The organism is Pseudomonas sp. Irchel 3F3 (genome assembly GCF_900187545.1).
Classification (GTDB): Bacteria; Pseudomonadota; Gammaproteobacteria; order Pseudomonadales; family Pseudomonadaceae; genus Aquipseudomonas; species Aquipseudomonas fortuita.
On the sequence record NZ_FYDS01000008.1, the window covers coordinates 56,180 to 112,685 of the forward strand.

General features: G+C 62.8%; 50 protein-coding genes (2 of these 50 cut by a window edge). 23 read left to right on the forward strand and 27 right to left on the reverse strand.

Features of this window, described 5'->3' with window-relative positions:
* Window positions 1-296, reverse strand: the 5' portion of a protein-coding gene (locus tag CKW35_RS18685; RefSeq protein ID WP_016484372.1) for a LysR family transcriptional regulator. The gene continues 619 nt to the left of window position 1, outside the view; only the first 296 of its 915 coding nucleotides appear in the window; it begins with the start codon at window positions 294-296; the stop codon falls past the left edge of the window.
* A 192-nt stretch (window positions 297-488) separates the two neighbouring features.
* Here CKW35_RS18685 and CKW35_RS18690 point away from each other — a divergent pair, with 192 nt between their 5' ends.
* The 5 genes from CKW35_RS18690 (at window position 489) to CKW35_RS18710 (ending at window position 9,158) form a co-directional block, all read left to right on the forward strand.
* Window positions 489-2,825, forward strand: a complete 2,337-nt coding sequence (locus tag CKW35_RS18690) for a TonB-dependent receptor (protein WP_060518099.1) — start codon at window positions 489-491, stop codon at window positions 2,823-2,825.
* A 17-nt stretch (window positions 2,826-2,842) separates the two neighbouring features.
* Complete coding sequence (locus CKW35_RS18695; RefSeq protein WP_095116591.1) at window positions 2,843-4,519, forward strand: aryl-sulfate sulfotransferase; 1,677 nt, start codon at window positions 2,843-2,845, stop codon at window positions 4,517-4,519.
* Between the two features lie 338 nt (window positions 4,520-4,857).
* Complete coding sequence (gene gabD, locus CKW35_RS18700) at window positions 4,858-6,300, forward strand: NADP-dependent succinate-semialdehyde dehydrogenase (protein WP_016484375.1); 1,443 nt, start codon at window positions 4,858-4,860, stop codon at window positions 6,298-6,300.
* Window positions 6,301-6,482: 182 nt separating this feature from the next.
* Window positions 6,483-7,760 (forward strand): 4-aminobutyrate--2-oxoglutarate transaminase, encoded by a 1,278-nt coding sequence (gene gabT / locus CKW35_RS18705; protein WP_016484376.1) that lies wholly within the window; start codon window positions 6,483-6,485, stop codon window positions 7,758-7,760.
* A 138-nt stretch (window positions 7,761-7,898) separates the two neighbouring features.
* Window positions 7,899-9,158: a response regulator gene (locus tag CKW35_RS18710; RefSeq protein WP_023048203.1), complete on the forward strand. Its 1,260-nt coding sequence runs from the start codon at window positions 7,899-7,901 to the stop codon at window positions 9,156-9,158.
* A gap of 53 nt (window positions 9,159-9,211) precedes the next feature.
* Here the strand turns inward: CKW35_RS18710 and CKW35_RS18715 are convergent, their stop codons facing one another.
* On the reverse strand, window positions 9,212-10,240 hold the full coding sequence (locus CKW35_RS18715; protein ID WP_060518097.1) for a sensor domain-containing diguanylate cyclase: 1,029 nt from the start codon (window positions 10,238-10,240) through the stop codon (window positions 9,212-9,214).
* A 99-nt stretch (window positions 10,241-10,339) separates the two neighbouring features.
* Entirely contained in the window at window positions 10,340-11,524 is a 1,185-nt protein-coding gene (desA, locus tag CKW35_RS18720) for a delta-9 fatty acid desaturase DesA (protein WP_016484379.1), read from the reverse strand.
* Window positions 11,525-11,670: 146 nt separating this feature from the next.
* Between desA and dibA the strand changes: the two genes are divergently transcribed.
* A complete protein-coding gene (gene dibA / locus CKW35_RS18725; protein ID WP_016484380.1) occupies window positions 11,671-13,566 on the forward strand; it encodes a phosphodiesterase DibA in 1,896 nt (631 codons plus the stop codon).
* Between the two features lie 28 nt (window positions 13,567-13,594).
* Here the strand turns inward: dibA and CKW35_RS18730 are convergent, their stop codons facing one another.
* From CKW35_RS18730 to tcyJ, 9 genes are all read right to left on the reverse strand, one after another.
* Window positions 13,595-14,239 (reverse strand): methionine ABC transporter permease, encoded by a 645-nt coding sequence (locus CKW35_RS18730; protein WP_023048205.1) that lies wholly within the window; start codon window positions 14,237-14,239, stop codon window positions 13,595-13,597.
* Complete coding sequence (locus CKW35_RS18735; protein ID WP_095116593.1) at window positions 14,229-15,338, reverse strand: methionine ABC transporter ATP-binding protein; 1,110 nt, start codon at window positions 15,336-15,338, stop codon at window positions 14,229-14,231. The genes CKW35_RS18730 and CKW35_RS18735 overlap by 11 nt, the downstream gene beginning before the upstream one ends.
* Before the next feature lies 1 nt (window position 15,339).
* Window positions 15,340-16,140 (reverse strand): MetQ/NlpA family ABC transporter substrate-binding protein, encoded by an 801-nt coding sequence (locus CKW35_RS18740; protein ID WP_016484382.1) that lies wholly within the window; start codon window positions 16,138-16,140, stop codon window positions 15,340-15,342.
* A complete protein-coding gene (locus tag CKW35_RS18745; protein WP_095116595.1) occupies window positions 16,133-17,524 on the reverse strand; it encodes an LLM class flavin-dependent oxidoreductase in 1,392 nt (463 codons plus the stop codon). Before CKW35_RS18745 ends, CKW35_RS18740 begins: the two co-directional genes overlap by 8 nt.
* A complete protein-coding gene (locus tag CKW35_RS18750; protein ID WP_095116597.1) occupies window positions 17,524-18,705 on the reverse strand; it encodes an SfnB family sulfur acquisition oxidoreductase in 1,182 nt (393 codons plus the stop codon). The genes CKW35_RS18745 and CKW35_RS18750 overlap by 1 nt, the downstream gene beginning before the upstream one ends.
* Window positions 18,706-18,844: 139 nt before the next feature.
* Window positions 18,845-20,086 carry an SfnB family sulfur acquisition oxidoreductase gene (locus tag CKW35_RS18755; RefSeq protein ID WP_095116599.1) on the reverse strand — a complete coding sequence of 414 codons (1,242 nt, stop codon included), beginning with the start codon at window positions 20,084-20,086 and terminating at the stop codon, window positions 18,845-18,847.
* Window positions 20,087-20,350: 264 nt separating this feature from the next.
* Window positions 20,351-21,109 carry an L-cystine ABC transporter ATP-binding protein TcyN gene (tcyN, locus tag CKW35_RS18765; RefSeq protein ID WP_016484386.1) on the reverse strand — a complete coding sequence of 253 codons (759 nt, stop codon included), beginning with the start codon at window positions 21,107-21,109 and terminating at the stop codon, window positions 20,351-20,353.
* Between the two features lie 2 nt (window positions 21,110-21,111).
* Window positions 21,112-21,780: a cystine ABC transporter permease gene (tcyL, locus tag CKW35_RS18770; protein WP_016484387.1), complete on the reverse strand. Its 669-nt coding sequence runs from the start codon at window positions 21,778-21,780 to the stop codon at window positions 21,112-21,114.
* A complete protein-coding gene (gene tcyJ / locus CKW35_RS18775; RefSeq protein WP_095116601.1) occupies window positions 21,777-22,571 on the reverse strand; it encodes a cystine ABC transporter substrate-binding protein in 795 nt (264 codons plus the stop codon). The genes tcyL and tcyJ overlap by 4 nt, the downstream gene beginning before the upstream one ends.
* A 390-nt stretch (window positions 22,572-22,961) precedes the next feature.
* Between tcyJ and epsC the strand changes: the two genes are divergently transcribed.
* On the forward strand, window positions 22,962-23,894 hold the full coding sequence (gene epsC / locus CKW35_RS18785) for a serine O-acetyltransferase EpsC (RefSeq protein ID WP_016484389.1): 933 nt from the start codon (window positions 22,962-22,964) through the stop codon (window positions 23,892-23,894).
* A gap of 290 nt (window positions 23,895-24,184) precedes the next feature.
* Window positions 24,185-26,188: a choline transporter BetT gene (betT, locus tag CKW35_RS18790; protein ID WP_023047206.1), complete on the forward strand. Its 2,004-nt coding sequence runs from the start codon at window positions 24,185-24,187 to the stop codon at window positions 26,186-26,188.
* Window positions 26,189-26,306: 118 nt separating this feature from the next.
* On the opposite strand, the gene tauD is transcribed toward betT, so the two are convergent.
* From tauD to tauA, 4 genes are read right to left on the reverse strand one after another with little or no spacing between them, the layout of a single operon-like run.
* Window positions 26,307-27,140, reverse strand: a complete 834-nt coding sequence (gene tauD, locus CKW35_RS18795; RefSeq protein ID WP_016484392.1) for a taurine dioxygenase — start codon at window positions 27,138-27,140, stop codon at window positions 26,307-26,309.
* A 48-nt stretch (window positions 27,141-27,188) separates the two neighbouring features.
* Complete coding sequence (gene tauC / locus CKW35_RS18800) at window positions 27,189-28,028, reverse strand: taurine ABC transporter permease TauC (RefSeq protein ID WP_060518078.1); 840 nt, start codon at window positions 28,026-28,028, stop codon at window positions 27,189-27,191.
* The gene (tauB, locus tag CKW35_RS18805) at window positions 28,025-28,813 is read right to left on the reverse strand and encodes a taurine ABC transporter ATP-binding subunit (protein ID WP_016484394.1); all 789 of its coding nucleotides are present in this window, start codon (window positions 28,811-28,813) and stop codon (window positions 28,025-28,027) included. Before tauB ends, tauC begins: the two co-directional genes overlap by 4 nt.
* A 13-nt stretch (window positions 28,814-28,826) precedes the next feature.
* Window positions 28,827-29,798, reverse strand: a complete 972-nt coding sequence (gene tauA / locus CKW35_RS18810; RefSeq protein WP_095116603.1) for a taurine ABC transporter substrate-binding protein — start codon at window positions 29,796-29,798, stop codon at window positions 28,827-28,829.
* Window positions 29,799-30,450: 652 nt separating this feature from the next.
* Between tauA and CKW35_RS18815 the strand changes: the two genes are divergently transcribed.
* The 8 genes from CKW35_RS18815 to CKW35_RS18850 all read left to right on the forward strand — a co-directional run bounded on the left by CKW35_RS18815 (window position 30,451) and on the right by CKW35_RS18850 (window position 37,512).
* Window positions 30,451-31,779: an OprD family porin gene (locus tag CKW35_RS18815; RefSeq protein ID WP_095116605.1), complete on the forward strand. Its 1,329-nt coding sequence runs from the start codon at window positions 30,451-30,453 to the stop codon at window positions 31,777-31,779.
* Window positions 31,780-31,944: 165 nt separating this feature from the next.
* On the forward strand, window positions 31,945-32,583 hold the full coding sequence (locus CKW35_RS18820; protein WP_016497546.1) for a peroxiredoxin: 639 nt from the start codon (window positions 31,945-31,947) through the stop codon (window positions 32,581-32,583).
* 199 nt (window positions 32,584-32,782) lie between these two features.
* Window positions 32,783-33,376, forward strand: coding sequence for an NADPH-dependent FMN reductase (gene ssuE, locus CKW35_RS18825; protein ID WP_016484398.1), 594 nt, complete (start codon window positions 32,783-32,785; stop codon window positions 33,374-33,376).
* Between the two features lie 85 nt (window positions 33,377-33,461).
* Window positions 33,462-34,427: a sulfonate ABC transporter substrate-binding protein gene (locus CKW35_RS18830; RefSeq protein ID WP_016484399.1), complete on the forward strand. Its 966-nt coding sequence runs from the start codon at window positions 33,462-33,464 to the stop codon at window positions 34,425-34,427.
* Between the two features lie 59 nt (window positions 34,428-34,486).
* The gene (gene ssuD / locus CKW35_RS18835; protein WP_016484400.1) at window positions 34,487-35,635 is read left to right on the forward strand and encodes an FMNH2-dependent alkanesulfonate monooxygenase; all 1,149 of its coding nucleotides are present in this window, start codon (window positions 34,487-34,489) and stop codon (window positions 35,633-35,635) included.
* Window positions 35,636-35,645: 10 nt separating this feature from the next.
* Window positions 35,646-36,443, forward strand: a complete 798-nt coding sequence (gene ssuC / locus CKW35_RS18840) for an aliphatic sulfonate ABC transporter permease SsuC (protein ID WP_016484401.1) — start codon at window positions 35,646-35,648, stop codon at window positions 36,441-36,443.
* Entirely contained in the window at window positions 36,440-37,252 is an 813-nt protein-coding gene (ssuB, locus tag CKW35_RS18845; protein WP_019096900.1) for an aliphatic sulfonates ABC transporter ATP-binding protein, read from the forward strand. Before ssuC ends, ssuB begins: the two co-directional genes overlap by 4 nt.
* Before the next feature lie 44 nt (window positions 37,253-37,296).
* A complete protein-coding gene (locus CKW35_RS18850) occupies window positions 37,297-37,512 on the forward strand; it encodes a molybdopterin-binding protein (protein WP_008095172.1) in 216 nt (71 codons plus the stop codon).
* Between the two features lie 125 nt (window positions 37,513-37,637).
* Here CKW35_RS18850 and CKW35_RS18855 read toward each other — a convergent pair whose 3' ends face one another.
* The 4 genes from CKW35_RS18855 to CKW35_RS18870 all read right to left on the reverse strand — a co-directional run bounded on the left by CKW35_RS18855 (window position 37,638) and on the right by CKW35_RS18870 (window position 42,709).
* Entirely contained in the window at window positions 37,638-38,270 is a 633-nt protein-coding gene (locus tag CKW35_RS18855) for a TetR/AcrR family transcriptional regulator (protein WP_016484403.1), read from the reverse strand.
* Window positions 38,270-39,847: a glutamate--cysteine ligase gene (gene gshA, locus CKW35_RS18860; RefSeq protein ID WP_024717583.1), complete on the reverse strand. Its 1,578-nt coding sequence runs from the start codon at window positions 39,845-39,847 to the stop codon at window positions 38,270-38,272. The genes CKW35_RS18855 and gshA overlap by 1 nt, the downstream gene beginning before the upstream one ends.
* Window positions 39,848-40,001: 154 nt before the next feature.
* On the reverse strand, window positions 40,002-40,385 hold the full coding sequence (locus tag CKW35_RS18865; protein WP_016484405.1) for a PaaI family thioesterase: 384 nt from the start codon (window positions 40,383-40,385) through the stop codon (window positions 40,002-40,004).
* A complete protein-coding gene (locus CKW35_RS18870) occupies window positions 40,385-42,709 on the reverse strand; it encodes a Tex family protein (protein ID WP_095116607.1) in 2,325 nt (774 codons plus the stop codon). Before CKW35_RS18870 ends, CKW35_RS18865 begins: the two co-directional genes overlap by 1 nt.
* 217 nt (window positions 42,710-42,926) lie before the next feature.
* On the opposite strand from CKW35_RS18870, the gene ompR reads away from it, so the two are divergent.
* Both ompR and CKW35_RS18880 read left to right on the forward strand, forming a co-directional pair.
* The gene (ompR, locus tag CKW35_RS18875) at window positions 42,927-43,667 is read left to right on the forward strand and encodes a two-component system response regulator OmpR (protein WP_016484407.1); all 741 of its coding nucleotides are present in this window, start codon (window positions 42,927-42,929) and stop codon (window positions 43,665-43,667) included.
* Between the two features lie 13 nt (window positions 43,668-43,680).
* On the forward strand, window positions 43,681-44,994 hold the full coding sequence (locus tag CKW35_RS18880) for an ATP-binding protein (RefSeq protein WP_016484408.1): 1,314 nt from the start codon (window positions 43,681-43,683) through the stop codon (window positions 44,992-44,994).
* Between the two features lie 124 nt (window positions 44,995-45,118).
* Here the strand turns inward: CKW35_RS18880 and rimK are convergent, their stop codons facing one another.
* Together rimK and CKW35_RS18890 are read right to left on the reverse strand one after the other, a co-directional pair.
* The gene (gene rimK, locus CKW35_RS18885) at window positions 45,119-46,024 is read right to left on the reverse strand and encodes a 30S ribosomal protein S6--L-glutamate ligase (RefSeq protein ID WP_012316721.1); all 906 of its coding nucleotides are present in this window, start codon (window positions 46,022-46,024) and stop codon (window positions 45,119-45,121) included.
* Entirely contained in the window at window positions 46,021-46,503 is a 483-nt protein-coding gene (locus CKW35_RS18890) for an ATP-dependent zinc protease (RefSeq protein ID WP_095116703.1), read from the reverse strand. Before CKW35_RS18890 ends, rimK begins: the two co-directional genes overlap by 4 nt.
* Before the next feature lie 109 nt (window positions 46,504-46,612).
* Here CKW35_RS18890 and CKW35_RS18895 point away from each other — a divergent pair, with 109 nt between their 5' ends.
* Window positions 46,613-47,014: an RNA-binding S4 domain-containing protein gene (locus CKW35_RS18895; protein ID WP_095116609.1), complete on the forward strand. Its 402-nt coding sequence runs from the start codon at window positions 46,613-46,615 to the stop codon at window positions 47,012-47,014.
* Window positions 47,015-47,128: 114 nt separating this feature from the next.
* Here CKW35_RS18895 and CKW35_RS18900 read toward each other — a convergent pair whose 3' ends face one another.
* Entirely contained in the window at window positions 47,129-47,923 is a 795-nt protein-coding gene (locus CKW35_RS18900; RefSeq protein WP_016484411.1) for a phosphatase PAP2 family protein, read from the reverse strand.
* Window positions 47,924-48,044: 121 nt separating this feature from the next.
* On the opposite strand from CKW35_RS18900, the gene hslO reads away from it, so the two are divergent.
* The 3 genes from hslO (at window position 48,045) to CKW35_RS18915 (ending at window position 51,318) form a co-directional block, all read left to right on the forward strand.
* Entirely contained in the window at window positions 48,045-48,944 is a 900-nt protein-coding gene (hslO, locus tag CKW35_RS18905) for an Hsp33 family molecular chaperone HslO (RefSeq protein ID WP_095116611.1), read from the forward strand.
* Window positions 48,945-49,123: 179 nt separating this feature from the next.
* Complete coding sequence (locus CKW35_RS18910; RefSeq protein WP_060518076.1) at window positions 49,124-50,665, forward strand: phosphoenolpyruvate carboxykinase; 1,542 nt, start codon at window positions 49,124-49,126, stop codon at window positions 50,663-50,665.
* A gap of 212 nt (window positions 50,666-50,877) precedes the next feature.
* Window positions 50,878-51,318 (forward strand): thioesterase family protein, encoded by a 441-nt coding sequence (locus tag CKW35_RS18915; RefSeq protein ID WP_016484414.1) that lies wholly within the window; start codon window positions 50,878-50,880, stop codon window positions 51,316-51,318.
* A gap of 54 nt (window positions 51,319-51,372) precedes the next feature.
* On the opposite strand, the gene CKW35_RS18920 is transcribed toward CKW35_RS18915, so the two are convergent.
* The 3 genes from CKW35_RS18920 to fdhD all read right to left on the reverse strand — a co-directional run bounded on the left by CKW35_RS18920 (window position 51,373) and on the right by fdhD (window position 55,230).
* The gene (locus CKW35_RS18920; protein WP_016484415.1) at window positions 51,373-51,852 is read right to left on the reverse strand and encodes a glycine zipper domain-containing protein; all 480 of its coding nucleotides are present in this window, start codon (window positions 51,850-51,852) and stop codon (window positions 51,373-51,375) included.
* 196 nt (window positions 51,853-52,048) lie between these two features.
* Window positions 52,049-54,394, reverse strand: coding sequence for an FdhF/YdeP family oxidoreductase (locus CKW35_RS18925; protein WP_016484416.1), 2,346 nt, complete (start codon window positions 54,392-54,394; stop codon window positions 52,049-52,051).
* A gap of 5 nt (window positions 54,395-54,399) precedes the next feature.
* Entirely contained in the window at window positions 54,400-55,230 is an 831-nt protein-coding gene (gene fdhD / locus CKW35_RS18930; RefSeq protein ID WP_016484417.1) for a formate dehydrogenase accessory sulfurtransferase FdhD, read from the reverse strand.
* Window positions 55,231-55,407: 177 nt separating this feature from the next.
* Here fdhD and lysM point away from each other — a divergent pair, with 177 nt between their 5' ends.
* Window positions 55,408-55,848 carry a peptidoglycan-binding protein LysM gene (gene lysM, locus CKW35_RS18935; protein WP_016484418.1) on the forward strand — a complete coding sequence of 147 codons (441 nt, stop codon included), beginning with the start codon at window positions 55,408-55,410 and terminating at the stop codon, window positions 55,846-55,848.
* A gap of 112 nt (window positions 55,849-55,960) precedes the next feature.
* Here the strand turns inward: lysM and yrfG are convergent, their stop codons facing one another.
* Window positions 55,961-56,506 carry the 3' portion of a GMP/IMP nucleotidase gene (gene yrfG, locus CKW35_RS18940; protein WP_095116612.1) on the reverse strand. 117 nt of this gene lie beyond the right edge of the window, so 546 of the gene's 663 nt are visible here — the last part of the coding sequence; the start codon falls outside the window, past its right edge; the stop codon is at window positions 55,961-55,963.

Genomic DNA, 56,506 nt, shown 5'->3' on the forward strand with positions numbered 1-56,506 from the left:
GAGCCAAAGCGCACCACCCCGGTCGTGGCGCCGTTGAACTGGTGGATCTCATTGACCAGATTGTGCGCCCCATGCACCAGCCGCCGCGAATGCTCCAGCACCAGCAAGCCTTGGCGGGTGGGCGCCAGTTCCTTGCTGGCGCGGTCGACCAGGCGGCAGCCGATGTTGTGCTCCAAGGTCTGGATACTGCGGCTGAAGGCCGATTGCGACAGGTTCACCGCCGCCGCAGCGGCCACGAAACTGCGGTGCTCGACAAGGGCGATGTAGTGGCGCAGCTGACGCAGATCGATATGCATTTTCTACATTAAAACCTTCGGTCAAATGCAATTGCTGACAAGGGTGAGTCCCCTTATAAAGGGTGTTACTTATTCCACTAAATATGAATTACAAATATTTATATCACTTAAAAGAATATAAGCCCGACTGACCGCGATTCGGTTCCGCCAACGGAAATGCTCGCCAGGGCCCACGCCTCAAGGAGCATTTGCATGTCCGGACTTTCTCGTTGGCCTGCGCGCGCGTCGCGTTTCACCTTGCAACCCTTGGCCGCCGGCGTGCTACTGGCGGCGTCCTCTGGCAGCTTCGCCGAAGAGCCGGTCAGCGCCACCCCGGCGGTGGAGCAGGAGGCCAAGCTCGGCACCGTCACGGTCAATGCCCGCCGCCGCGAGGAAACCGCGCAAAGCGTGCCCACGCCGATCAGCGTGCTGGACAGCGAAACCCTGGAAACCCAGCGCATCTACCGCGTGCAGGATTTGCAACAACTGGTACCCAGCACCAACGTCGCCTACGTGCATGCCCGTCAGTCGAGCATCTCGATCCGTGGCCTGGGCAACAATCCGGCCAGTGATGGCCTGGAGGGCAGCGTCGGCATCTACCTGGACAACGTCTACCTCGGCCGCCCCGGCATGGCGGTATTCGACCTGCTGGATGTGGAGCAACTGGAAGTGCTGCGCGGCCCGCAGGGCACGCTATTCGGCAAGAACACTACGGCCGGCGTGCTCAACATCACTACGCGCAAGCCGACCTTCCACCGCGAAGGCAGCATCCAGCAGTCGATTGGCGAAGACGGCTATCTGCAAACCCAAGGCAGCTTCTCGGGGCCGATCAGCGAGACCCTGGCCGGGCGCATCAGTGCCTACCGCACCGAAGACGACGGCTATGTGAAGAACATCCACAACGGTGACGACCTCAACGGCGGCAAGCGCCAAGGCTTCCGCACACAATTGCTGTTCAAGCCCAGCGAAACATTCAACCTGCGCTGGATTGGCGAATACAACGAAGAAGACTCCAACAACGGCATCCTCAGCCTGTACAGCACCGGCCCCACCATCAATGGCGTCAACCGCTACGAAAGCCTGGCCGCCCAGGCGGGCGCGACGCTGGTGTCGGGCAAGGATCGCAAGGTCAATTTCGACGCCGACCAGCAGGTGACGGTGTTCCAGGGCGGCACTTCGGTGGAGGCCAACTGGACCTTGCCCAATGATTTCACCCTGACTTCGATCACTGCCTACCGCTGGTGGGACTTCACCCCGCGCAACGACGATGGTCTTGACGTACCGGTGTTCTACAGCGCCGGGGTTTCGGTACGTGACAAGCAGTACTCGCAGGAAATCCGCCTGGCTTCGCCTACGGGTGGCGCCTTCGACTACGTGCTGGGTGCCTATTACTTCAAGCAGGACCTGGACAACAAATCCTTTACTTACTACGGGCCGCAGGCGGATGTCTGGAACCTCACACCGGCCGGTGCGCTGAACAACGTCAACAGCATTGGTGACGGGCACATCGATACCGACAGCTATGCGTTGTTCGCCCAGGGCACCTGGCATGTCACCGACCGCCTGGACTTCACCGCCGGCGTGCGCGGTACCTATGAAGAAAAGAGCGCCTGGGTGACCCGCGACGCACCTGACGGCGGCGCCGCTGTAACCGGGGCAGCTGCTGCCGCGCGCCAAGCCCGGATAGGGGCCTACGATTCGGGCGACCTCAACCAGTACAGCTTCAGCCCTTCCGGCCTGTTGGGCCTGAGCTACCGTTTCAACGAGCAGCTGCTGGGCTATGCCACCCTGACCCACGGTGAGAAGTCTGGTGGCGTCAACCTTACTGTTGGCGCTGCACCACGGCTGGGCACCGATTCGCTGCTGGTGGGTACCGAGCGGGTAAACAACGCCGAACTGGGCCTGAAAAGCACCCTGTTCGACGGTCGCCTGCAACTCAACAGCAACCTGTTCTGGGCCGAGGTGCATGGCTACCAGGCCAACGTTTACGACCAGATCAACCGCGTGCAGTACCTGGCCAACGCCGGCAGCGTGCGCTCGCGCGGCCTGGAGTTCGAAGCCACGGCGCTGCCGATCCGCGGCCTCACGGTCAACTTCAACGGCTCGTGGAACGACGTGCGCTACACCGAATACAAGGATGCCCCATGCCCGCCTGAGGTGAGCCTGGCCAATGCCACCGCCACCTGCGACCTGTCCGGCCACCAAGTGGTCGGCGCCTCCAAGTACATCGCCAACCTCAACACCCAGTACAAGTGGCAAGCCACCGAGCATGTCGAGCCTTACGTCACTGCCAGCTATGCCTTCCGCTCGAAGGCCGTGGGCACCATCGATGATTCCGATTTCGGCCAGATCCCCAGCTATGCGCTGGTCAACCTTTCCGCCGGTGTGCGCCTGGACCAGGGCGATGGCGTGGTCGACCTGTCGCTGTGGGTGAAAAACGCCGGCGACAAAACCTACTTCACCAGCCTGTGGAACTCCGCCAACGGTGGCTATGCCGGCGTGCTCGGCACCCCGCGCACCTTCGGCGCCACCGCCCGTTACGACTTCTGAGCACAAGGAGCTTTGCCATGAATGCCAAGACCGAAACCCCTGCACTGCCTGAAGGCGCCTGCCTGACCGCCAAGGTTCCCGAGCGTGACGAGGCGCTGCTCGGCGATGTGGTTGTGAACCCGTACCGCCTGGCGCCGCTGACCGCGATCATCCGCGACGGCGGGCGCAGCCTGAGTGATGCGCATGTGCGTGTACTGGGGCGTGGCGAGCGCGGTGTGGACATTGTCTATGACGTGTCTGACCGTTCGTTGTGGACCTACGGCGGCATCCCGGTATTCGGGCTGTACCCGGACTACGTCAACCAGGTCGAGGTGACCTACAAGCTCGACGGCGAGCGCATTCGCGAGCAGTACCAGATCTACGCCCCGGCCGTGCGCCTGCCGGTGGTGGCCAGGCAGACCGCCGCGTTGCCGGAAGTGCAGCCGGTCAAGGTAGCGCCAGGCTTTGAAAAGCGCCTGTACCTGTTCAACCACCTGCAGGGTGACATCCCGGGCGGCCGCGCCTTCAAGTGGAATGCCCTGGGTGGCGCAGCGGAATGGGACCAGGTGGGCAACAACTGGATTGCCGACAGCAATGGCGATGTGCGCTGGTACCTGGATATCGAACAGATCCACGACTCCAACCGTCGCGATGGCTTGGGCGGCACCATGGGCTTCCAGCAGACCCGCGACGGCAAGCTCATCTGGGGCCAGGGCCAGACCTACTCCAAGTACGACCTGCTGGGTCGGCGCATCTGGCAGCGCAGCCTGCCCGACAAGTTCGCCGACTTCTCCCACGAAATCCGCGAAACCGCCAACGGCACCTACCTGCTGCGGGTGGGCACCAGCGACTACCGGCGCCCCGACGGCAAACGTGTACGTTCGATTCGCGACCACATCATCGAGGTCAGTGAGGCCGGGGACGTACTGGACTTCTGGGACCTCAACCAGATCCTCGACCCCTACCGTGGCGACCTGCTGGAAACGTTGGGTAAAGCGGCTATCCAGTTGCCGGAAGGGGTGCAGAAGCAAGGCGAGCGTCTGGCGAATGAACTGGCCGAGGGCGACTTGCCCTTCGGCGACACCCCGGGGGTGGGTACCGGGCGCAACTGGGCACACGTCAATGCCATCGATTACGACGCCGATGACGACAGCATCATCGTTTCAGCACGGCATCAGGGCGTGGTGAAGATTGGTCGCGACAAGCAGGTGAAGTGGATTCTGGCCTCGCCCCAAGGCTGGCCTGAGCGCCTGCGCGATAAAGTGCTGACGCCGGTTGCGAGCGCAAGCTTCGACTGGTCGTGGACCCAGCACACCGCCTGGCTGACCGGCAAAGGCACGCTGACGGTGTTCGATAACGGCTGGGGGCGCGACTTTGCGCCAACCAGGCTTGCCGGCAACTACAGCCGGGCGGTGGAGTACCGTATCGACGAGGCCAAGGGCACGGTCGAGCAGGTGTGGGAGTACGGCAAGGAGCGTGGCGACGAGTGGTACAGCCCGGTGACCTCGGTGGTGGCTTACCGGCCAGAGACCGACACCCAGTTCATCTATTCGGCTTCGGTGAACTTCCTGACCCCCGAGAAACTGACCACCACCGTGCTCAACGAGGTACGGCGCGGGACCCAGGAGGTGCTGGTGGAGTTGAAGGTGCATAGCCGGCAGCCGGGCAGTGTTGGCTACCGGGCTCTGGTGATCGACCTGGCCAAGGCATTCTGATCCATCCCCTTCGGGAGGGCCGTCGGTCCTCCCTTCACATTTCCTTCAGCCCGTTCGTCTAACCTGTACTGGCCCTTTCGCGGGCACGCCCGCTCCCACAGGTACCCCACCGGTCTCCAATTCGGTGCAGTACCTGTGGGAGCGGGCGTGCCCGCGAAGAGGCCGGTTGCCACTACCCAAATGATGAAATTTCCGCCCGGCTGTTCAACCATTCGTTCTTTTTTTCGAACAGCCTATTGTCCAACACCCCAGCAGCCGCTTAGCATTCGTTTGAGATTTCAAACGCTCGATGCCCTGCCTTGGGCGCTTTTCAACAATCAACAATTCGGGAAGCCGACATGCAGCTCAAAGACGCTCAGTTGTTCCGCCAGCAAGCCTACATCAATGGTGAGTGGCTGGATGCGGACAATGGCCAGACCATCAAGGTGACCAACCCGGCCACCGGTGAAGTCATCGGCACCGTGCCGAAGATGGGTACCGCGGAAACCCGCCGTGCCATCGAAGCTGCCGACAAGGCCCTGCCGGCCTGGCGTGCACTGACCGCCAAAGAGCGTTCGGCCAAGCTGCGTCGCTGGTTCGAACTGATGATCGAGAACCAGGACGACCTGGCTCGCCTGATGACCACCGAACAAGGTAAGCCACTGGCCGAAGCCAAGGGCGAAATCGCCTACGCCGCCTCGTTCATCGAGTGGTTCGCCGAAGAGGCCAAGCGCGTCTACGGTGACACCATCCCGGGCCACCAGCCAGACAAGCGCCTGATCGTCATCAAGCAGCCAATCGGTGTTACCGCGGCCATCACCCCGTGGAACTTCCCGGCCGCCATGATCACCCGTAAAGCCGGCCCGGCCCTGGCCGCTGGCTGCACCATGGTGCTCAAGCCTGCTTCGCAAACCCCTTACTCCGCCCTGGCCCTGGTCGAGCTGGCCCACCGTGCCGGTATCCCGGCTGGCGTGCTGAGCGTCGTGACCGGCAGCGCTGGCGAAGTTGGCGGCGAACTGACCGGCAACTCCCTGGTACGCAAGCTGTCCTTCACCGGCTCGACCGAAATCGGTCGCCAGCTGATGCAAGAGTGCGCCAAGGACATCAAGAAGGTTTCTCTGGAGCTGGGTGGCAACGCCCCCTTCATCGTGTTCGACGATGCCGACCTGGACAAGGCGGTTGAAGGCGCGATCATCTCCAAGTACCGCAACAACGGCCAGACCTGCGTCTGCGCCAACCGTATCTACGTGCAGGACGGCGTTTATGACGCGTTCGCCCAGAAGCTGGCCGCTGCAGTTGCCAAGCTGAAGATCGGTAACGGCCTGGAAGACGGCACCACCACGGGCCCGCTGATCGACGGTAAAGCTGTCGCCAAGGTTCAGGAACACATCGAAGACGCCGTCTCCAAAGGCGCCAAGGTGCTGTCCGGTGGCAAGCTGATCGAAGGCAACTTCTTCGAGCCGACCATCCTGGTCGACGTGCCTAAAACCGCCGCTGTCGCCAAGGAAGAGACCTTCGGCCCACTGGCGCCGCTGTTCCGCTTCAAAGACGAAGCCGAAGTCATCGCCATGTCCAACGACACCGAGTTCGGCCTGGCTTCGTACTTCTATGCCCGCGACATGAGCCGTGTGTTCCGTGTTGCCGAAGCCCTGGAATACGGCATGGTGGGTATCAACACCGGCCTGATCTCCAACGAAGTGGCACCGTTTGGTGGCATCAAGGCTTCGGGCCTGGGCCGCGAAGGTTCCAAATACGGTATCGAGGACTACCTCGAAATCAAATACCTGTGCATCAGCGTCTGATAGCACGGTAAAGGCTTTACCTCTGCCAGCGGGGCGCGAGAGCGACGTCTCGCTGGCCTTTTTTACATCGCAGTACCTGGTGGCCAGGGCGTTTACGGCAGTCGATCAACGAATACTGTGCGCGAGCACTCCCAGCCACCCCCGAATAAAAGCGCCATTCCTGTCGGCGCAATGAGGGCATTATGAGCAAGACCAACGAATCCTTGATGCAACGTCGTGTAGCTGCCGTCCCACGTGGCGTTGGCCAGATCCACCCGATCTTCGTCGACACCGCGAAGAACTCGACCGTGATCGACGTTGAAGGCCGCGAACTGATCGACTTCGCCGGCGGCATCGCAGTACTGAACACCGGCCACCTGCACCCGAAAGTGGTTGCAGCCGTGCAAGAGCAGCTGACCAAAGTCAGCCACACCTGCTTCCAGGTGCTGGCCTACGAACCCTACGTAGAGCTGTGCGAAAAGATCAACAAGCTGGTCCCAGGCGACTTCGACAAGAAGACCCTGCTGGTCACCACCGGCTCCGAAGCCGTTGAAAACGCCGTCAAGATCGCCCGTGCTGCCACTGGCCGTGCTGGCGTCATCGCCTTCACCGGCGGCTACCACGGCCGTACCATGATGACGCTGGGCCTGACCGGCAAGGTCGTGCCGTACTCCGCTGGTATGGGCCTGATGCCAGGCGGCATCTTCCGCGCCCTGTTCCCGAGCGAACTGCACGGTATCAGCGTTGACGACGCCATTGCTTCGGTCGAGCGCATCTTCAAGAACGACGCCGAGCCGCGTGACATCGCCGCGATCATCCTCGAGCCGGTACAAGGCGAAGGCGGCTTCCTGCCAGCGCCGAAAGAGCTGATGAAGCGCCTGCGCGCGCTGTGCGACCAGCACGGCATCCTGCTGATCGCCGACGAAGTTCAGACGGGTGCTGGCCGTACCGGTACCTTCTTCGCCATGGAACAGATGGGCGTTGCGCCTGACCTGACCACCTTCGCCAAATCCATCGCTGGCGGCTTCCCGCTGGCCGGTGTGTGCGGTAAGGCCGAGTACATGGACGCCATCGCCCCGGGCGGCCTGGGCGGCACCTACGCCGGTTCGCCGATCGCTTGCGCCGCGGCCCTGGCCGTGATCGAAGTGTTCGAAGAAGAAAAACTGCTGGACCGCAGCAAGGCTGTAGGTGAGCGCCTGACCGCTGGCCTGCGCGAAATCCAGAAGAAGCACCCGATCATCGGCGACGTCCGTGGTCTGGGCTCGATGATTGCTGTTGAAGTCTTCGAGAAAGGCACTCACACCCCGAACGCTGCTGCTGTTGGCCAGGTTGTTGCCAAGGCACGCGACAAGGGTCTGATCCTGCTGTCCTGCGGCACCTACGGCAACGTTCTGCGTATCCTGGTACCGCTGACTGCCGAAGACGCACTGCTGGACAAAGGCCTGGCCATCATCGAAGAGTGCTTCGCTGAACTCGCTTGATGTGACGCGCTTCTGAAAAAACCCGCTTCGGCGGGTTTTTTTTGTGCCCTGAAAAGCCATGTGGCGCTATGGTTGTCGGAGGACTGGCTTTGGAAGCTGCGACGGAACGTGTGTCAGGCTATTCAGGAGTAGTTGGCGATGAACGCTGCAGACCCCACCCCACCCAGCGTACTGATTGTGGAAGGCGACCCGTGGGTGCGTGACATGCTCAGCGAGATGCTGCTCAGTGTGCGCTGCGATGCCCGCCTGCAGGTGTGCGCCGATGGGGCGCAGGCACTCAGCGCGCTGTCCAGCAAGCCAGACCTGATTATCGCCGCCCGCGAGCTGGCCGGTGTCGATGGCCTGGACCTGTTGCGCAAGGTGCGCGCCAAAGGGCCCGGCTTGCCGTTCATCCTCATGAGCAACCGCAGCGACAGCGCCAGTGTGCGCGAGGTGTTGCCCCTGCACCCCACTGCCTACCTGAGCAAACCCCTGAACCTGGACAACCTGCGCAAGCGCCTGGAAGAGCTGCTGCTGGCCGTTGGCGAAGAAATCGCCTGCCCGGTGCCGGCGTTGCAGGCAGGTGCCAGCCTGCCCACCTACCTTGAGCAGCGCCGTGCTACCGCCGATGGCGGGCCGCTGTTGGCCGACGTGCAGGTGGCGATCAAGCGGGCGCTCAACCCTCAGGGCCTGAACCTGAAGGTGCTCGAAGAGGAAGTGCGTAACGACCCTCAGGTTACCGCCGTCCTTATCGCGGCTGCCAACAGCGCTGCGTTGCACCGTGAAGCGCCGGTGCAAACCTTGCTGCAGGCCCTGAACAAGCTTGGCAGCACCCAGAGCATGAATCTGATTCTGGGCATGACCCTCAAGCGCAGTGCACGGCTCAGCGACCCGTTGCTGGCGCAGCACGCGGCCGGGTATTGGCAGCTTTCACTGCATACGGCCGAATATGGCCGTACATTGGCGCGCATGCTCGAGCTGGACGAAGGGCGCTGCTATTGCGCGGGGTTGCTGCATTGCCTGGGCGACCTGGCCGTGTTGCGCTGCCTGCAAGAGTGGCGGTTGGCCGGGGGCGAGCTAGACGAACATAACGTGCAGCAATCGTTGGATGAGTTCGGAGCAGCGTTCGGCTCGGCGCTGCGGACACGCTGGCGTTTGCCGCTGGCCTTGCGCGAATTGATCGCGGCGATCTACCAGTTGGGCGGCGGCGTGTATTCGCGGGAGATCCTGGCCATGAACCTGGCGGGGCAGTTGTCGCGGCTGCCGGCCGAGCAGGGGCTGGAGAAAGTGGCCAGTGGCAAGACCGCGCGCTTGCTGAAGATGGGCCTGCCGGAGCTGAACCGGCTGCGCAAGGTGGATAACCCGGAGGTGAAGCCCCAGGAAGAGCCGCCTGTGGCGGAGGCTGAAGCGCCCAGCTGAGATGTTGGGGCCGCTTTGCAGCCCCAGTCATACCATTACCTGCGCAGGATGGGTCAGCCGCGGACGATCTGGTTCTTGCCTTGCCGCTTGGCTTGGTACATCGCCGCATCGGCCCGGGCATACAGGCTGTCCAGTGCCACATCTTCTTCGGTCAGCCCGGTCAGCCCCTGGCTCACCGTCACCCCGTACGTCTGCTCACCGTGGATGAAACTCAACCGCTGGATCTGCCGCTGCAAGCGTTCGGCAATCTGCTCGGCCACCTGCGTATTGCAACCGGGGAACACGGCCGCAAACTCCTCGCCGCCAATGCGCCCGAACAGGTCGCCACGGCGTAGCACGGCCTTGCCGCTGTCGGCGATGTGTTGCAGTACCTGGTCACCCTCCTGGTGGCCGTAGCTGTCGTTGATGCGTTTGAAGTCGTCGATGTCCAGCAGCAGGAAGGCCAGCGGTGTACCGTCTTCTCGGGCGCTGTCGAACGCCTGCTGGGCGCATTCGAAGAAGTGCCTGCGGTTGCTGCTCTGGGTCAGCACGTCAGTGGTGGCCAGGCGCTGCAGTTCGCCTTCAAGCTGCTTCTTATCGGTGATGTCTTCGGCGATACCGACAATGATTACCCGGTCGCCCACGTGTTGCTGGTTGATATAGCACTTGTCGCTCAGCCAGCGCAGTTGCCCGTCGGCATTCAGGATGCGGTACTCGCGGTCTTCCACAGCGCCCTTGAGCAGCACTTGGGCCAGGCTGCGCTCGGCGAACTCGAGGTCGTCAGGGTAGATACTGTCACGCCATTCGTTGTAATCGGCCAGCAACAGGCTGACCGGGCGGCCGAAGATGCGTTCGTATGCGGGGCTTACGTACAGCACCTGACGAGTTTCCCAGTCAAATGCCCAGAGCACCGCGTTGACGCTGTCCAGCAACGAACTGAACAGCTGATCGCGCTCGCTCAGGCGGGCTACCTCGCCTTGGGCGTGCAGGAGCGCAAGTAAAGTCTTGGCGGCTTCGGGAGGCGGGGTGCCGGGCAATGTCGTTGGAATATTCTTGGCCATGTGCACGAAGCGGGTCTCGACGTAAAAGCGTGCGGCCAGCATCCGGCCCGCCACGCGGGCGATGTGCCAAATTTGAGTGGAGTCGAGGTGGCTAAGTTCCGAACGGCACGCACCGAAATGGGGCGTGCCGATCAACGGCGGTCAGGCGCCGGTCGGGCGCAGGGAGTAGGTCTTGAGTTGTGCTGCGAAGTCGCGCAGGGCGTGGATGCCGCTGGTTTCGGCCTCGTGTATCCAGTCCTTCATGGCAGCCAGCATGTCGTGGCCGTTGGCGCTGGTGCGCGCCCAGATCTGCTGCAGGGCCAGGCGCTTTTCGTAAATGGTCTTCAGCGCCTGGCTATGGGCAAGCATGGACTCGATACGCACATGGTGGCGGTCTTCCAACAAGCTGGTTTCACGCGACAGCAGGCGCTTGGCGCGGCGGAAGTGGTGGCGCACCGAAGCGTCCACCCGGGCCAGCTCCTGCTTGACCAGCGGGCCGATCACCAGCTTGCGGTACTGGGCCATGATCTGGAAGCGGTTGTTGAGGATGGCCATGGCGGTGTCCATGTCCAGGCTTGCCTTGCCGGCCACCCGGTGGGCGATTGGCGCCACGCGCTGCACCTTGGCCAGGCGCAGCAGGCAGAACAGGCGTATCCACGCCCAGCCCATGTCGAACTCCCAACGCTTGACCGACAGCTTGGCCGAGTTGGGGTAGGTGTGGTGGTTGTTGTGCAGCTCTTCGCCCCCGATGACGATGCCCCAAGGCACCAGGTTGGTGGCAGCATCGCGGCATTCGAAGTTGCGATAGCCGAGGGCATGGCCCAGGCCGTTGACCACACCGGCGGCCCAGAACGGAATCCACATCATCTGTACAGCCCAGATGGTGATGCCGGCGGTACCGAACAGCAGCAGGTCGATCACCGCCATCAGCGCGATCCCACCCAGCTTGTAGCGCGAGTAGAGGTTGCGCTCGATCCAGTCATCCGGGCAGTTTTTGCCATAGATGCGCAGGGTTTCGGGGTTGCGCGCCTCTTCACGGTACAGCTCGGCACCCTTGCGCAGCACAGTGCCCAGGCCCTTGTACACCGGGCTGTGCGGGTCGTCGGGGGTTTCGCACTTGGCGTGATGCTTGCGGTGGACTGCGGTCCATTCACGGGTGTTCTGCGCCGTGGTCAGCCACAGCCAGAAGCGGAAGAAATGCTTGAGCGCGCCATTGAGCTCCAGGGCCCGGTGCGCGGAGTAGCGATGCAGGTAGACCGTGACGCTGACAATGGTCACGTGGGTCATCAGCAGAGTGATGCCGACCAGTTGCCAGGCCGACAAGTCGAGCAGGCCGTTATACCACATAGATGTAAATACCCTCGAAATGCGGGGGGAAGGGCTGATTATCCCTTGGCGGGGAAATAAAACCAGTCAACCGTTTAGATAGGAGGTCACGACATGTTTCAGCCTTTATAATGCCCACTCCTTTTTGATGGGCTTTTCCACCCGACATGTCTGTTTCCGTTCGCGACGCCTTGCGCATGGCTGCGCTGTATGTGGTGCTCTCGATCCTCTGGCTGGCGCTGGCCGAGGTGATGCTGCACGGCATGGCTGACGATCCCCTGGCACTGGCCGTGGGGCGGCAGATCAATGTGGTGCTGTGGGTGTTGTTCAGTGCCGTGCTGATCTATGTTTCGAGGGTGCGGCTGCTGAACTTCATCGGCATTGGTGCGCGCTTGCGCTGCGAGGACCGCGAGCGGCTGCGCATGGCTGCTGCAGTGTTCGACAGTACCCTCGAAGGTGTGCTGGTCACCGACCGCCAGGGCCTGATTGTGCACGTCAATCGTGCCTTCATGCGCATCACCGGGTACCAGCAGGATGAGGTGATCGGCCAGCGCCCGAGCAAGTTCAAATCGGGCCGCCACGGCCAGGCGTTCTACCAGCAGATCTTTGCCACCCTGGCCGAGCAGGGGGAGTGGAGCGGCGAAATCTGGAACCGGCGCAAAAGCGGCGAAATCTATCCGCAATGGCAGACCATCTGCGCTATCCGCGATGACGACGGTGAGCTGAGCCATTACGTGGCGGTGTTCAGTGATATCAGTGCGATCAAGCATTCGGAGCAGGAACTGGCCTACCTGGCCCACCACGATCCGCTCACCGGCCTGCCCAACCGCCTGCTGTTCACCGACCGGGTCGAGCAGGCCCTGGCGGCCGCTCAGGCCAACAAGCGCGGTTGTGCCCTGCTGCTGTTGGACCTGGACCATTTCCAGAGTATCAACGACGGCCTGGGCCACACCATCGGTGATCAGTTGCTGAAGCTGGTGGGCGAGCGCCTGGGCGAGGTGCTGGGCAATGGCGTGACCCTGGCACGCCTGGGTGGCGACGAGTTCGGTGTGCTGGCCGAGAACTGCCAGCAGGTCGGCCAGGCGGGCAAGCTGGCGCAGTGCATTATCGAACGCATGCGCGAGCCGTTCCTGTTCGAGGAAAATCGCCTGTTCATCAGTGCCAGCGTCGGTATCAGCCTGTTCCCCAGCGACGCCCTGAGCGCCGAGCAGTTGCTGCGTAATGCCGACGCGGCGTTGTACAAGGCCAAAAGCAACGGCAGGGCCTGCTATGCGCTGTACACCGAAGAGCTGACTGCTCACGCCCAACAGCGGGTCGAGACCGCCGGTGAGCTACGCCGGGCCCTGGAGCAGGATGAGCTGCGGGTGTACTTCCAGCCGGTACATGACCTGGCGACAGGCCGGCAGGTCGGGGTCGAGACACTGGTGCGCTGGCAGCACCCCCAGCGCGGCCTTGTGCCGCCGGGCGAGTTCATCCCGATTGCCGAGCGCACCGGGCTGATTGCCGAAATCGACACCTGGGTGCTGCGCCAGGCCTGCCTGCAAATGGTGCAGTGGCAGGCCGAAGGCCGGCAGTTGGCATTTGTGGCGGTGAACATCTCCAGCCGGCTGTTTGGCCAGCACGAGCTGTACCAGCAGGTTGCCGAAGTGCTGCACGACACCGGCCTGGCGCCGGCGCTGCTGGAGCTGGAAGTCACCGAGAGCGCCGTGATGGAAGACCCGGAAGTGGCGCTGGAGCAGTTGCACCGTTTGCGCGAGCTGGGCGTGACCCTGGCCATCGACGACTTTGGCACCGGGTATTCGTCGTTGCTGCGGCTCAAGCGTTTGCCGGTGCAGAAGCTGAAAATTGATCAGGGCTTCGTTGCCGGGTTGCCTCTGGATGAGGATGACATCGCGATCGTGCGGGTAATCATTGCCCTGGCACGCAGCATGGGCATGCAGGTGCATGCCGAGGGCATCGAGCAGGCGGAGCAGGCCAGCTTCCTGCTGCTGGAGCAGTGTCAGCTGGGGCAGGGGTATTGGTTCGGGCGGCCGGTGCCGGCTGCGGATCTTCGCTGGGATTGAGACCCAGGGCCCGCTTTGCGGCCCTCGTCTATCGCTTGTTCAGGCCCTTCGCCAGGCGGTCCCCACCCAGCTGGATCAACGCCACCAACGCCACCAGCATGGCAATCACGGTCAGCATGATCTGGCTGTCAAAGCGCTGGTAGCCATACCGGTAGGCAATGTCGCCCAAGCCCCCGGCACCGATCGCACCGGCCATGGCCGAGGAGTTGATCAGGGTCACCAGGGTAATGGTGAAACCCCCGACGATGCCCGGCAGCGCCTCGGGCAACAGCACGTGCCAGACGATGTGCCAACGCCGACAGCCCATGGCCTGTGCAGCTTCCACCAAACCATGGTCGACTTCGCGCAGGCTGACCTCGGCAATGCGCGCAAAAAACGGCGTGGCGGCAATGGTCAGCGGCACCACCGCCGCCCACACCCCGTAGGTGGTGCCTACCACCAGGCGGGTGAAGGGGATCAGCGCGACCATCAGGATCAGGAACGGGATCGAGCGGAACAGGTTGACGAAGGCGCCCAGCACCCGGTTCAGCAACGGTGCCTCGAAGATTCCGCCCTTGTCGCTGGTGACCAGCAGCACCGCCATGGGCACCCCCACCAGCAGGGCGATCAGCGACGACACGCCGACCATCAGCAAGGTGTCGAGCAAGCCGTCCAGCAGGCGATCAAACCACATGGCCCAGTACCTCCACGTCCTCGGCCCAGCGGCGGGCACGTTCCAGCAGTTGATGGGTGTCGTGCGGCGAATGTTGCACCGACAGGATCAGTTGCCCCAAGGCATGCTCGCCGATGGTTTCCACGCCGCCCTGCAGCAGGCGTACGCGGCCGCCCAGATCGTTGAACAAAGCAGACAGCTCGGGCTCACCGAGCAGGGTCAGTTTCAGCACTACAGCGCTGTCGCGGCTTACCGGGCTGGCCCGCAAGCTGGCTTGCAGTGCGGCAGGCAACCTGGCCTGCAACGGCGCTAGCAGGGTGCGGGTGACCTCGTGGCGTGGGGCACCGAACACCCGCCAGACTTCGCCCTGCTCGACCACTTCGCCGCGCTCCAGCACGACCACCCGGTGGCAGATATCGCGGATTACCGCCATTTCGTGGGTGATCAGCACGATGGTCAGGCCCAGCCGCTGGTTGATGTCGCGCAGCAACTCAAGGATCGAAGCGGTGGTTTCCGGGTCCAGCGCCGAGGTAGCTTCGTCGCACAGCAAAATCTCGGGGTCGTGTACCAGCGCCCGGGCAATGCCGACGCGCTGTTTCTGCCCGCCAGACAGCTGCGCCGGGTACACGTGGTGCTTTTCCTGCAAACCGACCAGCTCAAGCAAAGCGCGCACCTTGCGCTGGCGCTCGGCCTTGGCCACGCCGGCCACTTTCAACGGCAGTTCGACGTTTTGCCATACGGTCTTGGCCGACATCAGGTTGAAGTGCTGGAAGATCATGCCGATGCGCCTGCGCAGCGCCACCAGGTGGTCCTCATCGAAAGGCGCGATGTCCACCTGGTCGATCAGCACCCGGCCCTGGCTGGGTTGCTCCAGGCGGTTGATGGTACGCAGCAGTGAAGACTTGCCGGCACCGCTGCGGCCGATGATGCCGAAGATCTCGCCATGGCGGACGTTCAGGTCGATGCCTTGCAAGGCCGGTTGCGGCTGGCCAGGGTAGGTCTTGCCCAGGCCGATAAAGCGTACATGGGCTTCATTGACCTCCGGGCGCAGGGCCTGTTCCTTGACCGGTGGCGGCGATGGTTGTGGTGCAGGCGCCCTGAGCGCGTGGGCCTGGCGCATGTCAGCCTTCCCAACCGGCTTGGTAGAGCTTGCCGTGGGCTTTGTCCAATGCTGCGCGCACCACCGGAGAGTGCTGGTAGATGTCGACGAACCTGGCCAGCCGTGGGTCGTCCTTGCTTTGCGGGCGGATGACGAACTGGATCACGTATTCCTTGTTTTCCAGGCCGTCGAACAGCAATGCCGAGGTGGCATCGAAGGTGTTGGCCAGGCGGATGTAGGCCGGGTAGCCCTGCACCAGGTCGGCGTCGTCGTAGGCGCGGACCAGCTGAACCGCCTCGACCTGAAGGATTTTCAGCTTTTTCGGGTTGGCGACGATGTCGTCCTCGGTGGCCTTGTAACCAACACCTGGCTTCAGGGTGATCAGCCCGGCCTTGGCCAGCAGTTGCAGGCCACGGCCGCTGTTGATCGGGTCGTTGGCGATCGCCACGCTGGCGCCCTCAGGCAGCTCGGCAAAGCTCTTGTACTTTTTCGAGTACAGGCCAACGTTGTTGATGATGCCCGAGGCGTAAGGCACCAGGTTGAAGCCCGCAGCAGCCTTGGCGTTCTCCAGGAACGGGATGTGCTGGAAGTAGTTCACGTCGATGTCGCCGCTGTTGAGGCTGACGTTGGGCGCGATCCAGTCGCTGAATTCGATCAGCTTCACTTCCAGGCCTTGCTTGTGCGCTTCTTCCACGGCGGCTTCCAGTGGAATGGCAAAAGCCGAGGTGGTGCCGATCTTCAGCGGTTCGGCAGCCAGGACACTGGCGGACAGGCCCAGGGTGAGGGCAATGGCCGCGACGGGCCGGAACAGTTTCTCAAGCATGGTGCAGGGCTCCAGTCGGGGCAGGGGTTGGGGTAAAGCGGTAGGTCGAGCCCGGGTGGTCGGCGGGCAGGTGCGGGTGGTCGGCCTGGAACAGCTTTTCGCGCAGGGTGCCTTCGGCATAGGCGGTCTTGTAGCGGCCACGCTGTTGCAACTGCGGGATGACCAGGTCGATGAAGTCCTCGAAACTTTCCGGGGTGACGGTGCGGGTCAGGTTGAAACCGTCCAGCCCGGTTTCGTCGATCCAGGCGATCAACTGTTCGGCCACCTGTTCCGGTGAGCCGACCAGGGTTACGTAGCGGCCACCCAGGGCGTGCTGTTCAAGCAGGCGACGGCGGGTCCAGGCGCTGTTCTGCAACTGGCGCGTGGCGGACTGGATGGCATTGCCCTGGCTGAAGCCAATCGGCTCGTCCAGCCCGTAGGCCGCAAAGTCGATGCCGGTGGAGGCGGCGAAGTGCGCGACGCCGGCCTCGGGGCTTGCATGGCGCAGGTATTCGGCATGCTTGGCCTGGGCCGCTTGCTCGGTAGGGGCGACGATCACCGTGATGCCCATGAACACTTTGATCGCTTGCGGGTCGCGCCCGGCGGCCTGGGCGGCAGCGCGCACCTTGTCGACCTGGGCGCGGGTGGCGGCCTTGTCCTGGCCACTGATGAACACGCATTCGGCATGGTTGCCGGCGAACGCCAGGCCACGCTGCGAGCTGCCGGCCTGGAACAGTACCGGGGTGCGTTGCGGCGAGGGTTCGCTCAGGTGATAGCCCTCGACGTTGTAGAACTCGCCGTGGTGGCTGACCTTGCGCACCTTGTCGGGCCGGGCATAGACGCGCTGCTTGCGGTCTGCGACCACCGCGTCATCGGCCCAGCTGCCTTCCAGCAGCTTGTAAAGCACTTGCAGGTATTCGTCGGCCTGGTCGTAGCGACGGTCATGCTCGGGTTGCTGCTCAAGGCCCATGGCCCGGGCGGCGCTGTCGAGGTAGCCGGTGACGATGTTCCAGCCCACCCGGCCATTGCTCAGGTGGTCGAGGGTGGAAAGCCGCCGGGCGAACAGGTATGGCGCTTCGTAGGTGAGGTTGGCGGTAAGGCCGAATCCCAGGTGGCGGGTGACGGCAGCCATGGCCGAAACCAGCAGCAGCGGGTCGTTGACCGGCAGCTGGATCGACTCCTTGAGGGTGACGTCCAGCGACTGGCCGTAGATGTCGTAGGTGCCGACGATGTCGGCAATGAATAGCCCGTCGAACAGGCCGCGCTCCAGCAGGCGGGCCAGATCGGTCCAGTATTCCAGGGACTTGTACTGGGTCGAGGTATCCCGTGGGTGGGTCCACAGGCCGTGGTTGATGTGCCCGATGCAGTTCATGTTGAAGGCATTGAGCAGAATCTGCCTGACCATCAGATGGTCCCCCGGCGTGGCGGGTTGGTATCGTTGAGGTAGTAGTTGCCGATGGCGTGATACTTCCAGCGCACCGGGTCGTGCAGGGTGTGCACGCGGGCGTTGCGCCAGTGGCGGTCGAGGTTGTGCTCGGCCAGCGTTGCCTGGCTGCCGCCCAGTTCGAACAGGGCAGTACCGGCAGCGAGCGAAATCTCGGTGCTGATGGCACGTGCTTCGGCCACGGCAATGGAGGCGGCGGCCACGTTGTCGGCCGTGCTGTCGTCGCGGGCGCGGTCGAGGTATTCGCCGGCGCGCTCCAGCAGGGCTTCGGCGGCATGCAGACGGATCGCCAGGTGGCCGAAACTCTTCAGCGTCAGCGGGTCATCCGTAGCCTTGTCCAGGCCCGAGTCGACCCACGGGCGGCTGCGGGTGCGCACGAAGTGCAGGGCATCTTCATAAGCGGCGCGGGCGATGCCAGTGTCGATGGCAGCATGAAGGATTTGCGCCAGCGGCCCGACCGGCGTGGGGCGCTCGAACGCGCTCTGGAACGGCACCACATCGGCGGCGCTGACGTACACGTTGTCAAACACCACCGAACCGCTGCCAGTGGTGCGCTGACCGAAGCCGCTCCAGTCGTCGATCACCTGCAAGCCCTGGCTATCGGCCGGGACGAAGGCCAGCTGCTGCACGCCTTGTTCATCGACGACCGAGGTGGGAATGCGCTGGGCGTAGATGGCGCCGGTGGAATAGAACTTGCGGCCGTTGATGCGAAAGCCGTCGCCGTCACGGCTCAGGCGGGTGGTGCGATCGTTGGCGGTTTTGGTGCCCAGCTCGGCCAGCGCATTGCCTAAGCGCCGGCCGGCGAGTACTTCGGCGTACAGGCGCTGTTGCTGCTCGGGGGTGCCGTTTACCCGCAGCACCTCCAGGCCGTAGAAATGGTTTTGCGGGATTTGCCCGAGCGAGCCGTCGGCCTGGGCGATACGGGCGATGACCTTGGCCAGGGTGACGTTGGACACGCCGGCGCCGCCAAAGGCCTTGGGCACGCTGATGGCCCACAGGCCGGAGCGGGTGAACAGCTCCAGCTCGGTATGCGGCAGGCGGCGCTCGCGATCGCGCAGGGCGCTGTCGCGGCGCAGTTGCTGGGCGATGTCTTCGGCGACATTCAGGGCTTCGGTGTCGCTGGTGATGATTTTTGTAGTCATGTTGTTTCTCCGGGGCCATTGGGGCCGCGTCGCCACCCTTTCGCGGCACAAGGCCGCTCCTACAAGGGGTCGCACACGGCTTTGTAGGAGCGGCCTTGTGCCGCGAAAGGGCTGCAGGGCAGCCCCAAGGGCCTAAAAATCAGATCCAGGAATGCCGCGCAGGCAGGGTGCCGTTGAGGTGGTACGCGCCCACCGCGTGGTACTTCCAGCGCACCGGGTCGTGCAGGGTGTGCACCCGGGCATTGCGCCAGTGGCGGTCGAGGTTGAACTCGGCAAGGGTGGCGCGGCTGCCGGCCAGTTCGAACAGCTTCTCGCTGGCCTGCAGGGCAATTTCGGTGGTCAGCACCTTGGCCTCGGCCACCGCAATCGAGGCGCGTGCCGCGCTGGCTGCGTCGATGGGCGCAGCATTGACCTCGTCGAGTACCCGCGCGGCTCTGCGTAGCAGCGCTTCGGCAGCGTGCAGTTCGAGCTTCAGGCGGCCGATGTCGGCAATCACATAAGGGTCGTCACTGGCGCGGTCCACGTTGGCTTCGATCCACGGGCGGGACTTTTCCCGCACGAACGTGATCGCATCGTCGATTGCCGCTTCGGCAATGCCGGCGTCGATCGCCGCCTGGATCAGCTGCGAGGCTGCGCCCTGGATGTTGGGGATGTCACGCTGGCGCCAGTTGTCGATCACCAGCTCCGCGTCTACCGGCACCTCGTCCAGCAATACAGTGCCGCTGGCGGTGGTGCGCTGGCCAAACCCGGACCAGTCATCGACGATGCGCAGCCCCGGGCTGCCACGGCGCACGAACGCCAGGCGCTGACGACCTTCCTCGTCGAGGGCTTTTACCGCCACCCAGTGGGCGAACAGGGCACCGGTGGAATAGAACTTCTCGCCGCTGATGCGATAGCTGTCGCCGGCGCTGGTGATCCGGGCCTTGAGGGTGAGGGTGTCCTTGGTGCCGCGTTCGGGGCCGGCATTGCCGATGCGCCAGCCGTCGAGCACGCTGCGGAAGATCAGCGCCTGTTGCGCCTCGGTGGCTGTCAGGCGAATCAGTTGCAGCATGCCGAACTGGTTCTGCGGGATCTGCCCCAGGGCCGGGTCGGCGGCACTGATCAGGCGGAACACTTCGGCCACGGTTTCGAACGTCACGTCGGGGCCGCCGTGGGCCTTGGGTACGCTGATGCTGCCCAGGCCGCTGCGGGTGAACAGCTCGATCTCCGCCCACGGCAGTTTGCGTTGCTGGTCGCGGCGGGCGGCTTGCTCGCGGGCAACCTCGGCCAGTTCACGGGCCGCTTGCAGGGCTTCGGCGTCGGTGCGCAGTACCTTGGCCGGCAGCAGCAGGGGCGAGCTGTCGAGATCGCTATGGAATTGGGTATTTGGCTGGCTGGACATCAGTACCGCTCCTTGGCTGCACTCAATGCCCTGGCGATACGCACTGGGGTGATTGTGATCCTGACCATTCCTGACCTCACAAAAAAGTTGTGTCGCTACAGCTGGTCGCGACAAATGTGTGCTGGTCCGGTGGTCCGGTTTATATACCCTAATGCTTTATAAAAAGTTTATGAACTAACTCTTTGGAATATGTATAGAAGGAGGGATTTGTTACAGATGTGCCGGCCCTTTCGCGGGCGTGCCCGCGAAGAGGCCGGAACAGGTTTACTCGGAGGCGGCAGTGCCGAGGAACTTGCGCAGGAACTGGCGGGTACGCTCTTCCTTCGGCGCCGCAAACAGTGCCTTGGCCTCGCCCTGTTCCACGATCACGCCCTTGTCGAAGAAGATCACCCGGTTCGCTACGTCCCGGGCAAAGCTCATCTCGTGGGTGACAATGATCATGGTGCGTTTCTCCTCGGCCAGGCCGCGGATGGTCGCCAGCACTTCACCCACCAGCTCCGGGTCCAGTGCCGAGGTGGGTTCGTCGAACAGGATCACCTCCGGCTCCATGGCCAGGGCGCGGGCGATGGCCACCCGTTGCTGCTGCCCGCCCGACAGGCGCCGTGGGTAGGCGTCTTCCTTGCCTGCCAGACCGACCTTGGCCAGCAGGCGCCGGCCCAGTTCGATGGCTTGCTCGCGGGGCGTCTTCTTGACGATCACCGGCCCCTCGATCACGTTCTCCAGGGCGGTACGGTGGGGGAACAGGTTGAAGTTCTGGAATACGAACCCGGCCTGCTGGCGCAGGCGGCGTATCGCACTTTGCTGGCCACCCAGCGGGCGGTTGGCATCGATGCTGATGGCGCCTATCTTGATCTGCCCGGCGTCGGGGGTTTCCAGCAGGTTCAGGCAGCGCAGGAAGGTGGTCTTGCCCGAGCCGCTGGGGCCGATGATGGCCACCACTTCGCCGGGCTGCACGGTCAGGTCGATGCCGTTGAGCACGGTCTGGCCCTTGAACTGCTTGGTCAGGCCTTTGACTTCAATCATGCTCATTGCTCCTGGTCATGCTGGTTGACCCGCGCTTCCATGCGGTTCTGGAAGTGCGCGAGGATGCTGCACAGCACCCAGTAGATGACCGCGACCGCCACGTACATGGTGAACACTTCGAAGGTGCGTGCGGTAATCAGCTGCGCCTGGCGGAACAGCTCTGGCACCTGGATGGTCGCGGCCAGCGCAGTGTCCTTGACCAGTGAAATGAAGCTGTTGCCCAGCGGGGGCAGGGCGGTACGCAAGGCTTGTGGCAGGATCGCCCGGCGCATGGCCTGGACGCGGGTCATGCCGATACTGGCGGCGGCTTCCCACTGGCCACGGTCGATCGAGGAGATTGCAGCGCGCAGGATCTCGCAAATGTAGGCCGCCATGTTCAGCGACAGGCCGATCAGCGAAGCCGGGATGGGATCGAGTTCGATGCCGATCTGCGGCATGCCGAAATAGATCACGAACAACTGCACCAGCAGCGGCGTGCCGCGGAAGAACGACACGTAGATCCGCGCCAGCCAGTTCAGCGGCAAGAGCTTCGACAGCCGCATCAGCGCCAGGGCAAAGCCCAGCAGCAGGCCGAAGAACATGCCGCCGACACTGAGCAGCACTGTATAACCCGCGCCCTTCAGCAGGAAGGGCGCGGAGTCGACAACGAGTTGCAGGCTTTCAGCAATCATTTGGTGACATCGGCACCGAAGTATTTTTCGGACAGCTTGGCCAGCGTGCCGTCAGCCTTTAGCTTGTCGATGGCCTTGTTGATGGCCGCCAGCAGTTCAGGCTCGCCCTTACGCAGCGCCACGCCGCTTTCCAGGCGCGAGAAGGCATCGCCGGCCAGTTCGGTGTCTTTGGCTTTTTGCGCGTATTCCAGCGCGGCCAGGCGGTCGATCAGGATGGCATCGATACGGCCGTTGCGCAGGTCGGCGAACTTGCTCGGGTCGTCTTCATAGGTGCGCACTTCGGCTTTCGGGACGTCTTGCTTGACCCACTGTTCGTAGTTGGTGCCCAGGCCCACGCCGACTTTTTTGCCGGCCAGGTCTTGCGCGGTCTTGATGTTCAGGTCCGCGGCTTTCTTCTTCAGGATCAGGGCCTGGATGCCCGAAACGGTATAGGGCTCAGAGAAATCGTATTTCTTCTTGCGCTCCTCGGAGATGGTCACCTGATTGACCACCACGTCCAGGCGCTTGGATTCCAGCGCGGCAAGGATGCCATCCCACTTGGTCGGCTGGATCTTGGCCTTGACCCCCAGCTCCTTGGCCAGCAGTTCCGAAAGCTCCACTTCGAAGCCCGCCAGCTTGCCGTTCTCGTCCTGGAAGCTGAACGGTGGGTAGGTGCCTTCGAGGCCGACGTTGATCACGCCTTTTTCCTGGATGGTCTTCAACTGCTCGCCGGCGAACGCCTGGCTGAGCAGGCCAGCACCCAGCAGGATGGCCAGGCTGGCGTTGAGTAGCGGTTTGGCGAATTTCGACATGTCAGAGCCCCGCGCTTGTTGTGTAAGTAGTGAGGTGGCGACTATAGGGTTGGCTTTTTAGGCCAGGAAATACTAAAAAATTATTTTGTTATTCCCTTTTTGGTTTGTGCCAGGTGCTGGCTGCTTTGAGGGTAGGCGAGGATGCTCGCTACGTCATCGCGGCTTATGCCTGACTTAGCGCAGGATGGAATAAAGCGTTGTTTTTTCCAAGGGACGGATTTGCCGTAGAGTGGATCGCATGTAGGCAGGCCCGGCCCTTTCGCGGGCACGCCCGCTCCCACAGGTACAGCACAGGGCTCAATAGCGGTGCTGTACCTGTGGGAGCGGGCGTGCCCGCGAAAGGGCCGGGCCTGGCGAAAAACCAGATGGCCTATACGGCAGGAGAAAACCGTGAGCGAACAACCTTCATCCGCGCACTGGCAGTTGCACAACATCGTTAGCGGCCTGCGCGGCGCCCGTGAGCAGTGGCGCACCCGCAATGGCCGTAGCATTGGCGAACAGGGCGGGCGTGAGCTGCCGTCGCGCGAAGCAATGCGGCAGATTCTGGAGCAACTGTGCGGCGCGTTGTTCCCCATGCGCCTTGGGCCTGTGGACCTGCGCGAAGAGAGCGAAGACTTCTACGTTGGCCATACCCTGGATGCCGCGCTGACTGCATTGCTGACCCAGGCGCGCCTGGAGTTGCGCTACGCCGCCCGGCAAAGCAAGGCTGAGCTGGCCAGCGTCGATGCCCAGGCATTGAGCCTCATCCAGGGCTTTGCCGCCGCGCTGCCGGAGTTGCGGGTGCTGCTCGACACCGACGTGCTGGCCGCCTACCACGGCGACCCCGCCGCGCGCAGCGTCGATGAAGTGCTGCTGTGCTACCCGGGTATCCTGGCGATCATCCACCACCGCCTGGCGCACCACCTGTACCGGGCCGGCCTGCCACTGCTGGCACGGATCAGTTCGGAGCTGGCGCATTCGGCCACCGGTATCGATATTCACCCGGGCGCACAGATCGGCCCGAGCTTCTTCATCGACCACGGTACCGGGGTGGTCATTGGTGAAACCGCGATCATCGGCGAGCGCGTGCGTATCTACCAGGCGGTGACCCTGGGCGCCAAACGCTTCCCCAGCGATGAGTCCGGCACCCTGCACAAAGGCCTGCCGCGCCATCCGATTGTCGAGGACGATGTGGTGATCTACGCCGGGGCCACGGTGCTGGGGCGTATTACCATCGGCAAGGGTTCGACCATTGGCGGTAACGTGTGGCTGACCCGCAGTGTGCCTGCTGAAAGCAACATCACCCAGGCCAACCTGCAGCTGGATTGCCAGGACAAGAATTGATCTAGCATTTGCTTAGCCTGTACCGGCCCTTTCGCGGGTAAACCCGCTCCCACAGGTACCCCACAAAGACTGAGGCTTGTGCAGTACCTGTGGGAGCGGGTTTACCCGCGAAAGGGCCGGTACAGGACAACACCAATCAGCGCCCCAATTCGCATTGAAAACCGATCCATGTTTAACTTGAACGCTTGTTCAATGAAAAACGCTGGTCCGCTGCCGGTGTTCAACAGGAGGATTCCTTTGCTGAACCCGTTCATTTCGAACCTCACGTCATTCGACGAGGTGCACGCCCGATGAGTGCACCGAACACTTCCGCTGCCAATGGCAAAATCCGCATGAACCCCCCGGTGTTCTACTTTGCGGCAAGTTTTATCCTCATCTTTGGCCTGGTGGTCATCTCCAACCCGCAAGCCGCAGGCGACTGGCTGCTGGCGGCGCAGAACTGGGCGGCCAATACGGTCGGCTGGTATTACATGTTGGCCATGACGCTGTACCTGGTCTTCGTGGTGGTCACCGCCTTGTCCGGCTATGGCAAGATCAAGCTCGGTGCCGACCACGACGAACCCGAGTTCAGTTACCTCTCATGGGCCGGCATGCTGTTCGCCGCCGGTATCAGCATTACCCTGTTCTTCTTCTGTGTCTCCGAGCCGCTGACGCACATGTTGCAGCCGCCCCAGGGCGAAGCGGGCACGGCCGAGGCCGGGCGCCAGGCGATGCAGATCCTGTTTCTGCACTGGGGCCTGCATGGCTGGGGCGTATTCGCCTTCGTCGGCATGGCGCTGGCCTACTTCGCCTACCGCCACAACCTGCCGCTGGCATTACGTTCGGCGCTGTACCCGCTGATTGGCAAGCGCATCAACGGGCCGATCGGCTACGCAGTGGATGGCTTCGGCATCATCGCCACGGTGTTCGGCCTGGGTGCCGACATGGGCTTTGGCGTGCTGCATTTGAACGCCGGTCTGGACTACCTGTTCGGCATCAGCCACAGCCAGTGGGTGCAGGTGATCCTCATCACCCTGATGATGGGCGCGGCGGTGGCCGTGGCCGTCGCCGGGGTAGAGAAGGGGGTGCGGGTGATGAGCGACATCAACCTGTTCCTCGCCTGCGCGCTGCTGTTGTTCGTATTGTTTGCCGGGCCTACACAGCACCTGTTCAACACGCTGATCCAGAACCTTGGCGATTACCTGGGCGCGTTGCCACGCAAAAGCTTCGACGTGTATGCCTACGGTGAAAACCGCGACTGGCTGGGCGGCTGGACGGTGTTCTACTGGGCCTGGTGGATTGCCTGGGCACCGTTCGTGGGCCTGTTCATCGCGCGCATTTCCCGCGGCCGCACCATTCGCGAGTTTGTCTTCGGCGTGCTGCTGATTCCGCTGGGCTTTACCCTGGCGTGGATGTCGATCTTCGGTAACAGCGCTCTGGACCAGGTCATCAATCACGGCATGACCGCGCTGGGCCAGTCGGCACTGGATAACCCGTCGATGAGCCTTTACCTGCTGCTGGAAACCTACCCGTGGAGCAAGGCGGTGATCGCCACCACGGTGTTCATCAGCTTCGTGTTCTTCGTGACGTCGGCCGACTCAGGCACCGTGGTGCTGTCGACCTTGTCGGCCAAGGGTGGCGATGCAGATGAGGACGGCCCGAACTGGCTGCGTATCTTCTGGGGCGCCATGACTGCACTGATTACCAGCGCACTGCTGTTCGCGGGCAGCATCGATTCGCTGAAGTCGGCGGTGGTACTGACCTCGTTGCCGTTCTCGCTGATCCTGCTGTGCATGATGTGGGGGCTGCACAAGGCGTTCTACCTGGAGTCGCAACGGCAGATCGCGCAGATGCACTCGCTGGCCCCGTTCGCCCAGTCACGTCGCGGCCGTGGCGGCTGGCGCCAGCGCCTGAGCCAGGCGGTGCACTTCCCGTCGCGTGATGAGGTGTACCGCTTCATGGACGACGTGGTGCGCCCGGCGATTGCCGATGTGCGTGAAGTGTTCGAGCAGAAGGGCCTGGTGCTGATCACCCAGGATGACCCGAGCCATGACAACGTCAGCCTGAAAATTGGCCATGGCGAGGAGCAGCCGTTCATTTACCAGGTGCAGATGCGTGGCTATTTCACGCCATCGTTCGCCCTGGGTGGGTTGGGTGCGCAGGAGTTGAAGAACCGCCGCTATTACCGTGCGGAGGTGCACTTGAGCGAAGGCAGCCAGAATTATGACCTGGTGGGCTACAGCAAGGAGCAGATCATCAACGACATCCTCGACCAGTACGAGCGGCACATGCAGTACCTGCATCTGGTCCGTTAGATCGCCGGGGCCGCTTTGCGGCCCATTCGCAGCACAAGGCTGCTCCTACAAGGGTACGCGATCCCTTGCAGGAGCAGCCTTGTGTTGCGAATGGAGGCCAAAGGCCTCCCAAAATCTGTCAGAAAGGTGCATCCCCCAGGATGGTCGCCCGGTGCATCACCCGCCGGTTCGGCCGGTAATCATCCACCGCAAAATGCTGGGTCACGCGGTTGTCCCAGAACGCTACATCATTTTCCTGCCAACGCCAGCGAATGCTGAACTCCGGTCGCGTCGCATGGGCGAACAGCAGCCTCAGCAGCGCATCGCTCTCCAGTTCGCTCAGTTCATTGATGCGTGTAGTGAACCCTTCATTGACGAACAACGCCTGGCGCCCGCTCACCGGATGTGTGCGCACCACCGGGTGCGACAGCGGGGGGTTGTTACGCCGTGTGGCCTCCCAGCGCGCCAGGTCTTCCGGCGTGGTGCCAAAGCGCTCCAGCGGAAACGACTTGGTGAAGTCGTGGGTGGCGGTCAGCCCATCAAGCATTTCACGCAGCGGCGCCGACAAGGCTTCGAAGGCCGCAATGCCGCTGGCCCACAGGGTATCGCCACCGTAAGCGGGCAGCTGCTTGGCGCTGAGCACCGCGCCCAGTGCCGGGGTCGGCAAAAAGGTCACGTCGGTGTGCCACACGGCGTTGTCGCGTACATCGGTGACTGCCGTGTCGAGCACCAGCACCTGCGGGGTTTCCGGCACGTTGGGGTAGATCGGGTGAATGTGCAGGTCGCCGAAGCGGGCGGCAAAGCGCGCCTGCTGCTCCGGGTTGATCGGCTGGTCGCGGAAGAACAGCACCTGATGCTTGAGCAGCGCCTGCTCGATGGCGTCGCGCTCTTCTGCAGTGATATCGCGGCTGATGTCCACGCCGCTGATCTGGGCACCGAGGGCCGGGCTGAGAGGGGTAACGGTCAGGCTCATGTTTTTTCTCGTTCTAGGCGCCGGGTTGCCGGCGTGGTCAGTCGGCAATCAGTGGCTCTGCCCGTGCCAGGGCACCAGTTTGCGTTGCAGGGCCCGCAGGCTCATTTCCAGGGCGAAGGCGATCAGGGCGATCAGCAAAATGCCCAGCACCACCACATCGGTGACCAGGAACTGCGCCGCCGACTGGACCATGAAGCCCAGGCCGCTGGTGGCGGCAATCAGCTCGGCGGCTACCAGTGTCGACCAGCCGACCCCCAGGCCGATGCGGATGCCGGTGAGGATGTCGGGCAGCGCACTGGGCAGGATCACATGGCGGATCAGTTGGGCCTTGGTCGCGCCCAGCGACTGCGCCGCCCGCAGCTTGGCCGGGTCGACCGTGCGCACACCGGTGGCGGTGGCAATGGCGATCGGGGCGAAGATCGCCAGGTAGATCAGCAGCACCTTCGACAGCTCGCCGATACCGCACCAGATGACGATCAACGGCAGGTAGGCCAGCGGCGGGATGGGCCGGTAGAACTCGATCAGCGGGTCGAGGATGCCACGGGCCACGCGGTTGTAGCCGATGGCGATGCCGACCGGGATCGCGGTAAGGGTCGCCGCCACCAGCGCCAGGCCGATACGGCCCAGGCTTGCGCCCAGGTGCTGCCACAGGCTGGCGTCCATGTAGCCTTGGGTCAGCAGGGTCCACGCCCTGGCCAGGATGTCGCCGGGCGAGGGCAGGAACAGGGGCTCGATCCAGCCGGCGGCCGTCACCAGCCACCAGACCAGCAGCAGGCTGGCCAAGGTCAGGGTGCTGATCCAGCGAGTGGACAGTGGTCGGCGCAGCTTGGCGGCGGGCCGGGTTTGTGCGGTGTGTTTGCCGGCGACCGGCAGGTCCAGGCTGCTCATGCGCGCTCCTGCAGGCTTTGGCGTTGGGAGAACACCCGCGCCAGTACATGCTCGCGGGTTTCGATAAAGGCGGGGTCGGACTTGATGGCCCGGGCCGATTCGCCAGCGGCATAGCGCTGGCCGAAGTCCAGTTGCAGGCGTTCCACCACGCGCCCCGGGTTGGGCGCCAGCAGTACCAGCTCGCTGGCGAGGAACACCGCTTCTTCGATGTCGTGGGTAATCAGGAACACCGGCTTGGCGGTGCGCTGCCACACCTGAAGCAGCAGTTCCTGCATCTGCTCGCGGGTGAACGCGTCGAGGGCGCCGAACGGTTCATCCATCAGCAATACCCGTGGGTCGGCCGCCAGCGCGCGGGCCAGGCCAACGCGCTGTTTCTGCCCACCGGACAATTGCCAGATGCGCCGCTCACCGAAGCCATCAAGGTCGACGAGGGCGAGCATTTCCCGGGCCTTGGCCTCACGCTGGGCGCGGGGCACGCCGGCCAGTTCGAGGCCGAAGGCGACATTGCCCAGCACGCTCTGCCATGGCAGCAGGGCATCATCCTGGAACACCACGCCGCGCTCGGCACCAGGGCCTTGCACCGGTACGCCGTCGAGGGTGATGCGCCCGCCGCTGGGGGCGACAAAGCCGGCGATCAGGTTGAGCAGTGAGGTCTTGCCGCTGCCGGAAGGCCCCAGGGCCACCAGCAGCTGGCGTGGCCCCAGGCTCAGGTTGATGTCGGCCAGCACCGGGGTGCTGGCGCCAGGGTACTGTGCGCTGATGCGCTCCAGCTCGAGCAAGGCCATGACGGGCTCCGGATCAGTTTGGAAGGAACTTGGCGCTGACGTACGGCGAGTAGTCCGGCAGTACGGCGTCGACCTTGCCTTGCTGCTTGAGGAAGTTGGCCGTGTCGGTCAGTGCCTGGGTGGTCGGCGCGCCCAGGGCGTTGGCCTGGTCTGCGGCCAGTGGGTAGACGTTGCCCTCCAGCAGCACCGGGATGTCGCTGGCCTTGGCGCCGGACAGCTTCACCAGCTTGTCTACGTTGCCCTTGTCGGCCAGCCAGGCTTTCGGGTCCTTGCGGTAGTCGGCGTAGGCATCGAGGGTGACTTTGGCAAACGCCTTGACCACCTCGGGGTGCTTCTCGGCGAAGTCTTTGCGCACAATCCAGGCATCGAAAGTAGGTGCGCCTTTCTGGGCCAGTTCGCCAGAGGTGATCAGCACCTTGCCATTTTCCTTGGCCACGCCCAAGGCTGGGTCCCAGACGTAGGTGGCGTCGATGTCACCACGTTTCCAGGCGGCAATGATGGCCGGCGGCGCCAGGTTGAGGATCTGGACCTTGGAGGGGTCGATGTTCCAGCTTTTCAGGGCGGCCAGCAGGCTGTAGTGGCCGGTGGAAACGAACGGCACGGCGACCTTCTTGCCGATCAGGTCTTGTGGCGTCTTGATGCTGTCGCGGGCGACCAAGGCTTCACCGGCACCAATCTGGGTGGCGATGAGGAAGGTTTCGACCGGCAGTTTGCGGGTGGCGGCAGCGGCCAGCGGGCTGGAGCCCAGGTAGCCGATCTGCACGTCGCCGCTGGCCACCGCAGTGATCACGTCTGCGCCGTTATCGAATTTGCGCCAGTCGATGTTGGCCTTGCTGGCTTTTTCGTAGTCGCCATCGACCTGGGCCACTTTGGCCGGGTCGACGGTGGTCTGATAGGCCACGGTCAGGTCGGCGGCCTGGGCAAACCAGCTGGTGCTGGCGAGGGTCAGGGCAGCGAACAGGCGCAGCGGAGCGTGCGGGATCATGGTGGACCTCTCGTCAGGCAATCAGGGTGTTGGATGGCGAGAAGACTAAATGATCTAAGAATTTCTAAATAAATAACTTTTTTGCATTAGCTTAGGAGCCAAATGCTTTAAGCCCAGGGGAGTGCGGTCTTTGTGGGAGCGGCCTTGTGTCGCGATGGGCCGCAATGCGGCCCCGGCATTTTACGCGGCGAAGCTGAAGTCCTGGGGCCGCTTCGCGCCCCATCGTGACACAAGGCCGCTCCCACAAAGACCGTAAAAGGCCGCCGCTTCTGTGGGGCAACCTGCCCAGTGGCGAAATCAGAGCGGGCTGCTAGGCTTTGTCGTCCCTATAGAACGATACGGTATTAGGTTATGAGCAAACGTTTGCAAATAACTTATGGTTATCAATGGCGAGGCTGCTACAACGTTTGGCAGTAAAGGTTCCAACCATATTCCGTAAAAATCTTACCAATTCATAAAACGGTCATTTTGGATTTATAGGATTGTCATTATCCTGTAGCGCAGCTGGCGTCTTAGACCAAAGTCGCGAAACGTTTAGAAACGATTGACTTAGTGGTCACGCTTTGGGACTAAATCGCCAATCCACGGTGAGAAGGGGCAGCAGATCCCTCCGCCAGAGATACACAAAAATTAGAACGTAGAGGAGCAAAACATGTACAAGTCCAGCCTGGCCCTGGCCGTGGCACTGGGGGTTCTCGCCCAACAAGCAGGCGCTGCCGGTTTCGTCGAAGACAGCAAACTGTCGCTTAGCTCGCGCACCATGTACTTCAACAACGACAACCGTGACGGTGGCGCTGACAACCGTGAATCGGGTCAGGGCTTCAAGCTCGACTACCTGTCCGGTTTCACTGAAGGCACCGTTGGTTTCGGTGTGGACGTCCAGGCCCTGTGGGGTATTCACCTGGATGGTGGCCGCGGCAAGCACCCTGACAACAGCTCCTTCTTCCCAAGCGACACCGACGGTTCGGCTGTAAGCCAGTGGGCCCGTGTGGGTGGTAACGCCAAGGCACGCTTCTCGAAGACCGAAGTTCACTACGGTAGCGCCCTGGCGCCGAACCTGCCGATCCTGGTCTCCAACGATGGCCGTCTGCTGCCGCAAACCTTCGAGGGTGGCACCATCCAGTCGAAGGAAATCGACAACCTGACCATCAACGCCGGTCAGCTGACCCACGCCATGGGCCGTGCTTCGAGCAACCGCACCGGCCTGTCGGTAGCGGGTGCTACCCAGGACAGCAACAAGTTCCGTTACGGCGGCCTGGACTACAAGCTCACGCCAGACCTGACCCTGCAGTACTACTACTCGAACCTGGAAGACTTCTACAAGCAGCACTTCCTGGGCGCGACTCACGTGTTCAAGATCGCTGACGACCAGTCGTTCAAGACCGACCTGCGCTACTTCGACAGCAGCAGCGACGGCAAGAACGGCGAGGCCGGCTACCGCTTCAACAACAACGGTGGCTATGCCAAGAACACTGGCGAGGTCGACAACAAGACCTGGTCCGCGATGTTCACCTACACCCTGGGTGGCCACTCGCTGATGCTCGGCCATCAGCGCGTCAATGACGACGGTGGCTTCGTCTGGCTGAACCAGGGCAGCGTGGTAGATGGTAATGGCCGCAACGAAGGCGCCGGCGGTTCCAGCTTCTACCTGTTCACTGACAGCATGATCAACCAGTTCGCCAAGGCCGGTGAAAACACCACCTTCGGTCAGTACGCCTACGACTTCGCTCGCCTGGGCGTGCCGGGCCTGAAAGCATCGATTGCCTACCTGAAAGGTGAAGACGGTAAAAATGCCAACGGCAACGGCCACTTCAGCGAGTGGGAGCGTGATGCCCGTATCGACTACGTGATCCAGGACGGCACCTTCAAGGGCCTGGGCGCCAGCCTGCGTCACGGTGTGTACCGCGGCACCGGCACCAGTTCGCTGGCTGACCAGGATCAGACCCGTCTGATCTTCAACTACACTTACAACTTCCTGTAAGCCGTAGCTGAACAAGAAGCCTCGCGTGATGCGAGGCTTTTTTGTGCCTGCAAATTTGTATGCATTATGGTTATAAATAAATCGTTATTTATTCTTTTTGTTTTTAACCGAATGCAGGCACATTGAACCCATACGGTACAGAACCCAGCCAAGGAGCCGCAGCCCATGAGCCTTAAACTCGGCGATATCGCCCCCGATTTCGAACAGGATTCCAGCGAAGGCAAAATTCGCTTCCACGAGTGGCTGGGCAACAGCTGGGGGGTGTTGTTCTCCCATCCGGCCGACTTCACCCCGGTGTGCACCACCGAGCTGGGCCTGACCGCCAAACTCAAGGACGACTTCGCCAAGCGCGGGGTCAAGGCCATCGCCCTGTCGGTAGACCCGGTCGACTCGCACCATAAGTGGATCGAGGACATCAACGAAACCCAGAACACGGTGGTCAACTTCCCGATCATTGCCGATGCCGACCGCAAGGTGTCCGACCTGTACGACCTGATTCACCCGAACGCCAGTGACACCCTGACTGTGCGCTCGCTGTTCGTCATCGACCCGAACAAAAAGGTGCGCCTGACCATCACTTATCCGGCCAGTACCGGGCGCAACTTCAATGAGATCCTGCGGGTGATCGACTCGCTGCAGCTGACCGACAACCACAAAGTCGCCACACCCGGTAACTGGCAGGACGGCGATGAGGTGGTGATCGTGCCTTCGCTCAAAGATGAGGAAGAGATCAAGCAGCGCTTCCCCAAAGGATATCGGGCGGTCAAACCCTATCTGCGCCTGACCCCTCAGCCAAACCGTTAATGGATTCCTCGTTGCATTGCTCTTAGCCAAGCAGGGATTTTCGGGCCGTTTCGACGGCCCTTTTTTATGCCTGCGCAGAATGTGTGGGCCGCGTCGCGAGCAAAGACAATAATGGAATAAACAAATGAAAAAATATGATTTCTAGATATATGTAGCAGCTGTTAATGTCACCTCCAACAGAACACAAGGAAGCTCAGCAATGCTGGTTGTCTCAATCGGTGGTAGCCCAAGTCTCCGTTCACGCTCCGGCGTGCTGCTAGAGCGTTCACGCCAGTGGCTACAGGACCGTGGCGTCGAGGTGGTGACGTTCCAGGTACGTGACTTCCCCGCCGAAGACCTGCTGCACGCCCGCTTCGACAGCCCGCATGTGCAGCACTTCCAGCAGCTGGTAGCCCAGGCCGATGGCCTGATCGTTTCCACCCCGGTGTACAAGGCTTCGTTTGCCGGTGCCCTTAAAACTTTGCTCGACCTGCTGCCCGAACGCGCCCTGGCCCACAAGATCGTGTTGCCAATCGCCACTGGCGGCAGCATCGCCCACATGCTGGCGGTGGATTACGCATTGAAGCCAGTGCTGTCGGCACTCAAGGCGCAAGAGACCCTGCAAGGGATCTTCGCCGACGACAGCCAGGTGGCTTACGCAGAAGGCACCAAGCCCGCGCAGTTGGTACAAGCGCTGGAAGAGCGCCTGCACGACTCGCTTGAAACCTTCCACGTTGCCTTGGCCCGTCGGCCACGCCCCGTGGCCCCCGGTGTGCTGAACGAACGCCTGATCAGCGCCCGCTGGAGCATTTGAACGGCACTACCCGCTTCACCACCTTACTGGCCCGACAACGAGGCAAGCAGGTGCAACCCGAACCTCATTCGCACAGGAGAGCGCCATGCGCACAGTCTTCTTGCGTCGTGGTCTGGTCGCCCTGTTTGCGGCGGCTGTGTCCTTCGGCGCCATTACCCAAGCCCAGGCCGAAAGCCTGCGTATCGGTTACCAGAAATACGGCACCCTGGTGCTGCTCAAGGCCAAGGGCACGCTGGAGAAGCGCCTGGCCGAGCAAGGCGTGCAGGTGCAGTGGACCGAATTCCCCGGCGGCCCGCAGCTGCTTGAAGGGCTGAACGTCGGCTCCATCGACTTTGGTGTTACCGGCGAGACCCCACCCGTATTTGCCCAGGCCGCCGGCGCTGATCTGCTCTACGTGGCCTACGAGCCGCCCGCGCCGCACAGCGAGGCGATCCTGGTGCCCAAGGGGTCGCCAATCCAGTCGGTCAAGGAACTCAAGGGCAAGAAAGTCGCCCTCAACAAAGGCTCCAACGTGCACTACCTGCTGGTCCGTGCACTGGAAGACGCCGGCCTCACGTACAGCGATATCCAGCCGGTCTACCTGCCCCCGGCCGATGCCCGCGCCGCATTCGAGCGTGGCAGCGTCGATGCCTGGGTGATCTGGGACCCGTACCAGGCCGCCGCCGAACAACAGTTGCAGGCGCGCACCCTGCGTGATGGCAAGGGCCTGGTCGACAACCACCAGTTCTACCTGGCCACCCGCAACTATGCGACCCAGCACCCGACGGTGATCAACACCTTGGTCGAAGAAGTGCGCGCGGTGGGCGAGTGGTCCCAGGCCAACCCGCAGGAAGTGACCGATCAGGTCGCACCGCTGCTCGGCCTGCCCGCAGACATCACCCTGACCTCGGTCAAGCGCCAAGGCTACGGTGCTGCACCGCTGACCCCCGAGGTAGTGGCCGCGCAACAGAAAATCGCCGACACCTTCCAGGCGCTCAAGCTCATACCCAAGCCGCTGAGCATCAAGGACGTGATCTGGACACCCCCGGCCAAGGTCGCTAGCGCGCCTTGATTGATTCGCCCGTGCCGGGGCGCCGCCCTGGCTGAGCCACCCTTGAGGAGACAACTCCAATGAGCCTTAACATTTTCTGGTTCCTCCCGACCCACGGTGACGGCAAGTACCTGGGCACTTCCGACGGCGCGCGTGCGGTCGACCACGGTTACCTGCAGCAGATCGCGCAGGCCGCCGACCGCCTTGGTTTTGGTGGGGTGCTGATCCCTACCGGGCGCTCCTGCGAGGACTCGTGGCTGGTGGCAGCGTCGCTGATTCCTGTGACCCAGCATCTGAAATTCCTGGTTGCCCTGCGCCCAGGCATCATTTCGCCGACCGTGGCAGCACGTCAGGCTGCAACGTTGGACCGCCTGTCCAATGGCCGTGCGCTGTTCAACCTGGTGACCGGTGGCGACCCGGATGAGCTGGCCGGTGATGGCCTGCACCTGAACCACCAGGAGCGCTACGAAGCCTCGGTCGAGTTCACCCGTATCTGGCGCAAGGTGCTGGAAGGCGAAAACGTCGATTACGACGGCAAGCACATCCAGGTGAAGGGCGCCAAGCTGCTCTACCCGCCGATTCAGCAACCACGCCCGCCGCTGTATTTCGGCGGTTCGTCCGAGGCCGCCCAAGACCTGGCCGCCGAACAGGTCGAGTTGTACCTGACCTGGGGCGAGCCACCGTCAGCCGTTGCCGAAAAGATCGCCCAGGTGCGCGAAAAAGCCGCTGCTCAAGGCCGTGAAGTACGCTTCGGTATCCGCCTGCACGTGATCGTGCGCGAAACCAACGAAGAAGCGTGGGCCGCCGCCGACCGCCTGATTTCGCACCTGGATGATGACACCATCGCCCGTGCCCAGGCCTCGCTGGCGCGCTTCGACTCGGTGGGCCAGCAGCGCATGGCTGCCCTGCATGGCGGCAACCGTGACAACCTGGAAGTCAGCCCCAACCTGTGGGCAGGCGTTGGCCTGGTACGTGGCGGTGCCGGCACCGCACTGGTAGGCGATGGCCCGACTGTCGCGGCGCGGGTGAAGGAATATGCCGACCTGGGGATCGATACCTTCATCTTCTCGGGTTATCCACACCTGGAAGAGTCGTATCGGGTTGCCGAACTGCTCTTCCCGCACCTTGATGTACAGCGCCCGGAGCAACCCAAAACCGGTGGCTACGTAAGCCCGTTCGGCGAGATGGTGGCCAACGACATCCTGCCCAAGTCCGTGTCACAGAGCTGAGGGCCGGGCCATGAGTCGTGCAACTTCCTCCACCCTGACCCAGCGCCTGGCGCCGTGGGCACTGCCGGTGCTGCTGCTGGCAGTCTGGCAACTGGCGGTCAGCGCTGGCTGGCTGTCGACGCGCATCCTGCCGGCACCTAGCGCTGTCGTCAGCGCCGGCGTCGAGCTGGTGCGCAGCGGCGATATCTGGACACACCTGGCCATCAGTGGCTGGCGTGCCGGCCTGGGCTTCGCCATCGGCGGCAGCATCGGCCTGGTGCTGGGCTTTATCACTGGCCTGTCGAACTGGGGCGAACGCCTGCTCGACAGCTCGGTGCAGATGATCCGCAACGTGCCGCACCTGGCGCTGATCCCGCTGGTGATCCTGTGGTTCGGTATCGACGAGTCGGCAAAGATCTTCCTGGTCGCGCTGGGCACGCTGTTCCCGATTTACCTGAACACTTACCACGGTATCCGCAATGTCGACCCGGCGCTGGTAGAAATGGCGCGCAGCTATGGCTTGTCCGGCTTCGGCCTGTTCCGCCAGGTGATCTTGCCGGGTGCACTGCCATCGATCCTGGTGGGCGTGCGTTTCGCACTGGGCTTCATGTGGCTGACCCTGATCGTGGCCGAGACCATTTCGGCGAACGCCGGCATCGGTTACCTGGCGATGAACGCCCGGGAGTTCTTGCAGACCGACGTGGTGGTACTGGCCATCGTCCTGTATGCCGTGCTTGGCAAACTCGCCGACCTCGCCGCTCGCGGCCTGGAACGTGTGTGGCTGCGCTGGCACCCGGCCTATCAAGTGGCCAAGAAGGAGGGCGCATGACCGTGCTCAAGGAACAGCCGCCACGCCTGTTGCGTGGCATCCCGCTGGCCTCCAACGGCCTGCGCAAGACCTTTGGCCAGCGCGAAGTATTGAAGGGCATCGACCTGCACATTCCGGCGGGGCAGTTCGTTGCCATCGTCGGCCGCAGCGGCTGCGGCAAAAGCACCCTGCTGCGGCTGCTGGCCGGGCTCGACCAGCCTACGGCCGGGCAGTTGCTGGCCGGCGCTGCGCCGCTGGAAGAGGCCCGCGAAGAAACCCGCCTGATGTTCCAGGACGCACGCTTGCTGCCGTGGAAGAAGGTGATCGACAACGTTGGCCTGGGCCTGTCGGGTGACTGGCGCCCACGTGCGCTGGAAGCGCTGGAGGCGGTTGGCCTGGCCGACCGCGCCAATGAATGGCCGGCAGCCCTGTCGGGTGGCCAAAAACAGCGCGTGGCCCTGGCGCGGGCGCTGATCCACCAGCCACGCCTGCTGCTGCTGGACGAGCCGCTGGGTGCGCTGGATGCATTGACCCGTATCGAGATGCAGCAACTGATAGAACGCCTGTGGCGTCAGCACGGCTTCACCGTGCTGCTGGTCACTCACGATGTCAGCGAGGCGGTAGCCGTGGCTGACCGGGTGATCCTGATCGAGGACGGCGAGGTCGGGCTCGACCTCACCGTCGACCTGGCACGGCCCCGCGCGCGTGGTTCGCACCGCCTGGCCGCGCTGGAAAGCGAAGTGCTCAACCGTGTTCTGTCGGCCCCGGGCACTGCGCCCGAGCCGGATCCTGTAGCCCCTCTGCCCACGCAGCTGCGCTGGGCACACTGAATGACTCACTCACCAGACTGAAGCCATAGAGAAGGAATGACATCATGACCATCAAAGCCATCAACGTCCGCAACCAGTTCAAAGGCACCGTGAAAGAGATCCTCGAAGGCCCGGTACTGTCGGAAATCGACGTGCAGACTGCTTCGGGTATCGTCACTTCGGTCATCACCACCCGCTCGGTAAAGGAGCTGGAGCTGCAGGTTGGCAGCGAAGTGATTGCCTTTGTGAAATCGACTGAAGTGTCTATCGCCAAGCTGTGATGCTGCTCGATATTGGGGCTGCTTGGCAGCCCTATCGCGACACAAGGCCGCTCCTACACGGGAATGCGATCTCCTGTAGGAGCGGCCTTGTGCCGCGAATGGGCCGCAACGCGGCCCCAATAACTTCAGCTGGAACGCTTGGCCAGAAACGGCGGCAGGTATAACCCCAGATACGCCTCGAACACCCGCTTGCCTTCTTCGGCCATGCGCGGTGTGATCGCCTCATGCAGCTGCACCGACCGCGCATACACCCGGTCACTCAGCTCCATGGCCAGCGCAAACACATCCACATCCAGCGGCATCACCGGCAGGTGAAAATGCTGGTCGAACAACTTGTGCATCAAGTCGCCCAGTTCCATGTCGTGCTGCCGATCGGCCTGCACCACCTCGCTCAGGCCATGCTGCGCCAGAATCAGCTGCCGCGCCGCCGCATCCTCGTTGTAGATATCAAGCATGCGCTCTTCGATCAGCCGTGACAGTTCGTGCCAGGTGCTGAACGCGCTGCTGTCGATCGCTGCGCCCAGCGCTTCGCGAAACGCCCGGTGCACATCGGCCGTCAGCGCTTCCAGCAAGGCCGGCACGCTGGCGAAAAAGTGATACACCGACGACGGCGGAATCTGTGCCCGCTCAGCCACGCTGTAGATGGAAAGTGCCGCCACCCCTTGTTCGGCCAGCAGCTCACGCGCAGCCGCCAGGATCGCCTCGATCCTGGCCTGGCTGCTGGCGCGCGGCTTGCGCGGGGTGGCGGTGCGGTTCATCAGTTGCTGATTGCCAGGATGCTGGCCTGGTAGGCGCCGACGAACAGGTCGAAGTCACCGACTTCGTCTTGTTCCAGCTCGGACTGCTTGGCCAGCGATTCGCGGGCCAGCGTTTCGAATGCCTGCTGCTTGTCATTGCTCAGAGGTTGCTCGCGGAAAGCCTCGGCGTGCACACGGCTTTGGCGCAGCGAGAACTGGACGAAGCTTTCGTCATGCTCGGTCATGCGTGCCAGCACCTGGGCCGACGGGGTAAGCGAGGCATCGTCGACCTTGGCCTGCTGGGCATCCAGGGCCTTGGCGTGCTCATCAGAGCCTTGCGCCTGGTCGAGCAGGTTGGCCAATTGGCGGATGCGCTCGATCAGCTCGCCGGCCCAGCCTTTCAGGCTGATCGGCTGGCCATTGCGGTGCAGCTCCAGGCCCGGGCGGCGACCTTCCTTGACCACGGTCAGGAAGTTGTCGGTGCACTGGCCGCACTCGCCGTTATCCAGCTGAGGGCTGTCTTCCAGGGCGCAGAACAGCAGGAACGCGTCGAGGAAGCGTGCCTCGGTCAGGTCGATACCTACCGGCAGGAACGGGTTGATGTCCAGGCAACGCACTTCCACGTACTGCACGCCACGCGAAGTCAGGGCCTGTATCGGCCGCTCGCCGGTGTAGGTAACGCGCTTGGGGCGGATGTTCGAGTAGTACTCGTTCTCGATCTGCAGAATGTTGGTGTTCAGCTGCACCCATTCGCCGTCCACGTGCGTACCGACCTCAACATAAGGCGGGTAGGGCGTGCCCACGGCCTTGCGCAGGCTGTCGGTGTAGCTGGCCAGGTTGTTGTAGCAAGGCGTGAGGCCGGCCTGGGCGTTGCTCTGGTAGCCCAGGTCGCTCATGCGCAGGCTGGTGGCATAGGGCAGGAACAGGGTTTCGGCGTCCAGCTCTTCGAGCTGGTGCGGGCGGCCACGCAGGAAGCCTTTGTCCAGCGCCGGCGAGGCGCCGAACAGGTACATCAGCAGCCAGCTGTAGCGGCGGAAGTTGCGGATCAGCGCGATGTAGGCCGACGACTGGTAGTCGCGGTCGTCTAGCGTGCTGCCTTCGGCTTCGCGCAGTAGTGGCCACAGGGCTTCGGGCAGCGAGAAGTTGTAATGTATGCCGGCAATGCACTGCATGGTGCGGCCGTAGCGCAGGGCCAGGCCCTTGCGGTACACGTGCTTGAGCTTGCCGATGTTCGAGTTGCCGTACTCGGCGATCGGGATGTCCTCCTCGGCCGGCAGCGTGCACGGCATCGAAGGGCTCCACAGGTATTCGTCGCCCAGCTTGCTGTAGACGAAACGGTGGGTCTCTTCGAGGCTTTCGAGCACCTTGGCCGGGTCGGCCAGCGCAGGGGTGATGAACTCCAGCAACGACTCGGAATAATCGGTGGTGATCTGCTCGTTGGTCAGCGCCGATCCCAGTGCTTCCGGGTGCGGGGTCTGGGCCAGGCGACCTTCATCGGTCACGCGCAGGCATTCGCGCTCAATACCGTGCAGGCACTGCTTGAGCAGGGGAAGATTGGCGCCGAGCAGGCTCAGGCGGCGGTTGAGGAGTTCGCTCAAGATGTATTCCTTCACGCGTCAGTCGCCCCAATATGGGGGTAGAGATAACGGTCTACAAGGGTAGGAAGAAAGGAACTGGCGTTGTCGCCTGGTTTACGCGGGTTCCAGCAGTGCCAGCGCACTGCTGAAAATACCGCAGATACTGCTTGGTGAGCTAGAGAACCGCGAAGGTTCCTTGCGCTTTTGCCACCAGCTTGTCGCCCTGGACTACGTCGGCGTCGACCACCAGGGTTCGCCGCCCGGCGTGCAGCACACGGGCGGTACACAGCACTTCGCCATCGCTGACGGCGCGCATGTAGTTGATCTTGCACTCGATGGTGACGCTTTGCTGGTCAAAGCCATGGCTGGCCGAGCAGGCCAGGCCCATGGCGATGTCCACCAGGCTGAAGATCGCCCCGCCGTGCAGCTTCTGGCCACGGTTGCGCAAGTGCGGCTCCAGCGGCAGGGCCACCTCTGCAACACCCGTGTCCAGGCGTTGCAGGCGGCAGCCCAGCAGCTGGCTGAAGGCGCTTTCGACGTATTCGCGGGGTACGTCCATCACTTCTTCTTCAACTGCTTGGCGTTGGCGAACAGGGAGGCCATGGCATTGTTGGCCGGCGCGGCGGTGGCGGTTTCACGCGGGCGTTGGGCCGGCTGCTGGCGGTTGCCGCCATTGCCACGGTTGCCACCGCGGTTGCCTTCGACTTTTTCGCCTGGGGTGTCGCTCATGCGCATGGACAGGCCGACACGCTTGCGCGGGATATCCACTTCCATGACCTTGACCTTGACCACGTCGCCGGCCTTGACCGCTTCACGCGGGTCTTTGATGAACTTCTCCGACAGCGCCGAGATGTGCACCAGGCCGTCCTGGTGCACGCCGATGTCGACGAAGGCGCCAAAGTTGGTGACGTTGGTCACCACACCCTCCAGGATCATGCCGGGTTCGAGGTCCTTGAGGTCTTCGACGCCGTCCTGGAAGGTGGCGGTCTTGAACTCGGGCCGTGGGTCGCGGCCAGGCTTGTCCAGCTCTTGCAGGATATCGGTGACGGTCGGCAGGCCGAAGGACTCGTCGGTGAACTTCTTCGGGTCCAGGCGCTTGAGGAAGCTGCTGTCGCCGATCAGCGAGCGGATGTCGCGGTCGGTATCGGCGGCGATGCGCTGCACCAGCGGATAGGCCTCTGGGTGCACTGCGGAGGCGTCCAGTGGGTTGTCGCCGTTCATCACACGCAGGAAGCCGGCGGCTTGTTCGAAGGTTTTTTCACCCAGGCGGCTGACCTTTTTCAGGGCTGCACGGGTGGCGAACGGGCCGTTGGCATCGCGATGGGCGACGATGTTCTGCGCCAGCGTGGCGTTAAGGCCGGAGATACGGGTCAGCAGCGCCACCGAGGCGGTGTTCACGTCCACGCCCACGGCGTTCACGCAGTCCTCGACCACGGCGTCCAGGCCACGCGCCAGTTTCAGCTGGGACACGTCGTGCTGGTACTGGCCGACACCGATGGATTTCGGGTCGATCTTCACAAGCTCCGCCAGCGGGTCCTGCAGGCGGCGGGCAATCGAAACGGCGCCACGGATCGACACGTCCAGGTCCGGGAACTCGCGGGCGGCCAGTTCCGATGCCGAGTACACCGAAGCGCCGGCTTCGGAAACCATGATCTTGGTGATTTTCAGCGCTGGGTATTTTTTCACCAGCTCTGCCACCAGCTTGTCGCTTTCGCGGCTGGCGGTGCCGTTGCCGATGGCGATCAGCTCCACCGAGTGCTTGGCGCACAGTGCAGCCATGATGGATAGGGTGCGGTCCCAGTCATTCTTCGGCGCGTGCGGATACACCGTGGTGTAGTCCAGCAGCTTGCCGGTGGCGTCGACCACGGCGATCTTGCAACCGGTGCGCAGGCCCGGGTCGAAGCCCAGGGTGGCGCGCGGGCCGGCCGGGGCGGCCAGCAGCAGGTCGTGCAGGTTGTGGGCGAACACGTTGATTGCCTCGCCTTCGGCGTTGTCGCGCAGTTCGCCGAACAGGTCGGTTTCCAGGTGGGTGTACAGCTTGACCTTCCAGGTCCAGCGCACCACCTCGCCCAGCCATTTGTCGGCCGGGCGGCCGCGGTTTTCGACGCCGACGTGGTGGCCGATCATCACTTCGCACGGGTGCAGGGTGCCAGGCAGTTCTTCGCCCACTTTCAGCGAGGCGCTCAACACACCTTCGTTGCGCCCGCGGAAGATTGCCAGGGCACGGTGCGACGGTGCGTTGCGCAGCAGTTCGTCGTGGGCGAAGTAGTCGCGGAACTTGGCGCCCTCTTCCTCCTTGCCGGCTACCACGCGGGCGCTGAGCACGGCCTCCTGCTTGAGGAAATTGCGCAGCTTGTCGAGCAGGGCGGCGTCCTCGGCAAAGCGCTCCATCAGGATGTACTTGGCGCCCTCCAGCGCGGCCTTGACGTCGGCCACGCCCTTTTCGGCGTTGACGAAGCGTGCGGCTTCGCTCTCTGGCACAAGGCCCGGATCGTTGAACAGGCCGTCCGCCAGCTCGCCGAGGCCGGCTTCCAGGGCGATCTGGCCCTTGGTGCGGCGCTTTTGCTTGTACGGCAGGTACAGGTCTTCGAGGCGGGTCTTGGTGTCGGCCAGCTTGATTTCGCGGGCCAGTTCAGGGGTCAGCTTGCCCTGTTCCTCGATGCTGGACAGGATGCTGGCGCGACGGTCGTCGAGTTCGCGCAGGTAGCGCAGGCGCTCTTCCAGATGGCGCAGCTGGGTGTCGTCCAGGCTACCGGTCACTTCCTTGCGGTAACGGGCGATGAAGGGCACGGTCGAGCCTTCGTCCAACAGGCCCACGGCCGCCTCGACCTGCTGGGGGCGTACGCCCAGTTCCTCGGCGATACGGCTGTTGATGCTGTCCATGTAAACCACCTGACATTTGTGAATACGGGGGTCGCCTGTGGGCTTTTATCCCGGCGGCGCTGGATGAAAGCCGCGCATTATACCCATCGCAAACGGCTTGCGGTGATGGCGCCCAGCCAGCTGGAACTGGCGCCGGGGGAAAAATCTGCTAACAATGCTCACGCAACGTGCAGCAATGGCTACGCCATAATGCGCGGCGATATCAGAGGAGTTATTCATGACCGGCACCGCAAACACCGCTGAAGGTGACAAGATTCTCATCGTCGACGACGATCCGGGGCTCAGCAGCCTGCTGGAACGTTTCTTCACCAGCAAGGGCTACCGTGCCCGCGCGGTGCCCAACACCGAGCAGATGGACCGCCTGCTGCAGCGCGAGGTGTTCAACCTGGTGGTGCTCGACCTGATGCTGCCGGGCGAGGATGGCCTGTCTGCGTGCAAGCGCCTGCGCCAGCAGAACAACCAGATCCCGATCATCATGCTCACCGCCAAGGGCGACGAGCTGAGCCGTATCAAGGGCCTGGAACTGGGCGCTGACGACTACCTGGGCAAGCCGTTCAACCCGGATGAGCTGATGGCCCGCGTCAAGGCTGTGTTGCGCCGTCAGGCCCCCGCCGTGCCGGGTGCACCGGGCAGTGAGGACGAATCGGTCACCTTCGGCGACTACGAGCTGTCGCTGGCCACCCGCGAACTCAAGCGTGGCGACGAAGTGCACATGCTCACCACCGGCGAGTTCGCCGTGCTCAAGGCCCTGGTGATGCACGCCCGCGAGCCGCTGACCCGCGACAAGCTGATGAACCTGGCCCGTGGTCGGGAGTGGGATGCACTGGAGCGTTCCATCGACGTGCAGATTTCGCGCCTGCGCCGCATGATCGAGCCGGACCCGTCCAAGCCGCGTTACATCCAGACCGTCTGGGGCGTGGGCTACGTGTTCGTGCCAGACGGAAACGCGGGCAAATGATGCTGCGTCGTCCATGAAAACACCGCTCTGGTTTCCGCAGAGTTTCTTCGCCCGCACCCTGTGGCTGGTGTTGATCGTCGTCCTGTTCAGCAAGGCTTTGACCCTGGTCTACCTGCTGATGAACGAGGACGTGCTGGTCGACCGTCAGTACAGCCACGGAGTGGCGTTGACCTTGCGCGCCTATTGGGCTGCCGACGAAGAAAACCGCGACAGGATTGCCGAAGCGGCGGGCCTCATCCGCGTGACCGGGTCGGGTGTGCCCGAGGGTGAGCAGCACTGGCCCTACAGTGAAATCTACCAACGGCAGATGCAGGCGGAGCTGGGCGAAGACACCGAGGTGCGGCTGCGCATCCATGCGCCACCGGCGTTGTGGGTCAATGCGCCAAGCCTGGGCCCTGGCTGGCTGAAAGTGCCACTGTACCCACACCCGCTGCGTGGGCAGAAGATCTGGAACGTGCTGGGTTGGTTCCTGGCCATCGGCCTGTTGTCCACCGCGTCGGCCTGGATCTTCGTGCGCCAGTTGAACCAGCCGCTCAAGCGCCTGGTGTTCGCCGCTCGTCAGCTGGGCCAGGGGCGCAGTGTGCGTCTGCCGATCAGCGACACGCCCAGCGAGATGACCGAGGTATACAAGGCCTTCAACCAGATGGCCGAAGATGTCGAACAAGCCGGGCGCGAGCGCGAGCTGATGCTGGCCGGGGTTTCCCACGACCTGCGCACACCGTTGACGCGTCTGCGCCTGTCGTTGTCATTGCTGAACAGCGACAGCGACCTGAGTGACGACATGGTTCGCGATATCGAGGACATGGATGCGATCCTCGATCAGTTCCTGGCCTTCATCCGCGATGGCCGTGACGAGCCGGTGGAAGAGGTCGACCTGGCTGACCTTGTGCGTGAAGTCGTGGCGCCGTACAACCAGCCGAAAGAACGTGTGCGCCTGTGCCTGGAGCCAATTCCGCCATTCCCGCTGCGTCGCGTTTCGCTCAAGCGCATGTTGGGCAACCTCATCGGCAACGCCCTGCACCATGCTGGCAAGGGGGTCGAAGTGGCGGCCTATGTGTCGGGTGACGAGAGCGCACCGTACGTGGTGCTGAGCGTGCTGGACCGTGGCACCGGGATCGACGAGTCGGAGCTGGAGACCATCTTCAATCCGTTCATTCGTGGGGATCGGGCACGGGGCGGCAAGGGCACCGGGCTGGGGCTGGCGATCGTCAAGCGGATCGCCGCCCAGCATGGCGGGAATGTGGAGCTGCGTAATCGGTCTGGCGGGGGGATCGAAGCGCGGGTGCGGTTGCCGCTGGGGCTGTTGCTGCCGCGTAATGCTGTATGAATCTGGTTGACCGCACCGGCCCTATCGTCGGCAAGCCAGCTCCCACAGGTAATCTACAAGCTTGGAGGTTGTGGTAATCCTGTGGGAGCTGGCTTGCCGGCGATAGGGCCGGTACAGGCTTGAATCAGCCCTTGCCTTTGGTCCGGGTCTGATTTGGCCCGCCGTTCTTCTCCAGGTGCTCGATGATCATCCCGGCCACGTTTTTGCCGGTGGTCACCTCGATCCCCTCCAGCCCCGGCGACGAGTTCACCTCCATCACCAATGGCCCATGGTTGGACCGCAGGATATCCACCCCCGCCACGCTCAAACCCATCACCTTGGCCGCCCGGATCGCGGTAATCCGCTCTTCAGGGGTGATTTTTATCAGGCTGGCGACGCCCCCCCGATGCAGGTTGGAGCGGAACTCGCCCGGCTTGGCCTGACGCTTCATCGAGGCAATCACCTTGTCTCCCACCACGAAGCAGCGAATGTCGGCCCCGCCAGCCTCCTTGATGTACTCCTGAACCATGATGTTCTGCTTGAGCCCCATGAACGCCTCGATCACCGACTCGGCAGCCTGGGTGGTTTCGCACAGCACCACGCCAATGCCCTGGGTGCCCTCCAGCACCTTGATTACCAACGGCGCGCCATTAACCATCTGGATCAGGTCGGGAATGTCGTCGGGTGAATGGGCGAAGCCGGTAATGGGCAGGCCGATTCCGCGACGCGACAGCAATTGCAGCGAGCGCAGTTTGTCGCGGGAACGGGCAATGGCTACCGATTCGTTGAGCGGGTACACGCCCATCATTTCGAACTGGCGCAGCACTGCGCAGCCGTAAAAGGTGACGGAAGCGCCGATGCGCGGGATCACGGCATCGAAGCCCTCCAGCGGCTTGCCGCGGTAATGGATCTGCGGCTTGTGGCTGGCAATGTTCATGTAGGCCCGCAGGGTATCGATCACCACCATTTCGTGGCCACGCTGGGTACCGGCTTCGACCAGGCGGCGGGTGGAATACAGACGCGGATTGCGCGACAGCACAGCGATCTTCATGCAGCACCTGTGACAGGGGGAAGGGTGGCCGGGAAGGCCGGTTTGTCTTGTACGTACTTCAGGCCAGGGTTGACCACCAGCTGGCCGTGGATCAGGGCCTTGGAACCGAGCAGCAGGCGGTAACGCATGTTCTTGCGGCAGGCGAGTGTGAACTCCACCTCCCACACACCATCGCCCAGCGCCAGTGACGTGCGAATGACGTAGCGGGTCTGGGCGTGCCCGTTGGAGCTCTTGATGGTCTTCATGGTCACCAGTGGCGCCTCGCAGCGGCGGTGGCGCAACTGCACCACAGAGCCCAGGTGCGCCGTGAAGCGGACCCAGGGCTGGCCGTCGCGCTCGAACGGTTCCACCTCGGTAGCGTGCAGGCTGGAGGTGCTTGCACCAGTGTCGATCTTGGCGCGCAGCCCTGCCACGCCAAGGTCGGGCAGGGCTATCCATTCACGCAGGCCGATCACTTTCAAATGGTCAAATGTCTTCACGAAGCGCACCCTGCGAATGAGGTGGTGAACTGTAAGCATGGCGGGGACTTTTTGCATCCGTATGTGAAGGTAGTACAGTTCGATGAAAGACAGAATCCGAGGTAACGGGATGGCACAAAAAGCCGAAGACGACGACAAGGTTCGCCTGGACAAGTGTCTATGGGCGGCGCGTTTCTACAAGACGCGGGCGCTGGCCAAGGCAGCGATCGAGAGCGGCAAGGTGCATTGCCGGGGCGAGCGTTGCAAGCCAGGCAAGGAGCCGCGAGTGGGCGACGAATTTGTGCTGCGCACCGGGTTCGATGAGCGCACCGTGGTGGTGAAGGCGTTGTCGGTGGTGCGGCGTGGGGCGCCAGAAGCGCAGACGCTGTACGAGGAAACCGAAGAAAGCCTGCGCCGCCGTGAGCAGGCGGCCGAAATGCGCAAGGCGGGCGCCATGGGGGTGACTACCGATGGGCGGCCAACCAAGAAGCAGCGGCGGCAGATTCACCAGTTGCATGGGAGCTATGAATAGCCGGGGCCGCTTAGCGGCCCATCGCCGGCAAGCCAGCGCCCACAGCGCTTTGTGGGAGCGGCCATGCCGGGGCGCCGGACCGGTCGGAAAGGGCTGCGTAGCAGCCCCAAGGGTCTAGCGGAGCACGGCCATCCGCCCGACAAGCGGTAACCTGGCCAGCAGGTTGAACAACGGTGCAGTCCAGCGCATCAACGCCTCACTGCCCTTGGCCGCCAGCGGCGTGTAATAGCTCCAGCCCAACGCCAGCACTGCCATCAGCAACCCGCCGATGTAGTCATCCTGCCCCCAGTGGGCGCCGGCTACCAGGCGCGGCAGCATGAACAGCACCGCCAGCCCCCAGATCACCAGGTACTGCACCAGGCGGCGGCTGAACACGCTCATGAACAGCGCCCAGATCAGCAGTACCGAGGCGTGATCCCCCGGGAAACTCTTGCTGGAACGGTCCTTGAGCTCCCAGGCGGCTTCCAGGTTCGGGTAGTAGTCACTCAGGTGCACCACCTCGTCGAACATCATCGACGGGCTCTTGTGCTGCCAGCCAGCTGCATCCACCCACTTGGAAAACAGCGCGCGAATCACCACTAAGAGGAGTAGCGTGACCAGAAAGCCGAAAAACGCTTGGCGAACCTGAGCTGCCTTGAACACCCAGTCACCACGGATGAGCACTGCCAGCAGGATCAGGCCGACGACGATGTCGAACGGGCGCAGGCTGCCGACGGTCCAGATGTAGCGCCAGGTGGTGCTGTCGGCCAAGGGCGCATTCAGGCTGCGGAACAGCCACTCGTCGAAAGTCAGGCACAGGATCTGGCCAAAAGGCCATAACCAGAAACACAGTAGAGCGACGGAAAGCAGCGTACAGGCTGCCAATGGCCCCCAGGACCACCTTGCTTGGAACAGTGGTCGATTGTCCATAAAATACCTCTATTGCAAACAGGAAATCGGAGCGCCTTGTGAGCGCTCTGTAACGGGTTCTCGCAGGTTCTCGACAACCCTTGTAACCATTTTGTCATCATTTTTTAGATAGCCGAAACCTATGAGCGATTTGCCTGATACCGATTTCACCCAACGTTTCATCTTCGACGAGCGCGATGTGCGCGGCGAGTGGGTGTCTCTCGATGACAGCTATGCCGCAGTGTTGGCGCGTCACGAATACCCTCAGCCGGTCAAGGCGCTGCTCGGCGAGCTGATGGCCGCCACCGCGTTGCTGGTGGGCGCGATGAAGTTTGATGGCTTGCTGATTTTGCAGGCGCGCTCGGCTGGGCCGATTCCGCTGCTGATGGTGGAATGTTCCGGCGACCGGGAAATCCGCGGCATGGCCCGCTACGAAGCGGACCAGATCCCGGCGGATGCCACACTGTCGCAGCTGATGCCCGACGGCCACCTGACCCTGACCATCGACCCGATCAAGGGCCAGCGCTACCAGGGTACTGTCGACCTTGATGGCGCCAACCTGTCGGAATGTTTCACCAACTACTTCGTCCAGTCCCAGCAGCTGAACACGCGCTTCTGGCTCAACGCCGAAAACGGCAAGGCCCGCGGTCTGCTGCTGCAGCAGCTGCCGCGTGATCGCCAGCCGGATGATGAAGAGCGTGAGGACAGCTGGCAGCACGTGGTGGCCCTGGCCAAGACCCTCAAGCCTGAAGAGTGGGCTGAAAACAACGAAACGTTGCTGCATCGCCTGTACCATGAAGATGCCGTGCGCCTGTTCGACATCCAGCCGTTGCGCTTCAATTGCAGCTGTTCGCGCGAGCGTTCCGGCAATGCGCTGGTCAGCCTTGGCGAACAGGACGCCAAGGCATTGGTGGAAGAGTGCGGCGGCCAGGTGGAGATCGATTGCCAGTTCTGCAACGAGCGCTATTTCTTCGATGCCAGCGATGTGGCGCAACTGTTTGCCGGTGGCGGCACAGACGTGGCCTCAGAAACTCGCCACTGAAACGTTTAATCACAGGACAATCTCCTGTCGAATTGCGCAAAAGCGCAGTTCTGACAGGAGGGGCCTACTTTTTTTGGGCGTTTCTGGCATAATCCGGCCACTTTTTTCGCTGTAGTAGTTTTTTCAAGACAACTACAAAACGTTTGGAGCACTCGGCCTCGGGCCGGATGGGGTATCTCATGACGCAAGCCAACAACACCGTGTACACCGACCTGAGCGTCGATGAGCTGGTAAAAGAAGCGCTGCAACGCGGTGAAGGCGTACTAGCCGATACTGGCGCACTGGTCGTGGAGACTGGTCACCGTACTGGCCGTTCGCCGGCTGACCGTTTCATCGTCGAAGAACCTTCCACTCAGGACGCTATTTCCTGGGGCCCGATCAACCGCAAGTTCCCGGCCGACAAGTTCGACGCCCTGTGGGACCGCGTCGAGGCGTTCAACAACGCCCAGGATCACTTCGTTTCCTACGTTCACGTAGGGGCAGCCGTCGACCACTACCTGCCGGTGAAGATGACCACCCAGACCGCCTGGCAGAACCTGTTCGGCCGTTGCCTGTTCATCAACCCGGAGCAGTACAACCCGGCTGGCCGCGACCAGTGGCAGGTGCTCAACGTTGCCAACTTCGTGTGCGAGCCTGAGCGTGATGGCACCAACTCCGACGGCTGCGTCATCATCAACTTCGCCGCCAAGAAGGTGCTGATCGCAGGCATGCGCTATGCCGGCGAAATGAAGAAAGCCATGTTCTCGGTGCAGAACTTCCTGCTGCCGGCTGCCGACGTACTGCCAATGCACTGCGCGGCCAACATCGGCGAAGAAGGCGATGTGACCCTGTTCTTCGGCCTGTCCGGCACTGGCAAGACCACCCTGTCGGCCGACGAAAGCCGTTACCTGATCGGTGACGACGAGCACGGCTGGGGCGAAGGCGTTGTCTTCAACATGGAAGGCGGCTGCTACGCCAAGTGCATCGACCTGTCCGAGAAGAACGAGCCGGTCATCTGGAAAGCCATCAAGCACGGCGCAGTGCTGGAAAACGTCGTTCTCGACGCCAACAAGCACGCCGACTACACCGACGTCAGCCTGACCCAGAACAGCCGTGCTGCCTACCCGCTGGAGCACGTTGCCAAGCGTTCCGAAGCGAACCTGGGCGGCGAGCCTAATGCGGTCATCTTCCTGACCTGCGACCTGACCGGTGTTCTGCCTCCGGTTTCGATCCTGAACAACGAGCAGGCGGCCTACCACTTCCTGTCCGGTTACACCGCGCTGGTCGGTTCTACCGAAATGGGTTCGGGCGGCGGCATCAAGTCGACCTTCTCCACCTGCTTCGGCGCACCGTTCTTCCCGCGCCCGGCTGGCGAGTACGCCGAGCTGCTGATCAAGCGTATCAACGGCTTCAACTCCAAGGTTTACCTGGTAAACACCGGCTGGACCGGCGGTGGCTACGGTGTTGGCAAGCGCTTCAGCATCCCGACTACCCGCGCGGTGATCGCTGCAATCCAGAGCGGCGCGCTGGTCGGTGCCGAAACCGAGCACCTGGACATCATCAACCTGGACGTACCAAAAGTCGTCCCAGGTGTTGAAACCGAGCTGCTCAACCCACGCACCAACTGGGCTGACAAAGCTGCCTACGACGAGGCCGCCAAAGGCCTGGCCAAGCTGTTCATCGAAAACTTCAAGAAGTTCGAAGTTTCCGACGCCATCAAGGCTGCTGGCCCACAGCTGTAAGCTGAGCCCAGCGCGACAAGAAGGCCGCCCTTTGGGGCGGCTTTTTTTTTGAACGATATCCTGAGCCGGCCTCTTCGCGGGTAAACCCGCTCCCACAGATACGGCGATTTCTGTGGGAGCGGGTTTACCCGCGAAGAGGCCGGCTCAGGCAGCGGAAATCTGGAATTTCTGTTTCACTATCAGCAACATTTGCGAAGACAAGAGCCAGACAGATGACCGAATCCCCTCAGCGCACTGCCTTCTACCACTTCCACCCCATCCTCACCCGCCCTTCGGACAACGACGTCAATGGCCATATCGCCGGTGCTACCGTGCATGGCTTTTTCGAAACGGCGATCCAGGCCTTCCTCGCCGAACAGGCCGAGGTGGACCTGCGTGACGGTGAACTGGCGGCATTCGTGGTCAGTTCGGCTGCGGATTTCTATGCGCTGCCAGGCTTTCCCGACGTGCTCGAAGTGGGCTTAGGAGTGACGCGCCTGGCGGGTAGTACGGTGGAGTACCGCCTGGCGCTGTTCCGCCCGGGGGAACCGGAGGCGTGTGCTGCAGGCACGGTAGTGCAGGTGTTCATCGAGCGTGCCAGTGGTCGTCCTGCGGTGCTGCCTGAACCGCTGCAAGTGGTCCTGTCTGGCCTGGTACTGGAACAGCAGGCATAAAAAAGCCCCGCCGGCAGGGGCGGGGCTTTTGCTGCCGGGGCAGGGCCCGCGGCATCAGTCGCGCCAGTGGCGCTTGTGCTTGCGGTGGCCGTAGTGGCGACCACGGTCGTAGTGGCGACGGTCGTCGTAGCCGCGACGGTAGCGGCGATCATCATGACGCTCGTCTTCGTCGGCTTTGTTGCCCATGTAGTTACCCAGCGCGCCACCGGCACCACCGCCGGCTGCTGCGCCAATGTAGCTACCGGTGGTGCCGCCCACCGAGCGACCGACCACGTTACCGCCTGCAGCGCCCAGTGCGCCGCCGATAGCGGCCTCGCCACGCTGGCGCTTGTCGGCACCCAGGGCACCGCCGGCTGCGCCGCCCAGACCGGCACCAATGGCGCCGCCGGTGCTACCGCCGATGGAGTTACCCACTACGGAGCCGAGTACCCCACCCAATGCGCCGCCAATGCCGGCCTCGGTATTGCCGCCTGCCATGGCAACGCCGCTGAGCAAGCTGAAAGACAACAACAAAATCGAGGAGTACTTCTTCATCAAGAGAGCCTCATAGGGATGACGAGGCGAATTTGAGGCTAAGCGGCGTGGCTGGCAACGGAAATCCGACGAGTAACACGAGTTGTACACAATTCTCTAAGTTACTGTATTTGCTGTGAAACTTTATCGTTTTTCGGCTGTCTGAGACCTTTATGACAAAGCCCTGAACCGCCATGGAACAGGGCTTTTTTCGTTTCTACAGAATACGCCCGTCGTCCCGTGCGCGCTCCAGTTTGATGGCAATGAACTTCGAGGTCGGCGTATGACTGCCATCGCCAATGCTTTCCAGTGGCACCAGCGGATTCACCTCGGGGTAATACGCCGCTGCCTGCCCGGCCGGGATGTCGAAGGCCAGCAGGGTGAAGCCCTGCACCCGGCGCACATGCTGATCACCCCACAGCGACACGATGTCGACCTTTTGCCCCGGCTGGAAGCCCAGGCGGATGATGTCGGCTTCGTTGGCGAACAGCACTTCGCGCTGGCCGCGCACGCCCCGGTAACGGTCGTCCAGGCCGTAGATGGTGGTGTTGTACTGATCGTGCGAGCGCATCGACTGCATGATCAGGTCGGGCAGTTGGCCACTGGCGCGCACGCGCTCATCGAGCAACGAATCCGGCAGCAGGTTGGCCTTGAAGTTGGCCCGGCCGCTGCTGGTCTTCCATTCGCGACTGGCAGCGCTGTTACCCAGGTAAAAACCGCCTGGACGCTGCAAGCGCTGGTTGAAACCGCTGAAGCCCGCGATGGTATCGCCGATCAGGTCGCGGATGCGGTCGTAGTCGGCCACCAGCCAGTGCCAGTCCACCGGTTGCTTGCCCAGGGTGGCAGCGGCGATGCCGGCAATCACTGCAGGTTCCGAGCGCATTTGCGTCGACAGCGGCTTCAGCTGGCCGTTGGAGGCGTGCACCATGCTGAACGAGTCTTCCACCGTCACCGCCTGCGGCCCGTCGGCCTGCAGGTCGATGTCGGTGCGGCCCAGGCACGGCAGGATCAGCGCCTGCTTGCCGTGCACCAGGTGGCTGCGGTTGAGCTTTGTGCTGATATGCACGGTCAGCTCGCAGTTGCGCAGTGCCTGGGCAGTACGCTCGGTGTCTGGCGTGGCCTGGGCGAAATTGCCGCCCAGGCCGATGAATACTTTGGCGCGGCCGTCGAGCATGGCGTGGATGGCTTCGACGGTGTTGTGGCCGTTGTGCCGGGGCACGGGGAAGCCAAAACGCTTTTCGAGGGCGTCCAGCAGCGCCACTGGCGGGCGTTCATTGATGCCCATGGTGCGGTCGCCCTGCACGTTGCTGTGGCCGCGCACCGGGCACAGACCGGCGCCGGGTGCGCCGATGTTGCCGCGCAACATTTGCAGGTTGACGATTTCCTGGATGGTCGGCACCGAATGGCGGTGCTGGGTGATGCCCATCGCCCAGCACATGATCACCCGCTTGCCACGGCAGTACATGCGCGCGGCCAGCTCGATGTCGGCCAGCGTCAGCCCGGACTGCGCCTGGATGTGTTCCCACGGCGTGGCATCGACCACTGCCAGGTAGTCGTCGACGCCATGACCATGTTCGGCAATGAAGGCATGGTCGAACACGGCCGGTTCGCCTTTGGCCTGGGCTTCGCGTTCCCATTGCAGGACGAACTTGGCCATGCCGCGCAGCATCGCCATGTCGCCGCCCAGCGCCGGGCGGAAGAACGCGGTGTTGGTCGGCCGGTCACTGTTGGTCAGCATCTCCAGCGGGTTCTGCGGGTGCTGGAAGCGCTCCAGGCCACGCTCCTTGAGCGGGTTTACGCACACCACCTGGGCGCCACGTTTCACCGCATCACGCAGCGGGTCGAGCATGCGTGGGTGGTTGGTGCCGGGGTTCTGCCCCCAGACAAAAATAGCGTCGGCATGCTCGAAGTCGTCGAAGGTGACGGTGCCCTTGCCGACCCCGACGCTTTGCCCCAAGGCCACGCCACTGGCTTCGTGGCACATGTTCGAGCAGTCAGGAAAGTTGTTGGTACCATAGGCGCGCACAAACAACTGGTACAGGTACGCCGCTTCGTTGCTGGCGCGCCCCGAGGTATAGAACTCAGCCTGGTCAGGGTTGGCGAGCTTGTTCAGCTCGCGAGCGATCAGGGCGAAGGCGGCATCCCAGCTGATGGGCAGGTAACGGTCGCTGGGCCCGTCGTAGACCATCGGTTCGGTCAGGCGCCCTTGGTACTCCAGCCAGTAATCGCTTTGCTGCAGCAGCGAGGTAACGCTGTAACGGGCGAAGAAGGCCGCATCGACGCGCCGCTTGGTCGCCTCCCAGTTCACGGCCTTGGCGCCGTTCTCGCAGAACTTGACCATGCCGCTTTCCGGCGAATCGCCCCAGGCGCAGCCCGGGCAGTCGAAGCCGCCGTTCTGGTTGGTCTTGAGCAGGGCGCGGATGTTCTTTAGTGCGTTGTCGCTGCCGACCCATGCCTTGGCCACGCTGCGCAGCGCGCCCCAGCCACCGGCTGGGCCGTGGTAGGGCTTGTAGCGTGGGGTGGAGGCTGGTGCGTTGTCCGGGAGGTGCTGGTAAGAAGTCACTGCTGTTACGACTCCGCCGCCGGGCTGAAGACCCGCGGTGCGCTGTGCTTGGGCAAATGGATGAGGTTGAGGTTGTGCTTGCGTGCCCATTGCAGGGCAAGGCCGGTGGGCGCCGATAGGCTGACCAGGGTCTGGATGCCGGCACGCAGTACTTTCTGGATCAGCTCCAGGCTGCAGCGGCTGGTGACGATGGCCAAGCCGCCCTGGCTGTCGATGCCTTGGCGCAGCAGGGCGCCGATCAGTTTGTCGAGGGCGTTGTGCCGGCCGATGTCTTCGCGGCCGAGCAAAAGCTCGCCATGGCGGTCCATGAACAGGGCTGCATGCACAGCCCCGCAATGCTGGCCCAGCGGTTGGAAGGCATCGATGCGTTCACGCAGGCCCACCAGCCACTGGGCCGGGGGCAGGGGCGCACCCGGCAGCACGGCCAGGTCCGGCAGCGCCTGCTCCAGGGCTTCGACACCACACAGGCCGCAACCACTGGTGCCGGCCAGTTGGCGGCGCTGGTTTTTCAGGTTCCAGAACGCCCGGCTGGAAATTTCCAGGTCGGCATACATTGCCGAACCGCTGCCGGAGAGCTTCAGGTCGTAGATGTCTGCCGTGCCTTCGACAATGCCGCTGCCAACACTGAAACCGACGGCGAAGTCCTCCAGGTCGGTGGGGCTTACCAGCATCACCGCCTGATTGAGGCCGTTGTAGACAATGGCCAGGGCCACTTCTTCGGCCAGCGGTGTGCTGTCGCGTCTGGCGTCGGTTAACTGGACGTAATCGTAGGTGTTGCTGGCGGCGGGCATGGACAAAGGCGATGAGGCCGCGCAGACCGGAGGTTTGCTGTTCATCGGGGCGTTGAATACCGGCGGCTTTCTGATAGCACAAGCCTAGGCTTGCGGGCCGGCGGCGTCTAATCGCTAGGGTCTATGCCTTGATAGACCGCGTCGATTGGTCGCACAGGGGGCGGGAGTGGAAAAGCTGGCCTAGACTCGTGAGTCCAAGGTTTCGTCAACAAGGAGAGCGCAATGAGCCTGTTCAGTTTCGTGAAGGAAGCCGGCGAGAAGTTGATCGACCTGCTGACCCCCGGCAATGCCAATGCCGAGGAGCAGCTCAAGAAGCACGTGGAAAGTGTCGGCCTGGGAAACCCGAACATCAAAGCCACTGTAGAGGGAGACAAGATCATCCTCAAGGGTGAGGTGGCCAGCCAGGAGGAGAAGGAAAAGATCATTCTTGCAGCCGGTAACATCAATGGTGTGGCCAGCGTGGATGACCAGATTACAGTGACAGGGCCAGTGGTGAAGGCGGCCAGGTTCATTACGGTGAAAAAGGGCGACACGCTATCGGCCATTTCAGTCGTGGTGTACGGCAACGCCAACCAGTACAACAAGATTTTCGAGGCCAACAAGCCGATGCTGTCGCACCCGGACAAGATTTATCCGGGGCAGGTGCTACGTATTCCTGACTGATCTTCGCAGCCTGTACCGGCCACTTCCGGGACAAGCCCGCTCCCACAGCTTTACCGCTGAACCTGAACCCAGCGGCCAACTTTGGGAGCGGGCTTGTCCCGCGAATGGGGCCTCATAGGCCTACCAGTAACTCCCGGTAATCCTCGACGGCCGCAAACTCTTCGGTATCCCGCGGCCCTGCCTTGCTATCCGGCTGGCGCACCGCCAGCAGGTGCCCCACGCCAAACTGCCGCGCACTGCGCAGAATCGCCAGTGTGTCATCGATGAACAGGCTGCGTTGCGGATCAAAGCCGATGTCTGCCTGTAATGCATCCCAGAACTGCGGGCTTTCCTTCGGGTAGCCGTAATCGTGCGAGCTGATCAGCCGTTCGAAATACGGTGCCAGTTCCACCCGCTCCAGCTTCAGCGACAGCGAGTCACGGTGGGCATTGGTGATCATCACCACGCGTTTGCCCGCCTTGCGGATTGCCGCCAGGAAGGTATCGGCGTCTGGTCGCAGGGCGATCAGGTCGGCGATTTCCTGCTTCAGCTCACGGATCGGCAGGCGCAACTCGCGGCTCCAGAAGTCCAGGCAATACCAGTTCAGGGTGCCGGCATTGCGCTCAAACAGCGGCTGCAGCTCCATTTGCGCCATGGCCCGGCTCACCCCGTGCAGCTC

Coding starts and splice junctions, on each gene's coding strand:
- CKW35_RS18690 (WP_060518099.1), top strand. CDS start 489: ATGTCCGGACTTTCTCGTTGGCCTGCGCGCGCGTCGCGTTTCACCTTG.
- CKW35_RS18695 (WP_095116591.1), top strand. CDS start 2,843: ATGAATGCCAAGACCGAAACCCCTGCACTGCCTGAAGGCGCCTGCCTG.
- gabD (WP_016484375.1), top strand. CDS start 4,858: ATGCAGCTCAAAGACGCTCAGTTGTTCCGCCAGCAAGCCTACATCAAT.
- gabT (WP_016484376.1), top strand. CDS start 6,483: ATGAGCAAGACCAACGAATCCTTGATGCAACGTCGTGTAGCTGCCGTC.
- CKW35_RS18710 (WP_023048203.1), top strand. CDS start 7,899: ATGAACGCTGCAGACCCCACCCCACCCAGCGTACTGATTGTGGAAGGC.
- CKW35_RS18715 (WP_060518097.1), bottom strand. CDS start 10,240: ATGCTGGCCGCACGCTTTTACGTCGAGACCCGCTTCGTGCACATGGCC.
- desA (WP_016484379.1), bottom strand. CDS start 11,524: ATGTGGTATAACGGCCTGCTCGACTTGTCGGCCTGGCAACTGGTCGGC.
- dibA (WP_016484380.1), top strand. CDS start 11,671: ATGTCTGTTTCCGTTCGCGACGCCTTGCGCATGGCTGCGCTGTATGTG.
- CKW35_RS18730 (WP_023048205.1), bottom strand. CDS start 14,239: ATGTGGTTTGATCGCCTGCTGGACGGCTTGCTCGACACCTTGCTGATG.
- CKW35_RS18735 (WP_095116593.1), bottom strand. CDS start 15,338: ATGCGCCAGGCCCACGCGCTCAGGGCGCCTGCACCACAACCATCGCCG.
- CKW35_RS18740 (WP_016484382.1), bottom strand. CDS start 16,140: ATGCTTGAGAAACTGTTCCGGCCCGTCGCGGCCATTGCCCTCACCCTG.
- CKW35_RS18745 (WP_095116595.1), bottom strand. CDS start 17,524: ATGGTCAGGCAGATTCTGCTCAATGCCTTCAACATGAACTGCATCGGG.
- CKW35_RS18750 (WP_095116597.1), bottom strand. CDS start 18,705: ATGACTACAAAAATCATCACCAGCGACACCGAAGCCCTGAATGTCGCC.
- CKW35_RS18755 (WP_095116599.1), bottom strand. CDS start 20,086: ATGTCCAGCCAGCCAAATACCCAATTCCATAGCGATCTCGACAGCTCG.
- tcyN (WP_016484386.1), bottom strand. CDS start 21,109: ATGATTGAAGTCAAAGGCCTGACCAAGCAGTTCAAGGGCCAGACCGTG.
- tcyL (WP_016484387.1), bottom strand. CDS start 21,780: ATGATTGCTGAAAGCCTGCAACTCGTTGTCGACTCCGCGCCCTTCCTG.
- tcyJ (WP_095116601.1), bottom strand. CDS start 22,571: ATGTCGAAATTCGCCAAACCGCTACTCAACGCCAGCCTGGCCATCCTG.
- betT (WP_023047206.1), top strand. CDS start 24,185: ATGAGTGCACCGAACACTTCCGCTGCCAATGGCAAAATCCGCATGAAC.
- tauD (WP_016484392.1), bottom strand. CDS start 27,140: ATGAGCCTGACCGTTACCCCTCTCAGCCCGGCCCTCGGTGCCCAGATC.
- tauC (WP_060518078.1), bottom strand. CDS start 28,028: ATGAGCAGCCTGGACCTGCCGGTCGCCGGCAAACACACCGCACAAACC.
- tauB (WP_016484394.1), bottom strand. CDS start 28,813: ATGGCCTTGCTCGAGCTGGAGCGCATCAGCGCACAGTACCCTGGCGCC.
- tauA (WP_095116603.1), bottom strand. CDS start 29,798: ATGATCCCGCACGCTCCGCTGCGCCTGTTCGCTGCCCTGACCCTCGCC.
- CKW35_RS18815 (WP_095116605.1), top strand. CDS start 30,451: ATGTACAAGTCCAGCCTGGCCCTGGCCGTGGCACTGGGGGTTCTCGCC.
- CKW35_RS18820 (WP_016497546.1), top strand. CDS start 31,945: ATGAGCCTTAAACTCGGCGATATCGCCCCCGATTTCGAACAGGATTCC.
- ssuE (WP_016484398.1), top strand. CDS start 32,783: ATGCTGGTTGTCTCAATCGGTGGTAGCCCAAGTCTCCGTTCACGCTCC.
- CKW35_RS18830 (WP_016484399.1), top strand. CDS start 33,462: ATGCGCACAGTCTTCTTGCGTCGTGGTCTGGTCGCCCTGTTTGCGGCG.
- ssuD (WP_016484400.1), top strand. CDS start 34,487: ATGAGCCTTAACATTTTCTGGTTCCTCCCGACCCACGGTGACGGCAAG.
- ssuC (WP_016484401.1), top strand. CDS start 35,646: ATGAGTCGTGCAACTTCCTCCACCCTGACCCAGCGCCTGGCGCCGTGG.
- ssuB (WP_019096900.1), top strand. CDS start 36,440: ATGACCGTGCTCAAGGAACAGCCGCCACGCCTGTTGCGTGGCATCCCG.
- CKW35_RS18850 (WP_008095172.1), top strand. CDS start 37,297: ATGACCATCAAAGCCATCAACGTCCGCAACCAGTTCAAAGGCACCGTG.
- CKW35_RS18855 (WP_016484403.1), bottom strand. CDS start 38,270: ATGAACCGCACCGCCACCCCGCGCAAGCCGCGCGCCAGCAGCCAGGCC.
- CKW35_RS18865 (WP_016484405.1), bottom strand. CDS start 40,385: ATGGACGTACCCCGCGAATACGTCGAAAGCGCCTTCAGCCAGCTGCTG.
- CKW35_RS18870 (WP_095116607.1), bottom strand. CDS start 42,709: ATGGACAGCATCAACAGCCGTATCGCCGAGGAACTGGGCGTACGCCCC.
- ompR (WP_016484407.1), top strand. CDS start 42,927: ATGACCGGCACCGCAAACACCGCTGAAGGTGACAAGATTCTCATCGTC.
- CKW35_RS18880 (WP_016484408.1), top strand. CDS start 43,681: ATGAAAACACCGCTCTGGTTTCCGCAGAGTTTCTTCGCCCGCACCCTG.
- rimK (WP_012316721.1), bottom strand. CDS start 46,024: ATGAAGATCGCTGTGCTGTCGCGCAATCCGCGTCTGTATTCCACCCGC.
- CKW35_RS18895 (WP_095116609.1), top strand. CDS start 46,613: ATGGCACAAAAAGCCGAAGACGACGACAAGGTTCGCCTGGACAAGTGT.
- CKW35_RS18900 (WP_016484411.1), bottom strand. CDS start 47,923: ATGGACAATCGACCACTGTTCCAAGCAAGGTGGTCCTGGGGGCCATTG.
- hslO (WP_095116611.1), top strand. CDS start 48,045: ATGAGCGATTTGCCTGATACCGATTTCACCCAACGTTTCATCTTCGAC.
- CKW35_RS18910 (WP_060518076.1), top strand. CDS start 49,124: ATGACGCAAGCCAACAACACCGTGTACACCGACCTGAGCGTCGATGAG.
- CKW35_RS18915 (WP_016484414.1), top strand. CDS start 50,878: ATGACCGAATCCCCTCAGCGCACTGCCTTCTACCACTTCCACCCCATC.
- CKW35_RS18920 (WP_016484415.1), bottom strand. CDS start 51,852: ATGAAGAAGTACTCCTCGATTTTGTTGTTGTCTTTCAGCTTGCTCAGC.
- fdhD (WP_016484417.1), bottom strand. CDS start 55,230: ATGAACAGCAAACCTCCGGTCTGCGCGGCCTCATCGCCTTTGTCCATG.
- lysM (WP_016484418.1), top strand. CDS start 55,408: ATGAGCCTGTTCAGTTTCGTGAAGGAAGCCGGCGAGAAGTTGATCGAC.